The 55,573-nt window shown below is 70.9% G+C and carries 57 protein-coding genes, 1 pseudogene and 1 riboswitch (1 of these 59 only partly in view); of the genes and pseudogenes, 32 read left to right on the top strand and 26 right to left on the bottom strand.

Annotated elements, in window-relative coordinates; all coding sequences use genetic code 11:
- Positions 1-851, bottom strand: partial view of an acyl-CoA dehydrogenase family protein gene (locus tag HUN58_RS15280; RefSeq protein WP_180225125.1) — the 5' portion only. The gene continues 343 nt to the left of window position 1, outside the view; 851 of the gene's 1,194 nt are visible here — the first part of the coding sequence; the start codon lies at positions 849-851; the stop codon falls past the left edge of the window.
- Positions 852-896: 45 nt separating this feature from the next.
- Between HUN58_RS15280 and HUN58_RS15275 the strand changes: the two genes are divergently transcribed.
- Together HUN58_RS15275 and HUN58_RS15270 are read left to right on the top strand one after the other, a co-directional pair.
- On the top strand, positions 897-1,535 hold the full coding sequence (locus tag HUN58_RS15275) for a QsdR family transcriptional regulator (RefSeq protein ID WP_229666900.1): 639 nt from the start codon (positions 897-899) through the stop codon (positions 1,533-1,535).
- 71 nt (positions 1,536-1,606) lie between these two features.
- Positions 1,607-2,041: a thioesterase family protein gene (locus HUN58_RS15270; protein WP_180225124.1), complete on the top strand. Its 435-nt coding sequence runs from the start codon at positions 1,607-1,609 to the stop codon at positions 2,039-2,041.
- Between the two features lie 33 nt (positions 2,042-2,074).
- Here the strand turns inward: HUN58_RS15270 and HUN58_RS15265 are convergent, their stop codons facing one another.
- The 4 genes from HUN58_RS15265 to HUN58_RS15250 form a co-directional block, all read right to left on the bottom strand.
- Entirely contained in the window at positions 2,075-2,512 is a 438-nt protein-coding gene (locus HUN58_RS15265) for a VOC family protein (protein ID WP_208745578.1), read from the bottom strand.
- A gap of 64 nt (positions 2,513-2,576) precedes the next feature.
- Entirely contained in the window at positions 2,577-3,035 is a 459-nt protein-coding gene (locus HUN58_RS15260; RefSeq protein WP_254631512.1) for a VOC family protein, read from the bottom strand.
- Entirely contained in the window at positions 3,032-3,187 is a 156-nt protein-coding gene (locus HUN58_RS15255) for a hypothetical protein (protein WP_188868872.1), read from the bottom strand. The genes HUN58_RS15260 and HUN58_RS15255 overlap by 4 nt, the downstream gene beginning before the upstream one ends.
- An 88-nt stretch (positions 3,188-3,275) precedes the next feature.
- Positions 3,276-6,746, bottom strand: a complete 3,471-nt coding sequence (locus HUN58_RS15250) for a bifunctional proline dehydrogenase/L-glutamate gamma-semialdehyde dehydrogenase (protein WP_180225123.1) — start codon at positions 6,744-6,746, stop codon at positions 3,276-3,278.
- A gap of 81 nt (positions 6,747-6,827) precedes the next feature.
- On the opposite strand from HUN58_RS15250, the gene HUN58_RS15245 reads away from it, so the two are divergent.
- The 4 genes from HUN58_RS15245 to HUN58_RS15230 all read left to right on the top strand — a co-directional run bounded on the left by HUN58_RS15245 (position 6,828) and on the right by HUN58_RS15230 (position 11,922).
- Positions 6,828-7,742, top strand: coding sequence for a LysR family transcriptional regulator (locus HUN58_RS15245; RefSeq protein ID WP_141861065.1), 915 nt, complete (start codon positions 6,828-6,830; stop codon positions 7,740-7,742).
- A gap of 114 nt (positions 7,743-7,856) precedes the next feature.
- Positions 7,857-9,308 carry a hypothetical protein gene (locus HUN58_RS15240; protein WP_180225122.1) on the top strand — a complete coding sequence of 484 codons (1,452 nt, stop codon included), beginning with the start codon at positions 7,857-7,859 and terminating at the stop codon, positions 9,306-9,308.
- Positions 9,309-9,613: 305 nt separating this feature from the next.
- The gene (locus HUN58_RS15235; RefSeq protein WP_180225121.1) at positions 9,614-11,155 is read left to right on the top strand and encodes a hypothetical protein; all 1,542 of its coding nucleotides are present in this window, start codon (positions 9,614-9,616) and stop codon (positions 11,153-11,155) included.
- A gap of 134 nt (positions 11,156-11,289) precedes the next feature.
- Positions 11,290-11,922 carry an FMN-dependent NADH-azoreductase gene (locus HUN58_RS15230; protein ID WP_058741784.1) on the top strand — a complete coding sequence of 211 codons (633 nt, stop codon included), beginning with the start codon at positions 11,290-11,292 and terminating at the stop codon, positions 11,920-11,922.
- Positions 11,923-11,994: 72 nt separating this feature from the next.
- On the opposite strand, the gene HUN58_RS15225 is transcribed toward HUN58_RS15230, so the two are convergent.
- Entirely contained in the window at positions 11,995-13,038 is a 1,044-nt protein-coding gene (locus tag HUN58_RS15225; protein ID WP_180225120.1) for an MBL fold metallo-hydrolase, read from the bottom strand.
- A 176-nt stretch (positions 13,039-13,214) separates the two neighbouring features.
- Here HUN58_RS15225 and HUN58_RS15220 point away from each other — a divergent pair, with 176 nt between their 5' ends.
- On the top strand, positions 13,215-14,258 hold the full coding sequence (locus tag HUN58_RS15220) for an ATP-dependent DNA ligase (RefSeq protein WP_180225119.1): 1,044 nt from the start codon (positions 13,215-13,217) through the stop codon (positions 14,256-14,258).
- A gap of 98 nt (positions 14,259-14,356) precedes the next feature.
- Positions 14,357-14,500: a hypothetical protein gene (locus HUN58_RS15215; RefSeq protein WP_174778278.1), complete on the top strand. Its 144-nt coding sequence runs from the start codon at positions 14,357-14,359 to the stop codon at positions 14,498-14,500.
- Positions 14,501-14,510: 10 nt separating this feature from the next.
- Here the strand turns inward: HUN58_RS15215 and ligD are convergent, their stop codons facing one another.
- The gene (ligD, locus tag HUN58_RS15210) at positions 14,511-15,530 is read right to left on the bottom strand and encodes a non-homologous end-joining DNA ligase (RefSeq protein WP_180225118.1); all 1,020 of its coding nucleotides are present in this window, start codon (positions 15,528-15,530) and stop codon (positions 14,511-14,513) included.
- 203 nt (positions 15,531-15,733) lie between these two features.
- On the opposite strand from ligD, the gene HUN58_RS15205 reads away from it, so the two are divergent.
- From HUN58_RS15205 to HUN58_RS15195, 3 genes are read left to right on the top strand one after another with little or no spacing between them, the layout of a single operon-like run.
- A complete protein-coding gene (locus HUN58_RS15205; protein ID WP_180225117.1) occupies positions 15,734-16,570 on the top strand; it encodes a DUF429 domain-containing protein in 837 nt (278 codons plus the stop codon).
- Positions 16,571-16,579: 9 nt separating this feature from the next.
- Positions 16,580-17,782 (top strand): glycosyltransferase, encoded by a 1,203-nt coding sequence (locus HUN58_RS15200; RefSeq protein ID WP_058741828.1) that lies wholly within the window; start codon positions 16,580-16,582, stop codon positions 17,780-17,782.
- On the top strand, positions 17,782-18,486 hold the full coding sequence (locus tag HUN58_RS15195; RefSeq protein ID WP_180225116.1) for a uracil-DNA glycosylase: 705 nt from the start codon (positions 17,782-17,784) through the stop codon (positions 18,484-18,486). Before HUN58_RS15200 ends, HUN58_RS15195 begins: the two co-directional genes overlap by 1 nt.
- A 142-nt stretch (positions 18,487-18,628) precedes the next feature.
- Here the strand turns inward: HUN58_RS15195 and HUN58_RS15190 are convergent, their stop codons facing one another.
- Entirely contained in the window at positions 18,629-19,057 is a 429-nt protein-coding gene (locus HUN58_RS15190) for a hypothetical protein (protein ID WP_058741826.1), read from the bottom strand.
- A 147-nt stretch (positions 19,058-19,204) separates the two neighbouring features.
- Between HUN58_RS15190 and HUN58_RS15185 the strand changes: the two genes are divergently transcribed.
- Together HUN58_RS15185 and HUN58_RS15180 are read left to right on the top strand one after the other, a co-directional pair.
- Positions 19,205-20,665, top strand: a complete 1,461-nt coding sequence (locus tag HUN58_RS15185) for an APC family permease (RefSeq protein WP_180225115.1) — start codon at positions 19,205-19,207, stop codon at positions 20,663-20,665.
- A 180-nt stretch (positions 20,666-20,845) separates the two neighbouring features.
- Positions 20,846-21,460 carry a hypothetical protein gene (locus HUN58_RS15180; RefSeq protein ID WP_180225114.1) on the top strand — a complete coding sequence of 205 codons (615 nt, stop codon included), beginning with the start codon at positions 20,846-20,848 and terminating at the stop codon, positions 21,458-21,460.
- Positions 21,461-21,482: 22 nt separating this feature from the next.
- On the opposite strand, the gene HUN58_RS15175 is transcribed toward HUN58_RS15180, so the two are convergent.
- The 3 genes from HUN58_RS15175 to HUN58_RS15165 form a co-directional block, all read right to left on the bottom strand.
- The gene (locus HUN58_RS15175; RefSeq protein WP_180225113.1) at positions 21,483-21,917 is read right to left on the bottom strand and encodes a hypothetical protein; all 435 of its coding nucleotides are present in this window, start codon (positions 21,915-21,917) and stop codon (positions 21,483-21,485) included.
- 148 nt (positions 21,918-22,065) lie between these two features.
- A complete protein-coding gene (locus HUN58_RS20610; RefSeq protein WP_368075748.1) occupies positions 22,066-22,560 on the bottom strand; it encodes a DUF6264 family protein in 495 nt (164 codons plus the stop codon).
- Positions 22,515-22,904 (bottom strand): hypothetical protein, encoded by a 390-nt coding sequence (locus HUN58_RS15165; RefSeq protein WP_180225112.1) that lies wholly within the window; start codon positions 22,902-22,904, stop codon positions 22,515-22,517. Before HUN58_RS15165 ends, HUN58_RS20610 begins: the two co-directional genes overlap by 46 nt.
- 82 nt (positions 22,905-22,986) lie before the next feature.
- Between HUN58_RS15165 and HUN58_RS15160 the strand changes: the two genes are divergently transcribed.
- On the top strand, positions 22,987-23,319 hold the full coding sequence (locus HUN58_RS15160) for a hypothetical protein (protein WP_141861034.1): 333 nt from the start codon (positions 22,987-22,989) through the stop codon (positions 23,317-23,319).
- 72 nt (positions 23,320-23,391) lie between these two features.
- On the opposite strand, the gene HUN58_RS15155 is transcribed toward HUN58_RS15160, so the two are convergent.
- Positions 23,392-23,883: a DUF427 domain-containing protein gene (locus tag HUN58_RS15155; RefSeq protein WP_180225111.1), complete on the bottom strand. Its 492-nt coding sequence runs from the start codon at positions 23,881-23,883 to the stop codon at positions 23,392-23,394.
- Positions 23,884-23,990: 107 nt separating this feature from the next.
- On the opposite strand from HUN58_RS15155, the gene HUN58_RS15150 reads away from it, so the two are divergent.
- A complete protein-coding gene (locus HUN58_RS15150; protein WP_180225110.1) occupies positions 23,991-25,412 on the top strand; it encodes an amino acid permease in 1,422 nt (473 codons plus the stop codon).
- Positions 25,413-25,450: 38 nt separating this feature from the next.
- Here HUN58_RS15150 and HUN58_RS15145 read toward each other — a convergent pair whose 3' ends face one another.
- From HUN58_RS15145 to HUN58_RS15130, 4 genes are all read right to left on the bottom strand, one after another.
- Positions 25,451-25,756, bottom strand: a complete 306-nt coding sequence (locus tag HUN58_RS15145; RefSeq protein ID WP_114850812.1) for a hypothetical protein — start codon at positions 25,754-25,756, stop codon at positions 25,451-25,453.
- Between the two features lie 61 nt (positions 25,757-25,817).
- Positions 25,818-26,264 (bottom strand): BLUF domain-containing protein, encoded by a 447-nt coding sequence (locus tag HUN58_RS15140; RefSeq protein ID WP_229666984.1) that lies wholly within the window; start codon positions 26,262-26,264, stop codon positions 25,818-25,820.
- A gap of 71 nt (positions 26,265-26,335) precedes the next feature.
- The gene (locus HUN58_RS15135; RefSeq protein ID WP_180225109.1) at positions 26,336-28,024 is read right to left on the bottom strand and encodes an NRAMP family divalent metal transporter; all 1,689 of its coding nucleotides are present in this window, start codon (positions 28,022-28,024) and stop codon (positions 26,336-26,338) included.
- Positions 28,025-28,419: 395 nt separating this feature from the next.
- Positions 28,420-28,591: riboswitch (M-box (ykoK) riboswitch) on the bottom strand.
- 80 nt (positions 28,592-28,671) lie between these two features.
- A complete protein-coding gene (locus HUN58_RS15130; protein ID WP_180225108.1) occupies positions 28,672-30,027 on the bottom strand; it encodes an LCP family protein in 1,356 nt (451 codons plus the stop codon).
- Between the two features lie 186 nt (positions 30,028-30,213).
- Here HUN58_RS15130 and HUN58_RS15125 point away from each other — a divergent pair, with 186 nt between their 5' ends.
- On the top strand, positions 30,214-33,531 hold the full coding sequence (locus HUN58_RS15125; protein ID WP_180225107.1) for a DEAD/DEAH box helicase: 3,318 nt from the start codon (positions 30,214-30,216) through the stop codon (positions 33,529-33,531).
- Positions 33,532-33,667: 136 nt separating this feature from the next.
- Here HUN58_RS15125 and HUN58_RS15120 read toward each other — a convergent pair whose 3' ends face one another.
- The gene (locus tag HUN58_RS15120; RefSeq protein ID WP_180225106.1) at positions 33,668-34,447 is read right to left on the bottom strand and encodes an aldo/keto reductase; all 780 of its coding nucleotides are present in this window, start codon (positions 34,445-34,447) and stop codon (positions 33,668-33,670) included.
- Between the two features lie 102 nt (positions 34,448-34,549).
- Here HUN58_RS15120 and HUN58_RS15115 point away from each other — a divergent pair, with 102 nt between their 5' ends.
- From HUN58_RS15115 to HUN58_RS15100, 4 genes are all read left to right on the top strand, one after another.
- On the top strand, positions 34,550-35,338 hold the full coding sequence (locus tag HUN58_RS15115) for an HNH endonuclease family protein (protein WP_180225105.1): 789 nt from the start codon (positions 34,550-34,552) through the stop codon (positions 35,336-35,338).
- 91 nt (positions 35,339-35,429) lie between these two features.
- Positions 35,430-36,224, top strand: a complete 795-nt coding sequence (locus HUN58_RS15110) for a glucose 1-dehydrogenase (RefSeq protein ID WP_180225104.1) — start codon at positions 35,430-35,432, stop codon at positions 36,222-36,224.
- 93 nt (positions 36,225-36,317) lie between these two features.
- Positions 36,318-36,983, top strand: a complete 666-nt coding sequence (locus HUN58_RS15105) for a GPP34 family phosphoprotein (protein WP_180225103.1) — start codon at positions 36,318-36,320, stop codon at positions 36,981-36,983.
- Positions 36,984-37,044: 61 nt separating this feature from the next.
- On the top strand, positions 37,045-37,479 hold the full coding sequence (locus tag HUN58_RS15100; RefSeq protein ID WP_180225102.1) for an SseB family protein: 435 nt from the start codon (positions 37,045-37,047) through the stop codon (positions 37,477-37,479).
- 50 nt (positions 37,480-37,529) lie between these two features.
- Here the strand turns inward: HUN58_RS15100 and HUN58_RS15095 are convergent, their stop codons facing one another.
- On the bottom strand, positions 37,530-41,051 hold the full coding sequence (locus HUN58_RS15095; RefSeq protein ID WP_180225101.1) for a TM0106 family RecB-like putative nuclease: 3,522 nt from the start codon (positions 41,049-41,051) through the stop codon (positions 37,530-37,532).
- Positions 41,052-41,165: 114 nt separating this feature from the next.
- On the opposite strand from HUN58_RS15095, the gene HUN58_RS15090 reads away from it, so the two are divergent.
- From HUN58_RS15090 to HUN58_RS15070, 5 genes are all read left to right on the top strand, one after another.
- Positions 41,166-41,420 (top strand): hypothetical protein, encoded by a 255-nt coding sequence (locus HUN58_RS15090; RefSeq protein ID WP_180225100.1) that lies wholly within the window; start codon positions 41,166-41,168, stop codon positions 41,418-41,420.
- Positions 41,421-41,437: 17 nt separating this feature from the next.
- Complete coding sequence (locus HUN58_RS15085) at positions 41,438-42,196, top strand: ABC transporter ATP-binding protein (protein WP_180225099.1); 759 nt, start codon at positions 41,438-41,440, stop codon at positions 42,194-42,196.
- Positions 42,197-42,266: 70 nt separating this feature from the next.
- Positions 42,267-42,467, top strand: a complete 201-nt coding sequence (locus tag HUN58_RS15080) for a hypothetical protein (RefSeq protein WP_208745577.1) — start codon at positions 42,267-42,269, stop codon at positions 42,465-42,467.
- Positions 42,464-43,918 carry a hypothetical protein gene (locus tag HUN58_RS15075; protein WP_180225098.1) on the top strand — a complete coding sequence of 485 codons (1,455 nt, stop codon included), beginning with the start codon at positions 42,464-42,466 and terminating at the stop codon, positions 43,916-43,918. Before HUN58_RS15080 ends, HUN58_RS15075 begins: the two co-directional genes overlap by 4 nt.
- Positions 43,919-43,923: 5 nt before the next feature.
- Positions 43,924-44,583: a hypothetical protein gene (locus HUN58_RS15070; protein WP_152999492.1), complete on the top strand. Its 660-nt coding sequence runs from the start codon at positions 43,924-43,926 to the stop codon at positions 44,581-44,583.
- A gap of 9 nt (positions 44,584-44,592) precedes the next feature.
- Here HUN58_RS15070 and HUN58_RS15065 read toward each other — a convergent pair whose 3' ends face one another.
- Positions 44,593-44,814, bottom strand: coding sequence for a DUF1653 domain-containing protein (locus HUN58_RS15065; protein ID WP_254631510.1), 222 nt, complete (start codon positions 44,812-44,814; stop codon positions 44,593-44,595).
- Positions 44,815-45,098: 284 nt separating this feature from the next.
- Here HUN58_RS15065 and HUN58_RS15060 point away from each other — a divergent pair, with 284 nt between their 5' ends.
- From HUN58_RS15060 to HUN58_RS15040, 5 genes are all read left to right on the top strand, one after another.
- Entirely contained in the window at positions 45,099-45,386 is a 288-nt protein-coding gene (locus tag HUN58_RS15060; protein WP_217488541.1) for a very short patch repair endonuclease, read from the top strand.
- The gene (locus tag HUN58_RS15055; protein ID WP_180225097.1) at positions 45,383-45,904 is read left to right on the top strand and encodes a hypothetical protein; all 522 of its coding nucleotides are present in this window, start codon (positions 45,383-45,385) and stop codon (positions 45,902-45,904) included. Before HUN58_RS15060 ends, HUN58_RS15055 begins: the two co-directional genes overlap by 4 nt.
- Positions 45,905-45,969: 65 nt before the next feature.
- Positions 45,970-46,419, top strand: a complete 450-nt coding sequence (locus tag HUN58_RS15050) for a thioredoxin family protein (RefSeq protein ID WP_180225096.1) — start codon at positions 45,970-45,972, stop codon at positions 46,417-46,419.
- Positions 46,416-46,895: a DUF4395 domain-containing protein gene (locus tag HUN58_RS15045; RefSeq protein ID WP_180225095.1), complete on the top strand. Its 480-nt coding sequence runs from the start codon at positions 46,416-46,418 to the stop codon at positions 46,893-46,895. Before HUN58_RS15050 ends, HUN58_RS15045 begins: the two co-directional genes overlap by 4 nt.
- Positions 46,896-47,024: 129 nt before the next feature.
- Positions 47,025-47,639 carry a TMEM175 family protein gene (locus tag HUN58_RS15040; protein ID WP_180225094.1) on the top strand — a complete coding sequence of 205 codons (615 nt, stop codon included), beginning with the start codon at positions 47,025-47,027 and terminating at the stop codon, positions 47,637-47,639.
- Between the two features lie 82 nt (positions 47,640-47,721).
- Here the strand turns inward: HUN58_RS15040 and HUN58_RS15035 are convergent, their stop codons facing one another.
- A complete protein-coding gene (locus tag HUN58_RS15035; protein WP_180225093.1) occupies positions 47,722-48,663 on the bottom strand; it encodes an ADP-ribosylglycohydrolase family protein in 942 nt (313 codons plus the stop codon).
- An 88-nt stretch (positions 48,664-48,751) separates the two neighbouring features.
- On the opposite strand from HUN58_RS15035, the gene HUN58_RS15030 reads away from it, so the two are divergent.
- On the top strand, positions 48,752-49,417 hold the full coding sequence (locus HUN58_RS15030) for an NUDIX domain-containing protein (protein ID WP_208745576.1): 666 nt from the start codon (positions 48,752-48,754) through the stop codon (positions 49,415-49,417).
- Positions 49,418-49,514: 97 nt separating this feature from the next.
- Here HUN58_RS15030 and HUN58_RS15025 read toward each other — a convergent pair whose 3' ends face one another.
- From HUN58_RS15025 to HUN58_RS21080, 3 genes and pseudogenes are all read right to left on the bottom strand, one after another.
- Positions 49,515-51,338 (bottom strand): ATP-binding protein, encoded by a 1,824-nt coding sequence (locus HUN58_RS15025; protein ID WP_208745575.1) that lies wholly within the window; start codon positions 51,336-51,338, stop codon positions 49,515-49,517.
- A 216-nt stretch (positions 51,339-51,554) separates the two neighbouring features.
- A complete protein-coding gene (locus tag HUN58_RS15020) occupies positions 51,555-52,427 on the bottom strand; it encodes a hypothetical protein (protein WP_254631509.1) in 873 nt (290 codons plus the stop codon).
- Positions 52,428-52,466: 39 nt separating this feature from the next.
- Positions 52,467-52,760 (bottom strand): annotated as a pseudogene (locus HUN58_RS21080) (DUF4236 domain-containing protein); the annotation flags it as partial.
- Position 52,761: 1 nt separating this feature from the next.
- Here HUN58_RS21080 and HUN58_RS20290 point away from each other — a divergent pair.
- A complete protein-coding gene (locus HUN58_RS20290; protein ID WP_217488540.1) occupies positions 52,762-53,589 on the top strand; it encodes a G5 domain-containing protein in 828 nt (275 codons plus the stop codon).
- A gap of 374 nt (positions 53,590-53,963) precedes the next feature.
- Here HUN58_RS20290 and HUN58_RS15010 read toward each other — a convergent pair whose 3' ends face one another.
- The 3 genes from HUN58_RS15010 to HUN58_RS15000 form a co-directional block, all read right to left on the bottom strand.
- Complete coding sequence (locus tag HUN58_RS15010; RefSeq protein WP_180225840.1) at positions 53,964-54,230, bottom strand: hypothetical protein; 267 nt, start codon at positions 54,228-54,230, stop codon at positions 53,964-53,966.
- 78 nt (positions 54,231-54,308) lie between these two features.
- The gene (locus HUN58_RS15005) at positions 54,309-54,953 is read right to left on the bottom strand and encodes a hypothetical protein (RefSeq protein WP_180225841.1); all 645 of its coding nucleotides are present in this window, start codon (positions 54,951-54,953) and stop codon (positions 54,309-54,311) included.
- Positions 54,950-55,573: tyrosine-type recombinase/integrase (locus HUN58_RS15000; protein WP_208745738.1), on the bottom strand; the 624-nt coding region annotated here is incomplete at its 5' end. The genes HUN58_RS15000 and HUN58_RS15005, both read right to left, overlap by 4 nt.

The raw sequence follows: 55,573 nt of genomic DNA, 5'->3' as shown, positions 1-55,573 counted from the left end.
AACTGCACGCGCTCCCGCGCGTAGGCGAGCGCTGCGTCGTACGCACCGACCGCGATGCCGATCGCCTGCCAGGCGACCTCGGTCCGGGTCAGGCGCAGCACCTCGGCGGTCGCGCGGAAGGAGTTCGCACGCTGCAGCCGGCGCGACTCGGGCACCCGCACGCCCTGCATGACGATGTCGGCGTTCTGCACGCCACGGAGCGCGATCTTGTCCTCGATCTTCGTCGCGGTGAACCCGGGGGTGTCCGTCGTGACGAGGAAGCCCTTCACCTGCTCGTCGGCGACGTCCTTCGCCCAGATGACGACCACGTCCGCGAAGGTCGCGTTGCCGATCCAGCGCTTCTCACCGTCGAGCACCCAGGTGTCGCCCTCGCGTCGGGCCGTCGTCCGGAGGCCCCGGGCGGAGTCGCTGCCGGACAGCGGCTCGGTCAGCCCGAACGCCCCGATGACTTCACCGGTCGCCATCCGCGGCAGCCACTCCCGCTGCTGTTCGTCGCTGCCGCCCACTGCGATCGAGTTCATCGCAAGTCCGGACTGCACGCCGATGAACGTCGCGACGCTCGCGTCCACCCGACCGAGCTCCAGGGCCGCCCACCCGCGGTACACGGCCGAGTTCTCGAACTGCCGCACGAGCGGGATGCTCGGCCCGTACATGCCGAGCTCCGCGAGCGGCGCGATGATCTGGCGCGGGAACTCCGCCCGGGCCCAGTGGTCGTCGACGATCGGGCGGACCTCGGACTCGAGGTACGCGCGCAACTGCCCGAGCGACTCCCGCTCCCGATCCGTCAGTCCCTCCTGGAACCGGTAGAAGTCGGACTCGAGCAGGGTGGTGGGCACGGACGTCGTTGACATACCCCCGAGCGTGCATCATTCTCGAAAACGTTGCAAGGGAGGACCGTGCCTTCACAGGAACGCACAGCACACGACATGGGGACGCTCGGCGCGGCCCTCGTCCCGTCTGCGCTCACCGCCAGACTGGAGGCACATCCCGAGTCCCGACGCGCGTTCCGTTCCGCGCGGCACAGCTTCATCGCCGGCTCCCGGATCGACATGGGATCCCTGGCGACGTCGCTGGGGGTCGACCGCACCTCCCTGTTCCGCTGGGTCGGGAACCGCGACCAGCTGCTGTCCGAGATCCTCTGGTCGCTGGCCGTCCCGACGCTCGACGCCGCGTCCCGCGCCGCGGCGGACCTGGTCGGCGCCGCACGGATCGTGGCGGTGCTCGACCACTTCACGGCGGACCTCATCGAGGCGCCGTACTTCCGGACCTTCCTGACCCGCGAGCCGGCTCGGGCCCTGCGACTCCTCACGACCACGGACAGTGACGTCCAGCGCCGGTTCGTCGCCGTCGTGACCGCCCTCGTGCAGGAGGAGCACGACCACGGCGCGTTCGACCCCGCGCCGCTCGCCGCCGAGGAACTCGCACGACTGCTCGTCCGCATCTCGGAGTCGTTCACCTACGCCGACCTGATCAGCGGCGACCGCCCGGACCCGGCCCGGGCGCGGACGACGTTCGAGTACGTCCTGCGCCCCTGATCACCCCCCTGTCCGACCGCTCTGTCCGACCACCCGCTGTCGGACTTCCCCGCCCCACCGAACGGAGACCGATGCCCCTCGACGAGTACCCGTACCGCCGCGCCTACCCCACGCGGTGGAACGACAACGACATGTTCGGCCACGTGAACAACACGCTCTACTACAGCGCGATGGACAACGCGGCGACGTACTGGTTCCGCACGGAGGCCGGGCTCGACCCCTTCGCCTCGCCGTGGATCGCGGTGCTCGTGTCGTCGAGCTGCCACTTCATCGAGTCCGCGGTGTGGCCCGACGTGATCGAGGTCGGGATGCGGTCGAAGCGAATCGGAACCACGAGCCTGGCCTGGGACTTCGGCCTGTTCCGCCAGTCGGACGGCGCCCTGCTCGCGACCGGCGAGTTCGTGCACGTCGTCATCGACCGCGAGGGTGCCCGTCGGCCGACACCCGTGCCGGAGACCCTCCGCGCGCTCGTCACGGAGCGGATGACGGTCCCGGTCGACGCCTGACGGCCGACGGGCCCCGCGTCGGTCTCGGGCCGCTCACTCCTGGGCGGCCAGCTCCAGGTTGATGTCGTCGGGGTCCTGCACCGACAGGATCACCATGCCCGCGTCGCCGAGGTCGGTCACCTCGCCGTGCTCGATGCCCGCGTCGTCGAGGCGCGACGCGGCGGCGCGGAGCTCGTCGACGGAGCCGACCGTGAAGCTGACGTGGTCGAGCCCGACGGTGTCGGGGTCGAACCGCTGGCCGCTCGGCGCCACCGGGCGCAGGCCGAAGAGCTGCTCCCCCACGGGGAAGATGCAGCCGCCGTACAGCCGCTCGCGGTCCTCGGCGATGCCGGGCTCGTCGATGTGCTCGCTGAAGTCCATCGCGGGCGCGACGCCGAGCAGCTGCTCGTAGAAGGCCTTGCTGCGGTGGATGTCGGTGACGGTGACCCGCACGTGTGCGAGGCCGAGGGGACGGACGATCTGTTCGCTCATGTCCCCGAGCCAACGCCGGACTCCTGCGCACGACCGTGGCGAGCGCGGCTACCGGCCAGCGAGCTCAGGCGCCGACGGGCCGAGGGGCGGCGAGTTCGAGGTTGATGTCGTCCGGGTCCTGCACCGACAGGATCACGAGTCCGAACGGCTCGAGGTCCGTGACCTCCCCGTGCTCGATGCCCGCGGCGTCGAGCCGCTCCGCGGCGCGGTGGAGGTCCTCGACGCTCCGGACGCGCAGGCTCAGGTGGTCCAGACCGACCCGGTCCGGATCGAAGCGGTCACCCGGATCGGCCACGGGTCGGAGACCGAGCGTCTGCCCGTGGAAGGTGAACGAGCACCCGCCGTACGTTCGCCACGGGTCGTCGCGGACGGTCGGGTCGTCGACCTGGTCGCTGAAGTCGCTGCCGGGTGGCATGCCGAACAGCTGCTCGTAGAAGGCCTTGCTCCGGTGGATGTCCGTCACCGTGAGCCGGACGTGCGCGAAGCCCTGCGCATCGACGATGCCGGTCCGGGCGTCGTTCACCGGAAACCCATACCGTCGAGCATGTGGTTGGGGAAGCCGTGTCCCGTGCACCGGTCACGGCGGCGGGTCCCGCGCAGCACGTCGCGGACGTGGTCGCCGCAGCCGGTCCACGTGGTCTTGCCGCACACCGGGCACTGGACGGACTCGCACATGGCCCCGACGGTACGCACGGGGCCGGTGGACGGTGTCGCGACACCAGTCCACCGTCCGCCATGCGCACACGGGCGGTGCCCGCCGCTGCTAGATGAGCGCGTCGGTCAGGTGGTTCGGCGTGCCGAAGCGGTGCGCCGTGATCGACACCGCCTGCTCGCGGAGGAACGGCAGCAGCTCGACGCGACCAGCCTCGGTGACGGGCTCGCCGTACACCGCGACGTCCGGACGGCCGTCGACCGCCGCGTACAGCGCCGCGACGGCACCGCCGATGAGCCGCACGCGGGTCGAGGGTCCAGCGGCGATACGTCGCGCGAACGCCTGGTCCGACTGGCCCTCGACGACCGAACGCACGACCGGCAGCGCACGGACCGCGGCCGCCACGCTCGACGGCAGCGGCTCGGCGGTCGAGACGTCCACCGTGGTCCCGGCGCGGAGGGCTGCGGCGACGACCCGCACGAGGTCGGCCACCGCATCGTCACCCGAGGTCGCGAGCCGGACGTGGACGCCCGGGTACGGCAGGTACCGGGCGACGTTCCGCTCGGCCGAGAGCGCCGACACGTCCACCGCGGCACCGAACAGCGTCGACCAGACATGCTCGTCCGACGCCACGGACCGGTCGAGCGACGGGGATGCGACCCCGGCCGCCCGGACGAACTCCTGCACCGGGCGCGACGCCGGCACGCCGGTCTGTGCCGGTGCCGTGCTCCATGACCCCAGGCCGAGCAGGTAGTTCAGGCCACCGGCCTTCGTCCCCGCGCCGACGGCCGACTTCTTCCACCCGCCGAACGGCTGCCGGCGCACGATCGCACCGGTGATGCCGCGGTTGACGTAGAGGTTGCCCGCCTGGATCCGGTCGAGCCACGTGCCGATCTCGGCCGGGTCGAGCGAGTGCAGTCCCGAGGTCAGGCCGTAGTCGACCTCGTTGACGATGTCGATCGCCTCGTCCAGGGTCGAGGCGGTCATGATGCCGAGGATCGGACCGAAGTACTCCGTGCGGTGGAAGGCCGAGCCACGACGGACTCCCCCGCGCACGCCCGGGCTCCAGAGTCGACCGGTGTCGTCGAGGCGCTTCGGGGTGACGGCCCACTGCTCGCCGGCGCCGAGCGTGGTGAGGCCCTCGAGGAGCTTGCCCGCCGCGGGCTCGATGACCGGGCCCATCTGCGTGGTGGGGTCGGACGGGTACCCGACCGTGAGCGACGACACGGCGTCGAGCAGCTGCGAGCGGAACCGGCGCGAGCGGGCGACCGACCCGACGAGGACGACGAGCGACGCCGCGGAGCACTTCTGCCCGGCGTGCCCGAACGCCGACGCGACGACGTCCTTGACGGCGAGGTCGAGGTCCGCGGACGGCGTGACGATGATCGCGTTCTTGCCCGAGGTCTCGGCGAGCAGCGGCAGGTCCGGCCGGAACGACCGGAAGAGCTCGGCCGTCTCGTACGCGCCGGTCAGGATGACGCGGTCGACCTGCGGCGCCGTGATGAGCTCCTTGCCGAGCTCGTCCTCGGCGACCTGCACGAACGCGAGCAGGTCGGCGGGCGCGCCGTGCGCGTCGAGGGCGGTCTCGATCACGGACGCGAGCACCGCACCGCACCGTTCGGCCGGCGGCGCGGGCTTGAGCACGACCGCGGAGCCGGCGGCCAGAGCGGCGAGCGTCGAACCGGCGGGGATCGCGACCGGGAAGTTCCACGGCGGCGTGACGAGCGTCAGGGCCGCCGGCGTGTAGGTCGCACCGTCGACCTCGTCGAGCTGCGCGGCGAGTTCGCCGTAGAAGTGCGCGAAGTCGATCGCCTCGGACACCTCGGGGTCGGCCTGGTCGATGGTCTTGCCGGCCTCGGCTGCCATGACCTCGACGAGGGCGGCGCGGTTGGCCTCGAGCGCGTCACCGACGGCGTGCAGCACGGCACCGCGCGCCGCGCCGGACCAGCCCGCCCAGGTCCCGCCGGCGGTGCGGACGCGGTCGAGCACCGTCGTGAGCTGATCGGTCGAGGTGAGTCGCGCCTGCTGCACGCCGCGCTCGCCGAGCGTGGACGATGCGACCCGGGCATGGATGCCGGCACCCCACTCGCGGACGGCGGCCACCGACGGGTCGCTGTCCGGCGTGTTCTCGAAGTGCCCCGGGTGGGGCCGCTCGACCGCGGCGTAGCGGTCGGCCACGCGGTGCGGCGCGGGCGCGTCGAGCCCACCGGGGAGCGACAGCGGCGCGAGCGAGTCGCGGAAGCGCGCCTCCTCGCGGGCGAACAGTGCCGGCGAGGACGCGAGCGAGAACACCGCCGACATGAAGTTGTCCTGCGACGCGCCTTCTTCGAGTCGGCGGATCAGGTAGGCGATCGCGACGTCGAACTCGCCCGGGTGGACGACCGGCGTGTAGAGCAGCAGCGACCCGACGGTGCGCCGCACGGCCTCGGCCTGCCCCTGCGCCATGCCCAGGAGCATCTCGAACTCGATGCCGTCACGGACCCCGCGCTCCCCCGCGAGCAGCCATGCGTGCGCGACGTCGAACAGGTTGTGCCCGGCGACCCCGACGCGCACGTTCTCGATGCGCTCTGGGGTGAGTGCCCAGTCGAGGACGCGCTTGTAGTTCGTGTCGGAGTCCTGCTTGGTGTGCCACGTCGCGAGGGGCCACCCGTGCACGGACGCTTCGACCTGCTCCATCGGCAGGTTCGCGCCCTTGACGAGCCGGACCTTGATGTCCGCGCCACCGCGGGCCCGGCGGGCGGCGGACCACTCCTGCAGCTGCTGCATCGCGGCGAGCGCGTCGGGCAGGTACGCCTGCAGCACGATGCCCGCTTCGAGCGCGGTGAACTCCGGCTCGTCGAGGAGCTTCGTGAAGACCGCGATCGTCAGGTCGAGGTCCTTGTACTCCTCCATGTCCAGGTTGATGAACTTCGCCGGGCTCGCCGCGGCCGCACGGCGGAACAGCGGCCGGAGCTTCTCGACGATGTCGTCGACCGCGTGGTCGAACGCCCACGGCGAGTGCGGGTGCACGGTCGACGAGACCTTGATCGAGACGTAGTCGACGTCGTCCCGGGCGAGCAGCCGCTCGGTGCCCTCGAGCCGTCGTGACGCCTCCTTCTCGCCGAGCACCGCTTCGCCGAGCAGGTTCACGTTGAGGCGGACGCCGTCGCGCCTGATCTTCGCGATGGCCGGTCCCAGCTTGGCGTCGGTCGCGTCGACGATCAGGTGGCCGACCATGTCGCGCAGCACCCGTCGCGCGATCGGGACGACGACGTTCGGCAGGACCGGCGCCATCCCGCCGCCGAGCCGGACGAGTCCGCGGAGCGCGGCCGGCAGGAACCCGGGGGCGTCCGGCGCGATCGCCCGGAGCGTGCGCGCCGCGACACCGAGGTCCTCCGGACGCACGACCCCGTCGACGAACCCGACGGCGAACGCCAGGCCCTTCGGGTCCGCGAGCACGCCCACGAGCTGCTTGGCCGAGCCGTCCACCGGGTACGACTCGGCCTCGGCCAACCACTGCCGGACGAGCGCGACGGCGGCGTCGGCGAGGGCATCGGGAGCAGGCGTGGCGTGCGCGTCGGTGCGCGGCTGGACGTCGGTCATGGCCTCAGTGTGGTGCCGACCAAGCGGTAGCGGAAGCAAATAGTTCTGACGCGTACCGTGAAGAAGAACTACTGTTCGGTCATGCTCGACGTCCGGCGCCTGGTCCTCCTCCGTGAACTCTCGATCCGCGGCACCGTCGCTGCCGTGGCGGAAGCCATGAACCTCACCCCGTCGGCGGTCTCGCAGCAGCTCGGGGTGCTCGAGCGGGAGGCCGGCGTGCAGCTCCTCCGCAAGGCCGGACGTCGGCTGCAGCTCACCCCGCAGGCCGACGTGCTCGTGGGCGCGGCGGGCGACGTGCTCGACGTGCTCGAACGAGCGCAGTCGACCGTCGAGTCGACGCTCACCAGCGTGCAGGGACGGATCCGTGTCGCGGTGTTCCAGTCCGCGGCGCTCGCGCTCATGCCGACCGCACTCCGCACGATGGCGCTCGAGCACCCGGACGTCCGGGTCGAGATGGTGCAGCACGAGCCGGAGACCGCGCTCAACGAGACCTGGGCGCGGGACTTCGACATGGTGATCGCCGAGCAGTACCCGGCGCACGCGGCCCCGCGCTTCCCGGGGCTGGACCAGCGGGACCTGACCACGGACGCGGTGCGACTCGCCCTGCCCCCGGCGGACACGAGTCTCGTGCCCCTGACCGACGACGACCCCGCCGTCGCCCTGGTCGACGCCGCCGAGATGCCGTGGGTGATGGAACCACGAGGGGCGGCGTCCCGGCACTTCGCGGAGCAGACGTGTCGGCGCGCCGGGTTCGAGCCGGACGTCCGCTACGAGACCGCGGACCTGCAGGCGCAGATCCGGCTGATCGAGTCGGGCAACGCCGTCGGGCTCATGCCGGACCTGGTCTGGGCCGGCCGCTCGACCCGGTGTCGGCTGCTCGAGCTGCCCGAACCGGCGCGGCGGACCATCTTCACGGCGCAGCGCCTGTCGAGCGCGGACTCCCCGGTGACGAGTGCCTTCCGCGCCGCCCTCGTCCGGGCCGCCGAGCAGCACTGACGCCCGGCGCGCAACCGTGACCGACCCGTGACCTGATCGACGTCAGACCTCGACGGGACCCGACACCTCTCATGTGAGGGCGCATCGAGACGCCCACCACCACGAGGGGAACCCATGCACCGCCACAGCTGCCGCTCCACACTCCGCCGCACCGCCGCACTCGGCGCCGCCGCCGTCGTCGTCGCCGTCGGCTCGTCCGCGCTCGGCGTCGGTGCCGTCGCGGCCAGCGCCGCCGAGCCCATCGGCCTGGACGAGACCACGACCGCACCGAGCACGACGGTCGCCGGCACGGCGGACTCCGCCCCCGACGCGACCGCGGAGCCGCACGCAGCCGACACGACCCCGGTCGACGCTCCCGACACCGTCGCCCCGACCGCCACAGGACCGACCACGGCCGGGACCCCCGCTCCGGCGACCACCCCCACCCTGACGACCACCGCGGCGCAACCGACGGCCGCCGCCACGCCGGCGGGTTCCGTGACCGTCAGCGGGACCGCGAAACGCCTCGGCACCCTCACCGCGGAGACCGCCGGGTGGCCCGCCGGAACGACCTTCACCTACCAGTGGCTCCACTCCTTCGACGGCGGCCCGCTCGTGCCGCAGTCCGGCGAGACGACCGAGCGCACGTTCGTGATCGGCTCCATGGAGGGATCCCTCGACCGGTACGCAGTCCGGGTGACCGGCACCGCTCCCGGCCTGGAGCCGACGACCGTCGTCAGCGAGACCTCCGCGCCGGTCGACGAGGCGCCCGGGAACCGCTGGGGCTTCCTCGGCGTCCGGAGCCTCGACCTCCGCGTCGGGACGTCCACGAGCACACCGCTCTCCGCCTTCGACGGCGACGGGCTCGTCTACTCCGCGACCGACGCACCGGGCGCAGACGGGAACCCGTTCCCGCTGCCGGACGGCCTGCGCCTCGACCCCGACGGGACCTTGTCCGGGACCCCGAGCCGTGCCCAGGTCGTCGAGTTCTGGCTGCACACCTCCTCCAGCATCCGGCCGGACGGGGGTGAGGTCTCCCGGGTCGAACTCGTGATCGCTCCGGGCGACACCACCTCGCTCAACGCGGTCGTGCGCGGCTCCGGCATGTGGCTGGTCCGGTCGGACGGATCGACGGAGTACAGCCGCAGCTCAGAGGTGCAGGACGGTGACCCGGCCACTCCCCTGCGTGTGCGCGACGGAGAGACGGTCGAGGTCGACCTCCTCACCCTCGACCGGAACGGTGACCTGAACAGTGACCCGCGGCAGCCGACGTGGTCGTCGTCCGTCGACGCTGACGTCCTCGAGCCGAGGAGCACCGGCGGCACACCGGTCATCGATGCTCGCCTGGTCGGCGCTGGGGATCACCGGATCACCGCTCGGCTCGGCAACCTCACCCTGACCTTCACGGTGCAGGTGGGCGACGCTCGGACGACGGTCGCTACGGCCTCGACCACCCTCACCCAGCACCCCACCACAGGCTCGCTCGCCTACACCGGCGTCGAGACCGGTGCGCCGATGGGCTGGGCGCTCGGCCTCCTGGCCGCCGGTGGCGGCCTGCTCCTCCACCGCGCGCGTCGACGCGCCTGAGCGCGCTCCCGTTCAGCACGGCGGGACGTGACCGACCCGGACGGTCGCGACCCGTCGCGCAGTGGGTGACGACAGGACGGACAGGAGGCACGGTGCCGGCCCGTACCGTGCCTCCTGTCCGTCCTCCTGGTTGCGTGATCACGCAACCCGACGGGCGGTTCCGGCACCCGACCCCCAACCCAGGTCACAATTCGGGAACTCGGCCCGAATGCCCGTTCCTGTACCAGTACGATCCGATCACGCCGAGATTCTCGGCGGATTCTTACGATCCGGCACCCGACCGGACCTGACCCCTGGGGGGACCCGTGCACCGCAGCACCTCCTCGACCCGTCGCGCCTGCGCGCTCGGGACGACCGTCGCACTCATCGGCCTGACGACCGGACTCGGCGTCTTCACCTCGACGGCGGCCTTCGCCGTCGACGAGCCGACCTCGGCCGTCGCACCGGCCGACACCTCGTCGACCGGCACCACCGGCACCAGCACGGCCGGCACCGACACGACCGCGACGGGCACCACCGGCTCGGCCGCGACGCCGACGGACGCCACGACGGCACCGACCACCACCGGCACGTCGACGGACACCGCACCGGCACCGAGCACGGGCGACACCACCACGCCCGACACCGCCGCCCCCGCCCCGGCGACCACCTCCCCCGCGCCGAGCACGACGACAACGGCCGCCGCCGCGCCGACCGCGACCTCCTCGGCCACGATCGTCGGTGCCCCGAAGGTCGGCGTGACGCTCTTCTACAAGACCACCGGCATCGACGACCCGCGGGCAGTCTGGACCGTCGAGGGCGGCACGCCCGTCACGGCGTCCTCGTTCGACGTCACCGCCGACATGGTCGGCAAGACGATCACGCTGACCGTCACGGGATCGGCGCCCGGGCAGACCGCGACGGAGACCGCAGCGGCCGTCAGCGAGGACGTCGCGTTCGCGGCCGAGACCTCGTACGAGTCCCCGCGCACGATCGAGGTCACCGCCGGCGACACCCTCGACGAGGTCTTCCGCGTGGCCAAGGGCAGCGGCACGGTCGAGTACTCGATCGGCTACGCCGACCCGGACAGCGTCGACCCCGAGACGGACACCCCCGAGGCCTACCTGCCGTTCGACACCACCTTCGATGCCGCGACCGCGACACTCTCCGGTCGGGTGACCTACGCCTCGGTCTTCGACTTCACCGTCGTCGCGACGAACGGCACCTCGACCGCGACCGAGTACGTCGAGGTCGTCGTCGACCCGGCGAAGGCCGTCGGCGTCATGGCCCAGACGACGAACACCTCGCCCATCGACCTGTTCGACGGCGAGCACCCCTTCACCGGCTGGCTCATCGAGCCGGACGGGCACATCACCACGTTCGCGTTCTCGGGCGACCCCGACCAGGAGCCGACCGTCACCGACGGCGGGCAGCCGACGGTCACGCAGGGCCAGTCGCTCTGGATCAACGGTTCGCCGGTCGACGAGTTCGGGAACGACACGACCCAGTACGACGACGAGGGCAACGCGGACCAGGTCACCGTGACGAGCGACCACGCGACCGACCAGATCGCGCTCGACGAGGACACGTTCTCGACGAAGGTCACCTTCCCGCACGCATCGACCCACGTGCTCACGGTCGCCGCGCAGTCCGTCTCGGTCTCCTTCCCGGTGACGGTCGTCCCGACCGCGGCGCCCGCCGGCACCGTCGGATCGGTCACGCCCGCCGTCGCCACCGCCCCGAAGGGCCAGCTCGCCTTCACCGGCACCGACGCCACGAGCGCCCTCCCCTGGGCTCTCGGCTTCGTCGCCGCGGGCGCCGGGCTCCTCGGTGCCGGCGTCCTGCGCCGGCGCCGCGCGCAGCGCTGACCCCGCCGCCTCCGGTCCGTCGCGCGCCGGCGTGACGGACGGGAGGCACGCCACGGCCCCGTCGCACCCCTCACGGTGCGACGGGGCCGTCCGCGTTCCCCGCCGGTGCGGCCCGGCGTGGGTAGCGTGGGCCCATGCCCTCCCTGCTGCACATCGACTCGTCGGCCGACCTCGCGCACTCCCGCTCCCGCGACCTCACCGCGGCCTTCGCCGACGCCTGGCGCGCGCGGGGCCCGGAGTACACGGTCGTCCGCCGGGACCTGCACACCGACCCGCTCCCGCACCTCGAGACGTCGGCGCTGCACTGGGCCGCCGCGGACCGTCGACCGGACGAGGTCGTCGCGCCCGAGGCCGAGCAGCTCCGCCAGGACGTCATCGACGAGCTCCTCGCCGCGGACGTCGTCGTGGTCGGGGCGCCGCTGTACAACTACACGGTGCCCTCCACCCTGAAGGCCTGGATCGACCGCGTGCACGTGCCCGGGGTCCTCGCCGGTGACGTGCAGCCGCTGGCGGGACGTCCGGTCGTCACGGTGGTGAGCCGCGGCGCGACCTACGACGCCGGGACCCCGACGGAGACCTGGGACCACGGCTCCCCCGTGCTCCACCTGATCCTCGGCACGGCGCTCGGCATGAAGCTCTACCCGGTCACGGTCAGCGCGACCCTGGCCGACCGCATCCCGGACCTCGCACCGCTCGCGGAGCACGCCGCTGCCGAGGTCGCCGACGCCCGCACGACCCTGGAGCGCCTCGCCGCCACCCTCGCCTGACGCCGCACGGCGGGAGGGCCGGACGGCGGCACGACCGGCTGGCCGGCCCGCCCGACGGCCGGCGGTCGCCCGTCAGGTGGGGCGGACCTCGTCGGCGCGGCCGAGCAGGTCCGCGTGGAACGCCGTCTGCGTCAGCGCGCTCGCGAGCAGGAAGCCCGTCATCGACTCGATGCCACCGGAGAACGGCACGTGTGCGGCGACCTCGAACAGCGTCGGGCGGTCGAGCGCGTCGAGGGCCTCTGCGACGTGTCGGCTCCGCTCCTCCCGGTGCAGCGCGAGCGTGCGGGCCCGCCGCACGACGTCGGCGAAGCGGTACTCGTGCCCGGGGCAGACCTCGAGGTGCGCGTACGGCTCGAGCCGCGCGAGGGACCGCAGGTAGTCGGCGAGCGGGTTCGTCGCGGTGCGGCCGCCGAGCCCGATGCCCGGGTTGATCCGCGGCAGCACGTGGTCGCCGGTGAACAGCAGCCCGTCCGGCTCGTCCACGAAGCACAGGTGCCCGGCGGTGTGCCCGGGCGTCCCGAGCGCGGTGAGCGTCCGACCGGGCACGGGCAGCACGTCCCCGTCCTCGAGCAGCAGGTCGGCGTACGGCGGTTCCCCGGCTCCGCGGCCGATCCGACGGCCGGTCCCCCACGCCGCGACGACCCCGGCCCGCAGCTCGTCGGGCAGGCCCCACGTCGCGATGTCCGCGTCGTTCGCCGCCGCGTCCGCCCGCTCGTCCTGCAGGGCGCGCACCTCGGCGCCGTGCATCGCGATCGGAGCGCCGGACACCGCGCGGACCGCCGCGGCGGCACCGAGGTGGTCGGCGTGCAGGTGCGTGACCGCGACGAGCGCCACGTCCTCGAGCGACCGGCCGATCGTCCGGAGACCGGCCCGGAGCTCCGTCAGCGAACCGTCGCCGCTCCACCCCGGGTCGATCACGGTGAGGTCGCCGGCAGTGTCCTCGACCACGTACGCGAGCGTCGCCGCTGGCACCCCGCCGTGGAACGGGACCGCGAGCGTCCACACCCCCGGCCGGACCTCCTCGACGGGCGGGAGCGCACCGGCGCGGAGCGCGGCGGCCTGGACGGGACTGGTCGGTTCCGGTGCCGGCGCTGCCGACGGGGCCTCGGTCGTCACGCGACCACCCTAGTGACGGGACGGACGCGCCCTGGCGAGCCGCGCCTCCAGGCCGACCGTCGGGACCGCTCACCGCGACCCGGCCACCCGATCCGGCCACCCGCCAGCGCGTCCGCGTCCCCACCCGCATCCGCCGGCCCGCGCACCCGCCAGCGCCCGCCGAGTAGACAGGCCGCATGGACACCGCACCGATGCTCGCCAAGGCGGTCGCCGCTGTGCCCGACCCGGACAGCGTGCGGGGCGGACTGCGGTACGAACCGAAGTGGGACGGCTTCCGCGGGATCGTGACGGTCGACGGCGACGACGTGACGATCGGCAGCCGCGGGGCGAAGCCGCTGACCCGCTACTTCCCCGAGCTCGTCGAGGCGTTCCGCGCGCAGCTCGGCGGGCGGGACCACCCGGTGGTCCTGGACGGCGAGGTCGTCCTGCGCAGCGGGGAACCCGGCGCCGAGCACCTCGACTGGGAGGCGCTCTCGCAGCGCATCCACCCCGCCGAGTCGCGGATCCGGAAGCTCAGCGCCCTGACGCCCGCGCAGTTCGTCGCCTTCGACCTGCTCGCCTGCGACGGCGAGGAGCTGCTCGACCGGCCGTTCGACGAGCGCCGCGATCGGCTCGAGACCCTGGCCGCGGACCTCGACGACCCGCTGTTCGTCACCCGCACGACGCTCGACGTCGACCTCGCCCGCGAGTGGCTCACGACGTTCGAGGGGGCCGGCCTCGACGGTGTCGTCGCGAAGCCCCGTGCGGAGCCGTACGAGCCGAACAAGCGCACCATGCTCAAGGTGAAGCACCACCGCACCGCCGACGTGGTCGCGATCGGCTACCGCGTGCACAAGAGCGGCTCCGGCGTCGGCTCGCTGCTCGTCGGGCTGTACGACGACGACGGGGAGCTCCGGCAGGTCGGCGGCGTGTCCGCCTTCACCGACCGCCGTCGCCAGGAGTTGGTCGAGGAGCTCGCGCCGGTCGTCGTCCGGGACACGGACGGGAGGCCCGTCACCGGTGACGGGGAACGGTCGCGGTTCTCGTCGGGTCGCGACACGTCGTTCGTCCGGCTGGCGCCGGAGCGGGTGCTCGAGGTCCGGTACGACCAGATGGAGGGCGACCGGTTCCGGCACACGGTGGAGTTCGCACGCTGGCGTCCCGATCGCGAGGCTGGATCGTGCCGGTTCGACCAGCTCGAGGTCCCCTCGGCGTACGACCTGCGAGACGTCCTCACCTGAGGCTTGCGCTGTCCGGTCCACGCTCTTATGCTCGCAGTAGTTAGCCTAACTAGTAACTTGAGTGCGGCAGGGACGCCCACGGCAGACGGGAGCGGGACATGATCATCGACGGCATCAGCGACGCCCACCGCGGCACCTGGTCCCGCCTTACCAGGCTGCACACCGCCAGCGTCACGCTCCCGATGCAGACCACGCGCGTGGCCGAGCCGGAGCACCGCGCCGAGGACGTCGCCGCGGCCTGAGCCGCCCGGTTCAATTCTTCTTCGCGCGGGACGGCTGCACGCGCGGGGGCTCCCCCGGCATCTTCGGGAAGTCCGGCGGGAACGGCAGCTCGCCCAGGCCGTCCGCCGCGTCGCGGTCCCACCACGCCAGGAGCGGCGCGAGATCGCCCGGATCCGCGTGCAGGTCCGCCCACGGATCCCCGGTCGACCGGAGCCGCTCGGGCACCGACCGGACGGTGAAGGTCGTCGGGTCCGCGTCGTCGAGCTCGTCCCACGTGATCGGGGTCGAGACGCTCGCGTGCGGGAGCGCCCGCGGGCTGTACGCCCCGGCCATGGTCCGGTCGCGGTTCGCCTGGTTGCAGTCCACGAACACCCGCTGTCCCCGCTCCTCCTTCCACCACGCCGTCGTCACCCGATCGGGCATCCGCCGTTCGAGCTCGCGGGCGGCCGCGATCACCGCGTGCCGGACGTCGAGGAACTCGTGCTCGGGACGGATCGGGGCGAACACGTGCAGCCCGCGGTTGCCGCTCGTCTTGATCCACGCCGTCAGTCCGACCTCGTCGAGGACCCGGCGCAGCTCGTGGGCGACCGGGACGGTGTCCCGGAAGTCGGTGCCGGGCTGCGGGTCCAGGTCGATGCGGAGCTCGTCCGGGTGGTCACTGTCCTCGGCACGCGAGGCCCACGGGTGGAACACGACGGTGTTCATCTGCGCCGCCCACACCGCCACAGCCGGCTCGTCCACCACGAGCTGCGGGTGCGACCGGCCGCTCGGGTAGGTCACCGTCACGTCCCGGACGTACTCGGGCGCACCCTTCGGCGGGTTCTTCGAGAAGAACGAGTCGCCGTCGATGCCCGCGCCGTACCGCTGCAGGGAGATCGGGCGGTCGCCGTTCGCCCGGACGAAGGCATCCCCGACGGCGACCAGGTACTCCGCCAGTTCGAGCTTCGTGATCCCGGGCTCCGGGAAGAGCACGCGCGAGGGGCTGCTGATCCGGACCTCGCGGTCGCCGTGCGGCCCGGGGACCGTCAGCGTCGTCGCCTCGCTCGCCATGCAGCGGAAGGTACACGGACCGTCCCGGGACGGGTCACATCGTGTTCCTCGTCCCTTCCTCCCCGTCCCCCTCCTCGTCCCCCTCCTCGATGGAGCAGAAGACGTCGGGTCCGCCGGACAACACCGACGTCGTCTGCTCCACCGAACGGGGGCGGGGCGGGGCACGCCGGGGACGGAGGTCCGGCACGGTGCACGATGGGTGGGTGACGGCGTACCTCGGGGTGGACCTGGCGTGGGGGCTCGGTTCGGCGCGGAAGCCCGCGAACGAGACCGGGCTCGTGGCGACCGCGGCGGACGGGACGATCACCGACGCCGGATGGGCCCGCGGCGTCGACGCCGTGATCGACTGGATCGTGCAGCACCTCGGGCCGCGCACACTCATCGCCGTGGACGCGTCGCTCGTCGTGACGAACCCGAACGGCATCCGCGAGGCCGAACGGCAGGTCGGGCAGCGCTACGGCCGGTGGAAGGTCGCGGCGAACCCGACGAACCAGGCCTCGGCGGCGAGCGCCGGCACCGCCCTGCTCGAGCGGCTCACCGCCCTCGGGGTCGGGTACGTGTCGGACACCGCGTCGATGCGGGAGCGGACCGGCCCGGTGGCGTTCGAGTGCTACCCGTACACGACCTTGGTCGGCGTGGAGGAGCTCGGCTACGACGTCGAGCGGCCCCGGTACAAGCGCCTCGACCCCGCGCTGCCGGCACCCGTCGCTCGACAGCGCCGCGCGGTGGCCTTCGACGATCTGGTGCACCGGCTCCGGACGACACCGCTCGACCCGCCGCTGCGCCTCGACTCGCACGCGCTGACGGCCGGGCTCGCCGAGCCCTCCGTGCTGCACGGCCCGACGCACAAGCACCGGGAGGACCTGCTCGACGGCGCCCTGTGCGCCTGGACGGCCGCGTTCTGGGAGCGGCACGGCGACGGACGGGTGCAGGTGCTGGGAGGCGATCCGGGCCTCCCGTCCGACCCGCTGGACGAGGCGGGCCGCAGCCCGGCGATCGTCGCTCCCGCGCGCCCGTCCCAGCGGCGACCCGCTGGGTAGGCTGACGACGTGAGCACCACCACCGAACCCCTGCGCATCGGGCTGGTGTCGCTGCACACCTCCCCCGGCGACGAACCCGGCTCCGGCGAGGTCGGCGGCATGAACGTCGTCGTCCGGCACCAGGCCGAGGCCCTGGCGGACCGCGGCCACCAGGTCGACGTGATCACGCGGCGGTCGTCGCCGACGCAGCCGGACTCCGTGTCGCTGCTGCCGGGCGTCTGCCTGCGCTTCCTGTCCGCCGGGCCCGCCGAGCCCGTGCCGAAGGGGGAGCACGACGCGTTCATCGCGCCGTTCCGGGCGGAGCTCGAGCACCTCGGCCCGTACGACGTGCTGCACTCGCACCACTGGTTCTCCGGCGCGGCCGCGCTGCCGGTCGCGCGCGAGCGGGGCATCCCGCACGTGCAGTCCTTCCACTCCATCGCCGCCGCCTCGGACACGCCACTGTCGGAGGGCGAACGCCCCGAGTCAGCTGGTCGCGAGGCCGGCGAGCGCCTGCTCGCCCGCGAGTCGGACGCGGTCGTCGTCGTCTCCGGGGCCGAGGCGGACACGGTCCGGACGCGCCTGGGCGGCGACCCGACGCGCGTGTGGATCGTGCCGCCGGGCGTCGACGGTTCCGTCTTCCGTCCCGCGGGCGCGGCTGCCCGCCGCGCGGACGTCCCGTACGTGGTCGCCGCCGCGCGCGTCCAGCCGTTGAAGGGACTGGACCTGGCGATCGAGGCGATCGCGGGCATCGGCCAGGAGGCACGCCCCACCCTCGTCATCGCAGGCGATGCCTCGAGCGAGGCGGGCGACCACGTGTCCGAACTGCGTCGGCTCGCCGCCGCGCTCGGCGTGGCCGACCGGGTCACCTTCATCGGACCGCAGTCGCGGGCCGACCTGGCGTTCCTGTTCCGCGGCGCGGCAGCCGTGCTCGTGCCGTCGCACTCCGAGACGTACGGCCTGGTCGCGCTGGAGGGCTCGGCGTCCGGGGTGCCCGTCGTGGCCGCGGCTGCCGGGGGTCTGCGCGAAGCCGTGGTCGACGGTGAGACCGGGATCCTGCTCGAGTCCCGCGACCCGGCCGTGTGGGCCGCCGAGATCGAGCACATCCTGACCGACCCGGTGTACGCGGCATCGCTCGCGGCGGCCGGGCGGGAGCACGCCGAGCGGCTGAGCTGGGAGCGGTCGGCCGGCGGGCTCGAGGACGTGTACCGCCGGGTGCTCGGGCGGGACTGATGGAGCCGGGCGCGGGTTCGGGCCAGGGGCTCGGTCTGGATCAGGGGCAGCCGTCGTTCGCCCGGTTCTGGGCGGCGCTCGACGCGGTGCCCGTGGCCGACGACGCCGAGGCGCTGTACGACCCGTCGACCCCGGCGGGCCGGCTCCGCCGCCAGAACCTGTCCCGGTACCTGGACCACGTGGGCACCGGCGCGGACACCCTGCTCGTCGCCGAGGCCCCGGGCTGGCGCGGGATGACGAACACGGGCATCCCGTTCACGAGCATGCGCGAGCTCGGGTCGCTCGGCTTCGACGCCCTGGAGCCGCCGGAGCCGACGGCACCGTGGGAGGCGTCGTCCCGTGTGGTGCACGCAGCGCTGCAGGACTGGTCGGGGCCGCTGCCGGTGGCGTGGGCGATCTTCCCGCACCACCCGTTCGTGGCGCCGGACCGGTCGACGAACCGGACCCCGCGGCCGGCGGAGGTGCGCGCGGGGGCGCCCGTCGCGCTCGCGCTGCTCGAGGCGTTGCGGCGGTCCGGGCCCGCGGATGGCGGCTCGGTCGGACGCGACGGCGCCGCCGAGCGGCCGGTGCGGGTCGTGGCCGTCGGGCGGAAGGCGCAGGGGGCGCTCGCGCTCGCGGGCATCGACGCCGTCGCGGTGCGCCACCCGGCGCAGGGCGGCGCGGCACAGTTCACGGAGCAGGTCCGGGCGCTGCAGCGCGGGTAGGGCGCGACGCCGCCCGCTCGCTCCCCCGGCCGCCGCGAGTTCACGCGCTGAGCGACACTTCACGGCCGCGCGAGCTCGTGAGGTGTCGCTGAGCGCGTGAGGTCGACGCGCGCGCACTAGCGCGTCGCCGACGCCGGCCGGGTCAGGCGGAGCGGACCTCGACGCCCTTGGCGGCCAGGCGCTCGGAGACGTGGGCGGGCAGCGGTGCGGCGGCGTACACGACGGACAGGGACGGCAGGTCGAGCACGTCGTCCCAGTTCTGCGGGTCGTAGCGGTCGTCCGAGCCGTCCCAGCCGGGGTGCACGTCCTGCAGGACCTCGAGGTCGGCGTCGACGGTCAGCTCGGTCACCAGGTCGAGGTGTGACGGCAGCAGGTCGAGGTCGTCGTAGTACTCGCGGGCGCGGTCGTCCTGCCCTTCGACGTCGAGGTCCTCCTCGCTCTCGTCGTCCGCGTCCCCGTCGTAGGGCTCGAGCACGTCGAGGTCGTAGCAGAGGACGTCGAGCACGAGCAGCTTCGCGTTGAAGTCGGCGAACTCGACGGGTTCTTCGGTGGTGTTCGACTCGTCGTCCATGGCTCCGCAGCGTAGCGACGGACCTCGGGGAGTGCCCGCAGACCGCAGCCGCCGGGGTCGTGACAGGCAGGACACGGGCGTGTTGCGATCACCGGGGAGCTTGCTGTGAAAGCGGACAGCATCGTGTCCCCCGGAAGAGGCTGACGCATGGCCACCACGAACACGGACCGCCCAGCGCAGGAGCAGACCGAGCTCCGCCGGGTCATCGGTCCCAAGCTGCTGCTGCTCTTCATCGTCGGCGACATCCTGGGGACGGGTGTCTACGCGCTCACGGGTCAGGTCGCGGCAGAGGTCGGTGGAGCAGCGTGGCTCCCCTTCCTCATCGCCTTCGCCGTCGCCCTGTTGACCGCGTTCTCGTACCTCGAGCTCGTCACGAAGTACCCCCAGACGGCCGGCGCCGCGCTCTACGTGCACAAGGCGTTCGGCATCCACTTCGTCACCTTCATCGTGACGTTCATCGTGATGTGCTCCGGCATCACCTCGGCGTCCACCGCCTCCCGGGCATTCGCCGCGAACCTCGGCGCAGGCTTCGGGCTGGAGCTGCCGAACGCGGCCGTGATGCTCATCGCGATGGGCTTCATGCTCGCCGTGATGGCGATCAACTTCCGCGGCGTCAGCGAGAGTGTCAAGGCGAACGTCGTCCTGACGCTCGTCGAGCTGTCCGGCCTGGTGATGGTCATCCTCATCGGCTTCTGGGCGATCGCCGGGGGCAACGCCGACTTCTCCCGCGTCGTGATGTTCGAGACCCCGGAGGACAAGACGCTGCTGCTCTCCGTGTCGACCGCGACGTCGCTGGCGTTCTTCGCGATGGTCGGGTTCGAGGACTCGGTGAACATGGCCGAGGAGACCAAGGACCCCTCGCGGATCTTCCCGAAGGTGATGCTCACGGGCCTCGGCATCACTGCCGTGATCTACGTGCTCGTGTCCATCTGCGCCGTCGCGGTCGTCCCGATCGGCGAGCTCGCCGGCAACGAGACGCCGCTGGTCACCGTCGTGCAGACCGCCGCGCCGGACTTCCCGATCGCGGACCTGCTGCCCTTCATCTCGATGTTCGCCGTCGCCAACACCGCGCTCATCAACATGATGATGGCGTCCCGGCTGCTGTACGGCATGAGCAAGCAGGGCGTCCTGCCCGGCTTCCTGTCGCGCGTCTCGCCGGCCCGTCGCACCCCGTCGACCTCGATCCTCTTCAGCACACTGATCTCCCTGGCGCTGATCGGCTGGGTGTCGCTCGACCCCGACTCCCCCATCGTCGTGGTGCTCGGCGGGACGACGTCGCTCCTGCTGCTGTCGGTGTTCGCGGTCGTCAACGTCACCGTGCTCGTGCTGCGCCGCGACCGCGTGGACCACGAGCACTTCCGGGCCGGCGTCGTCGTCCCGGTGATCGGCGTCATCACGTGCCTGTGGCTCGTGCTCCCGTTCTCGTCCGGCCGTGACCCGCAGCAGTACCAGATCGCGGGTGCCCTGCTCGGGCTCGGGATCCTGCTCTGGGTCGTCACGTGGTTCACGCACGGGCGGAAGCAGCCGGAGAAGGCGCCGACCGGACTCGTCACCGAGCCGACCGCGGTCGTCCACCCGAACCGCCCGGACCACAACGAGGATCGTTGATGGACGCCACGGACCTGATCTTCGCCGTCTCGATCGGGATGATCGTGGTCATCGCCCTCTCGGCGACGGGCCTGTTCGACCGCCGGAGACGCTGAACCGGGGCGCGCCCGGCGCGGGCGCTGGCGCGCTCCCAGGCAGCACCAATACCCTCACCGTGCCCACCGCACGAGAGGACCCGCCATGCGCCGCGCCGGCATCACGATCGCGTCCGTCTTCGGCGCGGGCGTCGTCGCGGCCGTCATCGGGGTCGTGGTGGTCGTCGTGATCGCGGTGCACTCCCTGACCGGCGCCGCGAACTCCGTCACCGCGGCACCCGCCTGCCCCGAGGTCGCCACACAGAGCATCGGCGGCATCGTCGTCCCCGCCGGACCGGTCGCCGGGTTCTGCCAGGACCGGCTCGTGAACGCCGCGTACGTCATCGAGGCCGCCCAGGCCCTGGGCATCGGGCCGCACACCCAGGCCGTCGGGGTGATGACGGCGATCGGCGAGTCCAGCCTGGTGAACCTCGACCACGGCGACGCCGCCGGCCCGGACAGCCGCGGGCTGTTCCAGCAGCGGGACAACGGCGCGTGGGGCACGTACGAGCAGCGGATGGACCCGTACAGCGCGGCGACGATGTTCTACACGAAGCTCGTGAAGACCCCGGGCTGGAAGACGATGACCCCGACGCAGATGGCGCACGCGGTGCAGATCAACTCGGACCCGGACCACTACGCCAAGTTCTGGCCCGAGGCGAAGGCCGTCGTCGAGGGCCTGACCGGTCAGACCGTCCCGGACGCAGCACCGCAGAGCTGACCCCGAGCCTCGATCAGCGAGCTCACGCGGGCTCCGGCAGTTCGTGCTCCTCGAGCTCGATCATCGCGACCCCCGCGGTGTGGACGACGACCTGACCACGCAACCGGATCCCGCGCTCGCGGAACGCACACGCGCACGCGTCCACCCACTCCCAGTCGACCGGGAACAGCCGCGAGTCGCCCGGCCGCTCCCACACGAGCACGACCTCGGCCGCCGAGGCGTCGTCGCGCACGTCGGCGACGAGCGCCGCGAAGTCCTCGACGTGCTCGTCCGGCTGCCACGGCAGGTCGGACACGGGCAGCAGGAACGGCACCGGCCGCGCCCGGTCGTCGAGGAACAGCACCCAGCACTGCCGTCGGACCGGCCGACCGACGATGCCGGTGACGAGCGCCACGACGTCGTCGTCGGTCCGCGCCGGGGTGGAGAAGAGCTGTTCGAGTGCTTCGGTGTCTGCCATGCACGGCAGCGTTGCGGATCCGGTGGCCCTGCCGAGCCCGGATGACCCGCCCTGTGGACGACACCGCCGGACACCCCGCCTGTGGAGGAGCCAGCTCCGCCCGCAGATCCCGCGCGTGACCGCGCTCATGTCGAGCGCATGACCACGCTCAGATCCCGCGCGTGACCGCCACGTCGGCCAGTGCCCTGGCCACGAAGAACACCACGACCACGAGCCCGGCCCCGAGCAGGGGCACCGGCCAGGTCAACCGGCGCTTCACGAGCCGGACGATGCTCACCACGAGGGCCGCCACGAACACGAGGGCGACGAGGACCGGGCCGACGTACACCACCGCTCCGCCGAGGCCCTGGTCGCAGGTGTTCCCGGGCGCCGCGCACGAGCTGAACCCGAGCGACAGGAGCAGGATGCCCATCGCGGCGACCACGGCCTCGACGGCGAGCAGGACGAGCAGCACGACCGAGGCGACCACGTCCGCGACGCGACGGGGTCCCGACGACGGGGGCCGTGCCTCCAGGCCGACGCCATCCGGGGGCGCACCGCGCGCGCCGGAACCAGCCACACCGTCACCCGGCCCGCCGGACCCCGCCGGCGCGACCATCAGCGCGCCCGCGAACCCGGGCCGCGCGTCGACCAGAGTGCCCACGCGATGAGCAGCGGCTGCCCGAACAGGCGCGCGAACCGCTTCTCGTCGGTGTCGAGCCCGAACGCGTCGCGCTGGTTCACCCACTGCGCGAGGTTCCCCGGGAAGATCGCCGTGAAGAACAGCGCCGCGACGTTCCCGACGGTCCGGCGACGGCCACGCGGTGCGAGCAGCAGTGCACTGCCGAGACCGATCTCCGCGACGCCGGACGCCAGCACGATCGTGTCCGTGTCGAGCGGCACGAAGTCGGGCACCTGGGCGCGGAAGTCCCGGCGGGCGAACGTGAGGTGGCTCGTGCCCGCGAACACGAGCGCCAGACCGAGCAGGACACGGAAGAAGGAACGCATGCCTCCATCGTGCTCGGAACTCGGCGGCCCCGCCCGCGTGCCGCCGACGGACAGGGTCGTTCCGCGTCGGTAGGTTCAGGGCATGGGAGGAGCCCGACGGGACACCGAACCGCCCGCCGTGCCCGCGACCGTCGCCGTGCTGCTCGGCCCCGTCGCGGTGTGGATGGGGATCATCGTGCCCGCCGCCGGTCGAGGCCAGCACGTGTTCCTCGCTGCGGCGTTCGGGATCGTCTGCGTCCTCAGCGGCGTGCGTGCGCTCCGCATCGCCGGTCGTCGACGTGCCGTCCGGGTCTGGTCGTGGGTCGGTCTGGTACTCGGGACGGCCGGCCTGGTGATGCTGGTCTGGCAGGTCCTGTCGTTCGCCACGGGCGGCGCGTTCCCACCGCCGTTCTGGTCGCCCTACGCGCGCGGCTGACGGTCCGCGGGACCGCGGACGGGCGGGAGGATCGGGGCAGCGTCCGCCCCGCCGCGCACGTCGGTCGTGCGGTCACCAGCCGAGGGTGCCCGGGCCGCCCTTGAACGGTCCCACGACCTTCGAGGTGATCCACCCGCCGTAGAAGTCGCCCTCCTGCGCCTGCACCACCTCGCCGCCGACCTCGCACGAGTCCATCGCCGACGGGTACAGCGCGACGCGGTCCCGGAGCGACTCGTACCCGGGCTCCGGCGTCGGGTAGTTCCACGCGGCCCGAGGAGCGACGACCCCGTCCCCACCGACCACGTCGAAGTAGCGCGCGCGGCCCTTGAACTCGCACATGCTCGCGCCGGGGGCCGGCCGCAGCTCGAGGTCCGCCATCGGCACATAGTACACCGGCGGGTGCGACGTCTCGAGCACCCGCACCGCGTCCGTCGTGTCGACCACGACCGTGCCGCCGAGCCGGACGACCACGCGCTCGGGCACGGGTTCGACGGCGGGCGGTCGGGGGTAGTCCCAGACGGACTCCTGGCCGGGTCCGGGTTCGGTCCTCGCGGGATGGCGCATGCGTCCGGTGTACACCGCGCGGCTGCCGGCGTCTGCGCGGACGACTCCACGCGCGCCGATCCGCCGCCCGCCTGACACGGAGCCCGCCGCAGGAGCAGAGTGGGCGCGTGACGACGACGACACAGGGCATCTTCCGACGGAAGCCGATCGACGCGATCGACGACGAGACCGGCGAGGGCAGCGGCGGCCTGAAACGGCACCTCGGCCTCTGGCAGCTCACCGCGATCGGCGTCGGCGGGATCATCGGCGCGGGCATCTTCACCCTCGCCGGCACGGTCGCGAACGGCGTCGCCGGGCCCGCCGTCCTCATCAGCTTCCTCGTCGCCGGGATCGCGAGCGCCGCCGCCGCCGCCCTGTCGTACGCCGAGTTCGCCGGGCTCATCCCGAAGGCGGGCAGCGCCTACACGTACGGGTACGCCGTGCTCGGCGAGGTGGTCGGGTGGTTCATCGGCTGGGACCTGCTGCTCGAGTACACCGCGATCGTCGCCGTCGTGGCGATCGGCATCTCCGGGTACGTCGGGTTCCTGGTCGGCCAGTTCGGCATCGACCTGCCCGCCTGGATGCTCGGCGCGCCCGGCACCGGCGACGGCCACGTGGTCGACGTCTTCGCGATCGTCCTCTGCCTGCTCACCGCGTTCGTCCTGACCCGCGGCATCCGCAGCGCCGCACGCTTCGAGTTCGTCGCCGTCGGCATCAAGGTCGCGCTGGTGGTGCTCATCATCGTGCTCGGGGTGTTCCACATCAACAGCGCCAACTACGACCCGTACTTCCCGTTCGGGTTCGGCGGCGTGATGACCGGCGCCGCGACGGTGTTCTTCGCCGTGTTCGGCTACGACGCGATGTCGACCGCCGCCGAGGAGTCCACCGACGCCCGCAAGCACATGCCGAAGGCGATCCTGCTGTCCCTCGGCATCGCGATGGTCCTGTACGTGCTGGCCACCCTGGTGCTCACCGGCATGCAGAAGTACACCGACATCGACCCGGCTTCCGGGTTCTCGTCCGCGTTCGCCTCGGTCGGGCTCGGCGGCGTCGCGAACGTCATCGCGATCGGCGCCATCGTCGGCATCGTGACCGTCCTGATCACGTTCATGCTCGGGGCCTCGCGCGTCTGGTTCTCGATGAGCCGCGACGGCCTCATGCCGAAGTGGTTCGCGAAGACCGACCCGAAGCGCCACGTCCCGACCCGGGTCACGTGGATCCTCGGTGTGGCGTCGGCGGTGCTCGCCGGTGTCCTGCCGATCGGGATCGTCGCCGAGCTGACGAACATCGGCATCCTGCTCGCGTTCGTGGTCGTCTGCTCCGCCGTGATCGTGCTGCGCTACCGGCAGCCCGACCTCGACCGCCAGTTCCGGCTGCCCCTCATGCCGGTCGTGCCGATCATCGGCATCATCGCGTCGCTGTGGCTCGTGACGTTCCTGCAGTGGGAGACCTGGGTGCGCTTCGCGATCTGGTTCGCGATCGGCCTCGGCGTGTACTTCGGGTACTCGCGGAAGCACAGCAAGCTCGCGCAGCCCAGCCGCGAGCGCTGAGCCCTGCGCGGTACGGCGGCGGCGCGACCGTGTCGGGACTACTCCTCGACGACCCAGACGTGCTGGACCTGCCACCCCTCGGGGACGGACTCGCGGTAGGCCCGGAGTGCCGCGTCGTAGTCCGGCCCGGACGCCTCGTGCGGCTTCGTCGCCGTGGAACGGGCCGTCGCGCGGATGGTCGTCTCGCCCGTGGCCTTGCTCTCGACCGCGTTCGTCTGCTGCAGCGCGAAGCCGTCCAGGTCGAGGTTCGCGATCGCGACCTCCTTGGCCGTGACCACGGAGTCGGCGAATCCGTCGGCCTCGCGGGTCTCGGTGGAGCGGATCGTGCCTCGCAGTGTCGTCACCCGACCAGTATGGACCGGAGGACGAACACGACGGACCGGACGACGGACGGTGCCGTGCGCCTCACATCTCGCGGCGGTGCTTGCCCTTCGCCGCGGTCGGATCGGCCATCGGGTGGTTCCGGAACCAGCGCAGGAGCTCCCGCGGCCGGCTCTGGTCGGCGCTGCGGTCCCCCTCGTCGAGGAACGTGCTGAAGCCCTCGGGCACCGGCACGCCGTCGGACTCCCGGTCGTACGCCATCGACCAGTCCGGGAACCGTCGGGTGTGGACGCTCTCCTCGACGAGCAGGCGGACCTCGTCGTGCCGACCGTCGGCGACGATCCGGGCGTAGGTGGCGAGCACGGCGTCGTAGGGCCCCTCGAGGAGCTGCATGAAGCGCCCCCCGCGGTGCACGAGCATCCCCGTCAGTCCGTCCTCGGTGTTGCGTCGGCGGGCGTGCTCGAGGACCTCGGCGAGCGCGTCCTCGTCGAACGGCTCGGTCGCCGAGCTCATGTACACCAGGGAATGCATCACGCCTCGATCCTGCACCCGACACCCGTCGTCCGTCTCCCCCAGAACGGGACAGCAGGATCCCAGACCCCTCAGTGTCCGAGCGCCAGCTGCACGACCCGGACGACCACGAGCACCACCGCGACCACCAGGTACACCCGCAGCGCGGTCAGCCCGAGCCGACGACCCGGCGACAGCTGGGGCGCCGGCAGCTGCTCGACCGGCGGCATGCGCCACGACGCGCGGTCCGTGGCGGAGGTGACCCGTGCCTCCAGGCCGGCGACCGCACCACCCACCGGACCGCCACCGGTGCGCGTCCCCGAGACCGCACCCGAGCGACCCCGCTGCGTCCGCACCGTGAAGACCACCCCGACGGCCACCGACAGTGCCGCTCCCCCGAGCAGCACGTCGGTCACCTGCCGGCTCGTGATCGCGGGGAACACGACGCTCACCGTCAGCACGAGCGAGAGCACCACGAGCACCGCCACCACCGCGGCGGTGAAGCGCGTCAGCCACCGTCCGTTCACCCACGGCCCGAGCACCGCCCGGTCCGTGCACAGGAGCAGCAGGAACACCGTCGCCGACGGCAGCAGCACCCCGGCGAGCACCTGCACCCCGACGGTGATCAGGCCGAGCGGGCTCCCGGGTACCAGCACCACCGCGGCGGCGAGCGCGAGCACCCCGGCGAACACGGCGTAGAAGCCCTTCGCGTCCCGGACCGAGCGGTGCAGCGAGTGCCGCATGCCGAGCACGTCCCCGAGGGCGTACGACGTCGACAGCCCCACAGCCGCGGCGCCGATGACGGACGCGTCGATGAGCGCGATCGCGAACAGCACCCCGGCGAGGTGCCCGACCGCGTGCCCGATCCCGACGGCGACCCCACCGGCGTCCGTGAAGTGCCCGGCGCCGGCGTGCCCGCCGAACACCGCGGCGGGCACGGTCATCAGGATCGCCCCGCCGAGCACGACGATCACGATGCCGATCACCAGGTCGACCTTCTCGTAGCCCATGAAGCGCGGCGTGATCCGCTTGTCGATGACGTAGGACTGCTGGAAGAACAGCTGCCACGGCGCGACGGTGGTGCCGACGATGCCGATCACCAGGAGCATCACGGTGGACAGGTCGGCACCACGCGGGAAGCCCGGGACGAGGAACCCGTGCACGACCGCCCCCGCTGCGGGGTGGGCGAGGAACGACAGCGGCACGAGCACGAGCGAGCCGGCGATGAGCACCATGCAGAGCCGCTCGAACCGGCGGAAGGACCCGGTGCTCACCGCCGCGATGACGAGCACGGCCGCGGCGACCACGCCGGGGAACTCGGGCAACCCGAGGTACCGGAGCCCGAGGCTGATGCCGATGAACTCGGTGACGATCGTCATCGCGTTGAGGACGAACAGGTCGACCACGCTGAAGGCTCCCCAGAACCGCCCGAACCGCGCGGTGATGAGCTTCGCGTGCCCCACCCCGGTGACCGCCCCGAGCCGGAGCACCATCTCCTGGTTGACGTAGAGGACGGGGACGAGCAGCAGCAGGGTCCAGAGCAGCGAGGTCCCGTCGTCCTGACCGGCCTGCGTGTAGGTGCCGAACGCGCCGGCGTCGTTGTCGCCGACCATCACGATGAGGCCGGGGCCGACGATCGCGACGAGCGTGCGGAGCTTGCGGCGGAGGCCGGTGCGGCGGGCGGTGTCGTCGACGCGGATCGTGCCGAAGGCGCCCTGGATGTCGCCGAGGTGGGCGCTGTCGAGGACGGCGGTGGGACGGGTGTCGGGTGCGGTGGTCATGGCGGGTTCCGTTCCGGGAGGGGATGGGCGCGGCGACGGGGCGCGGCGCAGGGGGCGCCGTCGGTTGCGGCGCGCAGGGCTGCCGTCGGTCGCGGCGCGCAGGGCGGCCGTCGGTCGCGGCGCACGGGAGGCGCGGCCGTCCGTCCGGCGGGTTGGGCGGGCCGGACGGGAGGCGCGGGGCACGTCCGCCACGCTTCGTGCGGGCGGACGGCGGTCACCGGCGCACGCGACGGCCCCTCCGGCCCGGGGGTGGGGACGGACGGGTCACACGGCGACGGTCGACGTCAGGATCGTGAGGGAGGCGCGTCGGAGGACGACCTGTGATGGTCACTGCTCATGGCACACCTCCCGTTCCGTCGGTCGCGCGCAGCGCCCGGCGGACCGGGGACCCGGTCACGCCACTCCCACGTCAGACCTTCAGCACTCCGTGACGTCGACCCGCCGTGTGCGGGAGCCAGTCGGGGCAACCCCTTGCGCCGGGGAGGCCTGTCCTGACCCGTGGCGTCTCTCGACGTTCGGGGTCGCTGGCATGTATCCACGAAGGAGCCTCAGCGAACGGAGGGCGCCTTGCAGGGACGACTGTAGACCCGGCGCACGGGTCGGCACGACCCCGCGGGCCGTTCCTGATCGGACCATCAGCGGACGCCTCAGTTCACGCAGGGGATGCCGCCGGACGCCAGCGGCTGCGCGGCGCTCGTGGTCGTCGTCGAGGGGACCCCTGACGTGGTCGGCGCGCCCTGGGCCGCCCCGGCGCCCTGCCCGGCGGCGCCCCCCGTGCCGTCGGTGCCCTGTGCAGCTCCGGTGCTCGGTGTGGTCGCGGTGCTCGGCGTGGTCGACTGCGTCGCCGCCGGGTGGTCGGACGCCGCGATGAGCGCCGCCGTCGTGGACCGGACCTGCGCGAGGTCGACGATGTTCACGTCCTGCCCGTCCTCGACCCCGTACCGGACGATCGGCAGCGTCTGGAACGTGATCCCGCCTCCGGCGAAGCGCTGCGCGTCCCCCGCGAACGACAGCAGGTCGAACCCGGAGTCGAGGGCGATGTCCTGCTTCGCGGTGTCGATCAGGTGCTGCACGAGCGGGAAGTTCGTCAGCACGTCCTCGTGACGGAGCTTGTAGGCAAGGGCGACGATGAACGCCTGCTCGCGGCGCTCCCGGTCCAGGTCGGTCAGCTCGACGCCCGACCCGCTCGTGTCCCGCCGCTGCCGCACGAACGACAGCGCCTGCGAGGCGTCGAGCGACTGCAGCCCCTTGTGGAAGTCCGCCCCGGAGTAGGTGTCGGACGTCGTCTCGTTCAGGCAGACCTGGATCGGCTGCACGGCCTGGGCGATGTCGTAGAACGCCGCCATCGTGACCTCGATGAAGTGGTTGATCGGCACGCCGCCCAGGAACTGCGACACCGTCGTGATCTCCTCCTGCCGCGCGGCCGACCGGGCCTGCTGGTACGCGTCGTCGTGCGACACCCCGGGCTCGGTGTTCACGATGTGCCGCAGTGTCTGGTCGAGCTCGTACCCGTACGCCTGCTTGATCTTCCCCTCGGCGTTCCCGTCCGGCGCCCCGGGGAGCGTCGTCCAGTCGTCACGTGGGATCGAGATGCCGACCGCGGGACCGCCGCCGGCGGGGATGTGGATGAGCATGAGGACGTTCGTGTTGTACCCGCCGTCCGAGCCGTCCCCGGCGTGCAGCGCCTGGTAGGTCGCAGCCGGCAGCACGTTGCCGTCCTCGTCCCGACGGCTGTCGAGCCCCATCACCAGGATGTTCGACTCCCCCTCGGCCTGCGGCACCGCACTGCTGCTCGCCGACGACCCGGCGACCGGCAGGTGGATGTCCGACCGGTGGATCCCGGTGTCCAGGTCGACGACCGTCCGCGCGACGGCGACCCCGCCGCCGACCAGCGCCAGGGCGGCCACGGCCGAGACCCCGAGCAGCACCCGACGTCGCAGGCGGCGTCCTGGACTCGGGGCACGGCGGTGTGCGGCGGGTCGCGGTGCGTGCTGCTGGTCCATCGGGTTCCTCCGGCTCGGTGGGTGCCCGCACTGTACGGTCGCGCCCGACAGGGAGCCGGGGACCTGCCTCGGACCGCGCCTGCGCTCCTCCACAGTCTCGGCCGTGGCCCGCGGAACCGCGCGGTTCCGCCACACCGGGCGGGCCTTCGCGGATTCGCAGTCGGTGGCGGCTGGCACGATGGTCCCGTGCCAGCCGTCCCGATGATCGACGCCGTCGACGTCATCCGCTTCGTCGGTCCGCAGACCTTCGGGCGCGGGCGCGACGTCGTGCGGGCGGGACTGGTCGAGGACGCCACCTGGCACGAGGACGACGGCACCGTCACCGCGACCGTCACCGGGTCCGCCGACGACCCGTACGAGCTCCGCGTCGAGACGACGCTCGCCCGCGGGGAATTCGTCCGCCCGGTCCGCAGCACCTGCACCTGCCCCCTCGGCGGCGACTGCAAGCACGTCGCCGCCGCGCTCCTCACCATCAACGCACGCGCGTTGGCAGCCGCCTCGGGTCCGCGACGCGTCGCACCTGTCGAGACCCCACCGGAGCCGGACTGGAGGCACGACCTCGCCCGCCTCGCCGGTGACGACCCGCAGGTGGCCGGCCCGCAGGGCACCCCGATGGGCCTGCAGTTCGAGCTGCGGGACGCGGTGCCGTCGAAACTCGCTGCCCGGGCACGCGCGGTCGGTCGGGCGCTGCCGTCCCGGGCCCGGAGCGTCCGGCTCGGTGTCCGCCCCGTCACGCGGAGCGACGCCGGCAACTGGGTGCGCGGGCAGCTCACCTGGGGCACGCTCCCCTACTCGGTCAACCGGCTCGGGCTCGCGCCGGAGCAGCACGCGTGGTTCCTGCAGTTCGCGGCGCTCCACCGCGCCGGGCAGCTCGCCGGGCTGCCGGGCGAGAGCGACTGGGTGCACCTCGACGACTTCCAGAGCCCGCTCCTGTGGCCGCTGCTCCGCCAGGCGCCGGCGCTCGGGATCGCGTTCGTGACCGGGAAGCGCGAGGGCGGTGCGGTCCTCGGCGAGCAGGCACAGGTGCTCCTCGACGCCGTCCGGTCCGAGTACGGCCTGGTGCTCGGCGCGAGCGCGGTGCTCGATGGTCGCCCTGCCCCGGACGGCGCCGCGCGCACGATCGGCGACCACGGTGTGTACGTCTTCCGCGAGAGCCCGGAGTTCCACGTCGCGCTCGCCCCGACGCCGGCCCCGGTGCCCGAGGACCAGCGGCGCATGCTCGTCGACGACGTCCGCATCACCGTGCCGCGGGCCGAGGTCGACGAGTTCCTGGCCGACTGGTCCCCCCGGCTCCGCGGCGCGCTCGGGCTCGTCAGCTCCGACGGCTCGGTCGAGCTCCCCGAGCGTCGGGCGCCCGAGCTCGTGCTCACCGCGACCTTCCAGCCCGCCCGCGCGCCGCGCACCGACGACCGCGTGCACCTGCAGTGGCGCTGGCAGGTCGACGGGCGGAAGGACCCGGTCGCGCTGCACGGCCCGCTCCCCGACCTGGCCGGGGTCCGGGCGGCCGACGACCCTTCGTCCGATGCGAACTCCGAGTCCTCCGCCGCCGGTCCGGGCGGCGGTCTCGCCTGGTTCGAGGACGGCACCATCGACGGCGCCGACGTCGCCGTCTTCGCGAACGAACTGCTCCCGGCGCTGCCCGACCACGGCGTCCGCACGGTCGTCCAGGGCGAACGGCAGGACTACGAGCGCCTGACCGGACGTCCGCACATCACGGTCACGACCATGCCGTCGGACAAGCACGACTGGTTCGACCTCGGCATCTTCGTCACCGTGAACGGCAAGCAGGTGCCCTTCACACCGCTCCTCCGCGCCCTCGCGAACCGCGACCGGCGGATGAAGCTCATCGACAACTCGTACCTGTCGTTGTCCGACCCGGCGTTCGACCGACTCAAGGAGCTCATCGAGGAAGCCCGCGACCTCGAGGAGTGGGAGCCCGACGCTCCCCTGACCGTCACGCCGCTGCAGGCCGGGCTCTGGTCGGAGTTCGACCAGCTCGCCGACGAGACCGAGCACGACGAACGCTGGCAGCGCATCGCCGCGGGGCTCCTCGACGCCACGCCGCCCGGGGACGTCCCCGTGCCGGACACCGTGCACGCCGAGCTCCGGCCCTACCAGCACGCCGGCTACGCGTGGCTGCGCTTCCTGCGCGAGCACGGCATCGGCGGGGTGCTCGCCGACGACATGGGTCTCGGCAAGACCCTGCAGGTGCTCGCGATGATCGCCGCCGCCCGCCGGGACGAGCCGGACGCGCCGCCGTTCCTCGTCGTCGCCCCGACCTCCGTCGTCGGCAACTGGGCGGACGAGGCCGCACGGTTCGTGCCGTCCCTCACGGTGACCACCGTCACGGCGACCTCGCTGAAGGACCCGGCGCGCGTGGTCAAGGCGGCCGCGGCGTCCGACGTGGTCGTGACGTCGTATGCCCTGCTCCGGCTCGACGCGGCCGAGTACCGCGAGACGCGCTGGTCGGCGCTCGTGCTCGACGAGGCGCAGTTCGTGAAGAACCCGCAGTCGCAGACCCACCGGGCGGCGGCGGAGCTCGGCGCCCCCGTGACGTTCGCGATCACCGGCACGCCGCTCGAGAACGGGCTCACGGACCTCTGGGCGCTGTTCCACGTCGCCGCTCCCGGGCTGCTGTCGTCGTGGTCGCGGTTCGGCGACGACTACGTGAAGCCCCTCGGGTCGCCGGACCTCCGCGGCGAGGCCCGGGCGGAGCTCACCGCGCGGCTCCGGCGGCGGATCCGGCCGCTCATGCTGCGCCGGACGAAGGAGAGCGTCGCCGCCGACCTGCCGCCGAAGCAGGAGCAGGTCGTCCGGGTCACCCTCGACCCCGCACACCGGGCGCTGTACGAGACGACGCTCAACCGGGAGCGGCTGAAGGTGCTCGACCTGATCGACGACCTGGCCCGCAACCGGATGATCGTCTTCCGGTCCCTCACCCTGCTCCGGATGCTCGCCCTCTCCCCCGCCCTCGTGCAGGAGACCGAGGAGCCCGTGCCCTCCGCGAAGCTCGAGCTGCTGCTCGACGAGCTCGAACAGCTCGCCGCCGAGGGCCGCCGGGCGCTGGTGTTCAGTCAGTTCACGACCTTCCTGCGGATGGTCGCCGAGGCCTTGGACGCGCGGGGCGTCGGCTACGAGTACCTCGACGGGTCCACCCGGAAGCGCCCGCAGGTCATCGAGCGCTTCCGCTCGGGCACCGCGCCGGCGTTCCTCATCTCGCTCAAGGCCGGCGGCTTCGGCCTGACCCTGACCGAGGCGGACACCGTGTTCGTGCTCGATCCGTGGTGGAACCCGGCTGCCGAGTCCCAGGCGGTCGACCGGACGCACCGCATCGGGCAGACCCGGTCCGTGAACGTGCAGCGGTTCATCGCCGAGGACACCATCGAGGAGAAGGTCCTCGCACTCGCGGCGAAGAAGGCCGAGCTGTTCGCCACGATGATCGACGACGACGCCCTGTTCGCCGACGACCTGACAGCCGACGACATCCGCTCTCTCCTCACCTGAGACATCCCGCGTCGGCCGCCGGCGCGGCGTGCTCCCGCACAACCGGAAGCACGCCGCACCGCTGCGAACCGCGGCACGGCGTGCTTCCCGTCGTGCGACGGTGCCGCCGCGACGTCAGCCGCGCACGGGCGCGAGGTCAGCGCGCGAGTGCGTCGATCCGAGCGACCTCGTCGGTGGAGAGCTCCAGGTGCACACCCTCGGCGTTCGAGCGGATGCGGTCCGGGTTCGACGACTTCGGGATCACGACGAACCCGTGCGCGACGTGCCACGCGACGATCACCTGCGCACTGTCGACGTCGTGCGCGCCGGCGATCTCGACCAGGGTCGGGTCCTGCAGGTTGCTCGCCTTGAAGGGGCTGTAGCCCTCGAGCACGACGCCGCGCTCCCGCAGCCCGTCGGCGATCGCACGGTCGAACTCGACCGGGCTCCACCGGATCTGGTTGACGGCCGGGGCGGTCCCGGTCGCGGAGACGAGCTCGTCGATCTGCGCGAGCGAGTAGTTGCTCACACCGACCGCCCGGGTCAGCCCGTCGGCCTGCGCCTGGACGACCTGCTCCCAGACGTCCGGTCGGGCCTCGCCGTTCGGCGGCCAGTGCACGAGCCACATGTCCAGGTGGTCGAGGCCGAGCTGCTCGAGGCTCTCCTCGATCGTCTGGCGCACACGGTCGGCGTTGTCCGGCGGCAGCTTCGTGGTGATGAACACGTCGTCCCGGGCGAGCCCGGACGCGGCGAGGGCCTTGCCGACGCCGCGCTGGTTCGAGTAGCCCGTCGCGGTGTCGACGTGGCGGTACCCGGCCTCGAGCGCAGCGCCCACGGCGGCGGGTGCGTCCGCGTCCGGGATCTGCCAGGTGCCGAAGCCGAGGAGCGGCATCGACCCGCCGGTGACGGGCACGGAAGGAGTGGCGTGATCGGTCATGCACCCGTGTCTACGCCGCCGTTCGTCGGTGCCGTACGGGAAGGTGGACGACGGCCCACCCGTGCCCGCGCCACGGCACCACCGCACCACCCGGAGTCCTCCATGCCGTCGAACCGACGCCGCACCCCCGTCACCCTCACGTCCCTCGTCGTCGTCCTCGTCCTGGCGGCCGGCGGCTACCTCGTGCACCGGACCGGCGGCGCGGAGCCGACCCCAGGCGCGACCGCAGCCGGCGGGACGGGCCCGAGCCGTGCCTCCAGTCCGACGACCGGGGCGACCACCCTGACCACCGCCACCGGCCCCGATCCCGGCGGTGCGCACGACCCCACCGGCACCGTGGACGCGGCGACCGCCCGCCAGCAACTCGCCGCGCTCCCCGTCAAGGGCAAGGCCCCGGCGACGGGGTACGACCGCGTCGGGGACTTCGGCACCGCCTGGCTCGACGTCGACCACAACGGCTGCGACACCCGGAACGACGTGCTCGCCCGGGACCTGACCGACGTGCAGCGCGAGGGGCCGTGCAAGGTCCTCCGCGGCGCCCTGACCTCCCCGTACACCGGGGAGCACGTCGACTTCGTGCGGGGGAACACCACCTCGACCCTCGTGCAGATCGACCACGTCGTCGCGCTCGAGAACGCCTGGCGCACCGGTGCCCAGCAGCTCAGCCAGCAGGAGCGCGAGGCCCTGGCCAACGACCCGGAGAACCTGTTCGCGGTCGACGGGCACTCGAACGCGCAGAAGCGGTCGGGCGACGCGGCGACCTGGCTGCCCGCGGCGACGGGCTTCCGCTGCACCTACGTCGCACACCAGGTCGCGTTGAAGACGAAGTACCACCTGTGGGTGGCCCCTGCCGAACACGACGCGATCGCGCGCATCCTCGATCGCTGCTGACGAACGCCCTGGACAACAGGTGTAGCCTAACTGGCGAGCTGATGCAGACGCATCGACCCTTCATCGTCGAAGACCGCAGGAGGCCTCCAGCATGACCAGCACCACCACCCGCTTCACCGACCGCGTCGTCCTCATCACCGGCGGCGGCTCCGGACTCGGCCGCGCGACCGCCGTCCGACTGGCGACCGAGGGCGCCGCGCTGTCCCTCGTCGACGTCTCCGCCGAGGGCCTCGAAGCGACGAAGACCGCCGTCCTCGACGCCGCTCCCGAGGCGCAGGTCATCACGACCGTCGCCGACGTCTCCGACGAGGCGCAGGTCGAGGCCTACGTCGCCGTGACCACCGAGCGCTTCGGCCGCATCGACGGCTTCTTCAACAACGCCGGCATCGAGGGCAAGCAGAACCCCACCGAGTCCTTCACCGCCGCCGAGTTCGACAAGGTCGTGTCGATCAACCTCCGCGGCGTGTTCCTCGGCCTCGAGAAGGTCCTCAAGGTCATGCGCGAGCAGGGCTCCGGGATGGTCGTGAACACCGCGAGCGTCGGCGGCATCCGCGGCATCGGCAACCAGTCCGGCTACGCCGCCGCCAAGCACGGCGTCGTCGGCCTGACCCGCAACTCCGCCGTCGAGTACGGCCAGTACGGCATCCGCATCAACGCGATCGCCCCCGGCGCCATCTGGACGCCGATGGTCGAGAACTCGATGAAGCAGATCGACGCCGAGAACCCCCGCAAGGCCGCCGAGGAGTTCATCCAGGTCAACCCGACCAAGCGCTACGGCGAGGCCCCCGAGATCGCCTCGGTCGTCGCCTTCCTGCTCTCCGACGACGCCAGCTACGTCAACGCGACGGTCGTCCCGATCGACGGCGGGCAGTCGGCCAAGTACTGAAGCTGCCCCTCCGGCAGCCGGCGCGCGCCCGTCTGCGCCGACTGCCGGCCGGGAGGCACGACACACCACCGCCCCGTGTGGCACGCTGCGAGCATGGCCGAGTTGCTGACGATCCCCCAGGTGTTCGCGCTGCTGCAGATCGCGCCGGACGGTCGGGCCCGTGCGACCGTGACGCGCACGCAGCTCGGGACCGCCGGGGGCGTCCTCGCCGACCTCGCCCTGCGCGGCGCGATCGCCCTGTCGAAGGACCGGGTCGTGATCGCGTCGGGGACACCGACCGGCAACCAGGTCCTCGACACCGCGCTGGCATGGATCGCCTCCGAGTCGCCGAAGCCCGCGAAGTGGTGGGTCCGCCAGCTCGGCAAGCGGACCCTGCACGACGGGGTGGTCGCCCAGCTGGTGCAGCGCGGCGTGCTCACCGAGGAGCAGCACCGCACCTTGCTGGTCTTCACCACGACCCGGCACCCCGAGCGCGACGGCCTGCCGAGACTCCAGGTGCGCCAGGCGATCGACGAGGTCCTGGCCGGTCGAGCAGCCCCGTCCTCCTACGTCGCGGCGGTCATCGGCCTGCTCGACGCCACGGACACGCTCCGCTCGGAGTTCGGTCGGGTCGACAAGCGCTTCCTCCGCTCGGTCGTGCAAGGCGACTGGGTCGCACCCGCGGTCCGTCAGGTGCTCGCCGACGTCAACGCATCGGCGGCCATGACGGCTGGGGTCCTCGCTTCGAGCACCGCGGCGACGACAGCGGGGAGCAACTGAGCTCGCGCCGTTCCCCGGTCCGCTGGCCGGGTTGGTCACCGCGGCGTGACAGCATGGCCGGATGAGCACGAACGAGACGGACGGGTCGGCCTTCGGTCGGGGCGTCGACAAGACCCCGCCCACCGCAGCCGCCGAGCTCCGCCGTCGGATGGCGACATCGCCCGCGGGGTTCCTGCGCAGCGCGGCCTGGGTGCCGTGGAAGCCCGAGGGCGCCCCGGAGGGCGGCAGCATCGCGCACGTGATCATCCGGGACCTGCCGTTCGTGCCGGTGTTCACCGACCCCGAGGAGCTCGCCGCCGGGCTGCCCGACACCGAGGGCCGCCCGGTCCCGATGTCCGAGCTCGTGGCCGCGCTCCCGGAGGAGTTCGGCATCGTGGTCGACCCGACGAGCGCCGAAGCGGCGAACTTCCTGCACGCCGAGGTCCTGGCGAACATGCGCGAGCAGATGCGTGGGGGTGTGCCGACCGAGGACGGAGCCGGCACCGACGAGGCCTGACCCGCCCGCGGCTCGGGAGCAACGCGCCCCGGGTCCGCTGACCAGGTCGGTCAGGTGCGGGCCGGAACCGGGTCCTCCCGCTGCGACCGCGGCTCGACGAGCTCGATGAACCGGGAGAGCAGGGACAGCCCGGCGATCGACGGCGGCAGCCCGGTGGTCAGCGCGGGTGAGTGCACGAGGTACGCCGCCCACTTCGCCCGGGACAGCGCCACGTTCAGCCGGTTCGGCATGAGCAGGAAGTCCAGCCCCCGCGGGATGTCCGCCGCGCTCGAGGCCGCGAGCGATGTGATCGACACCACGGCCTCGCGTCCCTGGAACATGTCCACGGTGCCGACCTGCGTCGCGCGGAGCCCGGCGGCGTCGAGTGCCTCGCGGATCACGGCACCCTGCGCGTTGTAGGGCGCGACGACGATGACATCCTCGTCGGTGAGCACGCGCGAGGTGTCCCCGTCGGTCCAGGTCCGACCGACGACGTCCCGGGCGAGGGCCACGACCCGCTCGGCCTCCTCGACCGAGGACGTCGTGTTCCCGGCGTGCACGACCGACACGGGGTGGACACCAGGGTCGATGCCGTCGAGGTGCCGGCCGGACACCATCGACGCCAGCTGCCCGTCGTACGACAGACCGGACACCGCGACGGTCAGCGCGGGCTCCATCCGGCGAGTGCGGGCGAGGAAGTAGCCGAACTCCGCGGGCAGCACGTGCTCCCCGTCGGCGAGCCAGCCGAGCGCCGACTGGTCGACCGGCTCCGGGTGCGACCCCTGGGAGACCTGCGGCAGCTGCTGCGGGTCGCCGAGCAGGAGCAGGCGGGTCGCGGCGATCGAGGACGCGATGGTCGGGGCGAGCGAGAACTGCCCGGCCTCGTCGACGACGAGCAGGTCGAGGGAGCGCCGCGGGATCGTGCCCTCGTTCGCGAACGTCCACGCGGTCCCGCCGACGACGCCCCCGGTGCCGGTCTGTGCGCACGAGGACAGGAACGCTGCGACGGCGGCGTTGTTCTTCACGGGGGTCCACGCGGCGGATTCGAGCTCGTCCTCGGTCGCGCCGGACTTCGGGACCTTCACGACCCGGTCGGCGGTCACTCCGGCACCCACGACGGACGCGAGGAAGTTCTCCGACGTCGCGTGCGACTGCCCGACGACCCCGACGCGCCAGCCGTGCTCGCGGACGAGTCGGGCGACGACGTTCGAGCCGACGTATGTCTTGCCGGTGCCCGGGGGGCCCTGGATCGCGAGGTACGACCGGTCGAGGCCGAGCAACGTCGCGACCACGGCGGACACGGTGTCGTCGCCCTGCACGGCGGCGAGCGCTCCCCGCGGCGGGACCCGACGGAGCAGGTCCAGAGCGGGGTCGGGCAGCATCGCCGGGAGCGCGTCGAGCACCTCCTGCCCCCACTCGGCGATCGCCTCGGGCTGGGGCTTCGCACGGGGCGGGGCCGCGGGGGCGAGCGCGACCGGGAACTCGGCGTGCGGCTCCCCGCCACCGACCGGCAGGCTCTCCTTGACCAGCACCTCGAACGCCTCGCCGTTCTCGGACGCGTCGAGCACGACCGCGCGAGCCGACGCACCCTTCGACCCGGGGGCCGGAGCGGTGACCGACAGCGGGAGCGGGTCGTCGTAGACGAGGTGGGGCGTGCCTCCAGGCCGGATCCGCGAGCCGGGCGCGAGCGTCCCCGACAACCGGATCTCCCGCGACTGCGAGCGGGCACGCGGCAGCGTGCCCCAGTCGCGCTCGACCGACGCCCGCTCGACCACCAGGACGTCCCGCGTGTCCGCCCAGTCGTCGACGGGGTTCCGGAGGCGGTCGAAGTGGTCCTGCCAGAAGGTCTTCGCCTCGCGGCGGTGGTAGTCGATCGCGGCGGCGGCGAGCGCCAGCGCGGTCTGGTCGGCGTCGCGGTCGAGGGGGTCGACGTCCGCCAGCTCCGCGGCGAGCGCCGTGTAGACGGGGTTCGGTTCGCGCTCGACCGGGATCGGCGGCAGGAGTTCCTCGGGCTGCACCGGCGCAGCGGGCGCTGCCTGCCGCAGCGACAGGAGCCAGTCCCGCAGCCGCAGCGTCGAACGGCAGTCGTAGGCGTTGTAGTCCGCGACCTCGTCGAGCATGTGCTGCCCCGCGGCCGGGTCGCCGTTCCGGAGCTCCTCGATCGCGTCGACGTAGGCGGTGATGCTGTCCGCGGCGTTCGTGACGTCGCTCAGCCGCAGGTCGTCGCCCATGTAGAGCGGCTCGAGCTTCTTGATCGAGTAGCTGTGGCTCCCGACCACCAGGGCCTTGCGGACGATCGGGTACAGGTCGACGAGGACCCCCGCGCGGAGCAGGTCGTCGACGACGTCCTCGCCGACGCCGTGCCGGGCGGCGAGGGAGAGCAGGTGCGTCCGCTCGTAGGCCGCGTAGTGGTAGACGTGCATGCCCGGGTGCTGCTCGCGGCGCTCCTGCACGAACGCGAGGAAGTCAACCAGCGCCTGCCGCTCGTCGCGGATCGTGTGCGCCCAGAACGCCGTGAACGCGGCTCGGTCGTCGACCAGGCCGAACAGGTAGTCGAGTCCCCAGTGCACGCCGTCCTCGGTGTGCAGGGGGTCGCCCTCGAAGTCGAAGAACACGTCGCCCGCGTCGGGTGCAGGGATCGCGTCGAGCGCGCGCGGGTCGAGGACCTCGAAGCGCGGCTTGGTCGCGTGGCCGGTTCCGCGGTGCGCGTGCTGTTCGGCTTCACTCTCGGTCTGGAGGCGCGCCTGACGAACCAGCCGATCCTGCGTCGACCGCGACAGGCCTGGCACCGCCGCGGTGCGGTCCGCCAGGTCGTCGATCGTCCGCACCCCCTGCCGGATCAGCTTCGAGCGCTGGTCGAGGCGCATCCCGGCGACGAGGACCAGGTCGCGGTGCTGCTGCACCTGGCTTTGGCAGATGGTGCAGCGCCCGCAGCTGGAGTAGCGCGGGTCGCCCCAGCGCAGCTCATCGTGTTCCGCCATCCGCTCGGCGATGACCCGCTCGAGTTCGGTGCGCTGCGTCCGGTAGACCGGGGCGATGTCGCCGAGGTCGTGCGTCGTCGTCGTCCGATCGCCGAGGACGAGGTGCACCTGGCGGCCCGTCGGGATGCCGTGCGCCTGCATCCGTTCCGCGTAGGCGGCGAGCTGGAGCAGGGCGCTGATCTTCGCGTGCCGGGCGAGCTTGGTGTCGTAGACCTCGTACTCACCCGCTTCGTTCCGGACGATGAAGTCCGCGAAGCCGATGAAGCCAGGGCGGTCAGGGGTCGGCGGCTCGAAGAAGGTCGGCTGGTAGAGCACGTCGGCGCCTTTGTCGAAGGCGTCCAACGCTTGTCGCGCTGCTGTCTCGTAGTCACGCGGAGCGGGTCGGTCGAACTCCAAGACGTCCCGGGTCTGCTTGAGGATGTCGAGGTAGTCGAGCTCGTGCTGGTCACCCAGGCGTGCGGTGCGCTCGAGCATGTCGTCGTGCTCGTCGGGCAGGGGTCCACCGCGACCGAGCTTGGCGTCGAGCCGGCGGAGGAACGCCCACTCGCAGGACGCCCACGTGCTGAGGTCGCTCGGGCTGAGCAGGACCTGCTCGTCGACGCCGATCTGCATGCGCTCCCCCGTCTCGTCTGGTGCGCTGACGAGCCTAGGGGCGGCCGCCGACAAACTTTCTGGACCGGAATACCACGTGTGCTACGTTAACGAACAAACAGAAAGGGAGGATTCATGTCGAATCTCGTGCTCGGTGGGACGGTCCACGCGCAAGGCATGGTCGTCGGTGGCATTGAGGCTGCGCGACAGCGCATGGCACTGAAGCAGGACCGTGTGGTCGTGCTCGTCATCATCGCGATCGCTTTGCTCATAGCGGCCGGCTTGGTGACCGCATGGTGGATCACTTGCCAGAACAAAGGGATGTACCCAGCGATGGACATGCCGAGCTTCAGCACCGGGGGCACCTGGAAGGTCTACTGCCGAAAGTGAGTGTCAACGAGGGCTCCGTGGACCCAGTCCTCGAGGTGACCGAGATCACGAAGGCGTTCGGCCGTCGGCTGGCCTTGAGCGACTTCTCGCTCTCTCTGTCCCCAGGCAGTGTTCACGGGCTCCTCGGCTCCAACGGTTCGGGCAAGAGCACCGCACTGCATGTGATCACCGGGATCATCGACGCAGACAAAGGGGTCGTACTGCACGATGGAGAGCCTGTCAGCCGAGCGGCCTCTCGCCGACGATTCGGCCTCGCCCCCGACGATCTTCCTCTGCCACAATCACTGACCGGCCGAGAATACCTTCGCCTCCACGACTCCCTGCGACGACGTGACGATTCGGCCCGTGCACAAGAATTTGCTCACGTTCTCGACCTTCGCTGGGCGCTCAATCAACCAATGTCGTCGTACTCGCACGGGATGAAACGCAAGGTGCAGCTCATCTGCGCCCTCATGCACAGCCCTTCCCTCCTCATCCTCGACGAGCCTTTCCGTGGTCTCGATCCAGACACGAGCGAGGTACTTCGCACCTGTATCACGCTCTTCACCGCCCGCGGGGGCGCAGTCCTGATGGCCACGCATGATCTGCTTCGGGCCGAGGCGCACTGCGGAGCCGTCACCATGCTCCACTCGGGCAAGACAGTGGTACAAGGCAGCACTCATGAGATCGTTACTGAGTACGGCTCCCTCGGGCTGTGTTTCTCAGAGAGGACGAAGACCGCGTCGACACTCGCGGCTCGCGACCTGCGCCTCGGCGCGTTGTTCGACCCACGATGAACGGAAAACAATGAAAACGACATCGAGAGTATCCCTGGGCCTTGTCCTCGGGTTGACCGTTGCATTTCTTTTGATCATCGCGACCATTGCGCTCTCAGCGCTGACGAGCGCCACCACCGCGATTCCAATGGTCTTCTCTGCCACTGTTGGGGAGGAGAACGGCCTACCTTCAATCGAGTTCGTTCCGAACGGCTTCGGTCTGGCTGTCATCGTCATCGTCGTCGCTGTCGCCTACACCCTCGCCGGGCGATCTCGACGGCGAAGTCGATGAGACAGATCGGAACGGTAGCGCGCGCTACCGGCTTGATGTGGCTGTCCGAGCTCGCCGGTGCATTCGACGTCTCACGTCGCCGGGTGATCGTCAGCGCCGTGACGGTCGGTGCGGGGGCCCTCGCACTTGGAACGACTCTCGGCATCACGACGATCTCCTCGTTGCACGGGGACATCCCGAAGAGCGTCGCACGACTCATGATCGAAACTGCTACCTCCGGTTCACTCCTGAGTACCGCGCTGGTAGCAGTGATCCTCGCGCTCACATGTCCTGCGCGTTCGTCCCTAGATCATCTCCTTTGCCTATTGCCGGTGACCAGCAGCGCCCGGTCAATCGGCACATCGATCCCGATAACCGGCATCGCAGCGATCGGCGCTGTGGCACTCAGCATGCCCACGGTGCTGCTGGTGTTCCGCATCTTGACCGCAGTCGAGTCCGCACGATTCTTACTCGCCTTCTTCATCGCCATGGCCGTCGTGCTGGCTCTCGCACACAGCGTTCTGCACGTCACCGCGCGCGTGTGCCGCGGACTACTTCGAATGCCCGGCGCGGTCGCTTCATCGGTGAGTGGCGCGATCACCATCGGCGCGGCACTGGCAACCTTCGGCCCTGGGGTCATCTCTCCCCTGTCGTTGTCGGGCCCGGGGCAGAGCCTGACGCTCGCACGACTCACCACTGACGTCGCGGTCGCCCCCGAATCTCCCCTCACCTGGCTCTCGCTGGTCGCGGTACCTGCTGTCGCTGTGGCCATCCTGTGGGCATCCGCCCGTCTGCCCACGGTCAAGACATCCCCTCCAGGTCGCGCCCTATTTCCGTCGAACAGACTTGTCGGCGGAGCGTCCGGAACGATGATCGTTCATCTGCTGATCACAATCCGAGCACCCCAGAGCTTCCTTGCGATCGCGGGGGCGCTGTGCCTCTTGTTCTCCGCGGCGTGGACGTTCCCTTCATCGCTGCCGACCGAACTCCGAGACAGTCTCGCGGCTGCAGCGCCCACAGCGGGCTGCGCGCTCATCTTGTTCGCCCCTGGACGCGTGCTCCCGTTGAACTGGCTCGGACCGCCCCTCGGAAGGACCCGGGGTTGGTGGGTACTGCCCACCTCTCTCGCCCATGCCGGCACTGCAGCCGTCGTCTTCACCTCACTGACAGGCCTGGCTCAGGCGCTTGGGATAGTCCGCTCTGAAGACGTCGTCAGCATGGCCTTCCGTGGCGCTCTTCTGTTCAGCGCGGCGGCAGTCGCGGGCGTCCTCGTCCCGTGGAGTGACGCACAGCCGCTGTCCGGAAGCGTCGGTCTCGTCGTGACGACCGTGATCACCCTGACGGCGAGCACGCTGATCTTGTGGCTCAGCGAAACCTCCGAGCAACTTGCACGCCTCGTCAGCGTCGTCCTCACGTCGCTCTTCCTCGCCTCCTCCGCGCTGACAAGTCAGCGTCTGACACGATCACGGTGAGCCCGATGAGGCTGCCATCCTGCTGCAACGCAGTGTCCGGCGGTATCGAATGTCGCGAGTTCTCGGTAACGGTACCCATGCAAACGACGGCACAGCGTGCAGCGGCTCTCGAGAACGCGTTCCTCGTCGAGCGGGAACGAAAGCTGTTCCGCGGGCTACGAGGTCGGCCGATCGCAGCAGTGGGCTCAGCGGCAGAGCTCAGATGCTACTTCCTTCTCGCCGCCCTCCTTGTTCTTTCCGCCTCGGGCCCTCTGACACTCGCCGCCTCCTTTGCGTTGGCAACAGCCGCAACCTCGATCACGCTTGCTCCGCTCGTCATCGTTGTTGCTCTCGTCGCGACCAATCTCTGTCACGAGCTCGGTCATCTCGCCGCGCTCGCGGTTGTCTCCCCGACCCGACCTCATGTTCACCTTGTCGCTCGACTCGGCTTCGCCCACATCGTGCGTTCACGGCTTGCTCCGGTCCCGGACATCATCGTCATCGTCTCCGGTCCGTGCTGTGTTGCCATCGGATGTCTGGCGCTGATGCCCTTCGCGCCACACCCACTAGTGATCATCGTGTTGACGGCGATCGGGGCGGCTCATCTCGTGACGCTCCTGCTTCCCACCGGGGACGGAGCGAATCTCCGGGATGCGCTCATCGAAATCGCGCGCAAACGCCCCTGAGCGAGGCCGTCAGCACCCATCCACCTTCATGAATCGCGGCCCGTCGTAACCGTCGCGGGACACGTGCGCGGTGAAGTCCGCGAGGGACCGGACCCAGTGTCCGCATTCGCCGTAGAGCGCCTGGTAGACGACCACCGGCTCCTCGGTCTCGACGTCCCGCGCGACGAGGACCACCTCGTACTCGCCGCCCTTGAAGTGGCGGTACCGACCGGGGGTCACGTCGCTGCTCACCGGGCCGATGCTATCGGCGCGCGGTGCAGGAGCCGGGTCGTCCACAGATCAACGGTGGCCCGTCAGCCCGTCCGATCCCAGATGGAACGCTGAGGCAATGGACCGCTGGGAGGCCGACGACGCCCGCCGCCGCCACATGGCCCGGTTCGGCCGGCGGGACACCGCGCCCGAGCTCGCCGTCCGCCGTGAGCTCCACCTCCGAGGCCGCCGGTTCTTCGTCGACCGCCCGGTGAGCTCCCGGTGCCGGGTCCGCCCCGACCTCGTCTTCACGCGCGCGCGTCGCCGTGTTCGTCGACGGTTGCTTCTGGCACTTCTGCCCGGACCACACCCACCTGCCGAAGACCAACGCCGAACTGTGGCGCCGCAAGCTCCTCGCGAACCGGCAGCGCGACGCCCGCAACGAGGCGATCCTGGTGCGCGAGGGCTGGCGGGTCGTCCGCGCGTGGGAGCACGACGACCCGGCCGAGACCGCCGATCGCGTCGAGGAAGTCCTCGACCAGTGGCACGCCATCGCTCGCCGGGCCGAGCACCCGCCGATCCCGGTACGGTGTCCGACGGAGGGGAATCGATGAGCGAGCAGACGAACACCTGGGGCGGTACCGAGACGACCAAGGGCAAGGGGCCCCTGTTCGTGGTCCGGCGCCCGCGTTTCCCGGGCGTCATCTTCATCGGACTCGGCGCTGTCACGGCGATCATCGGTATCCCCGGTTTCATCGTCCAGCAGCTCGCCGGCCCGGGAGCCGACGGTACGTCCTTCGGCATCATGGCCGTGCTCGGCACGCTGCTCCTGCTCTTCGGTCTCGCGCTCGGCGCCACCCGGGTAGACGTGTACGACCGTCACTACGACGTGAAGTCCGGCTTCGGCAAGCTCCTCCGCCGCGAGGTCGACGACATCCGCACGCTCCGCTACGCCACGCAGTCGAACGGCGGCGGACAGCGGTTCGTCAGCCTGACCGCGTGGAACGACCGCAAGAAGAAGCAGTTCATGATCTTCACGAACTACCGCGGCTTCCAGGAGTTCACGGCCTGGCTCGCGGAGCGCCGCCCCAAGGAGTGGGCCGAGTGCGAGCGGCTCGGCATCCCAGACTGATCCCCGCCCGTGTCACGGAGCGACACGTTCCCTCGAGCGTCACCGGTCGGGCGTAGCGTCGCCGCATGACCGTCGGAACCGCGATCGCCGTGCTCGTCGGGGTCCTCGCCCTCGCGACCGTGATCGGCCTCGTGCTGCGCCAGCGCACCGGCCGGGCCCGCACTGCCGCAACCACGACGGGCACCCCGCGCACCGACGACCTCGCCGCAGTGGAGGACTACGGCTACGCGGCGACCCTCGTCCAGTTCTCCACGCCGACCTGCGCCCGCTGCCCGGCCACTCGCCGCCAGCTCGACGCCGTCGCCGACCGCCACGAGGGCGTCCGCCGCATCGAGGTCGACCTCGCCGAACGGCCCGAGCTCGCGCGCCGCTTCGACGTCATGCAGACCCCGACGGTCCTGCTCCTGGACGCCGACCGCACCGTCCGCACCCGCTTCGGCGGGCCGCCCCGCCCCGCGGAGCTCGCCGCCGCACTCGACACCGTCCTGACCACCGGATCCCGGGAGTCCCGATGACCACCACGAACGACACCGCCCGCGGGATCGACCCGCGCTCGCCCCGCTTCGGCGCCGCGATCACGACCGTGCTCCTCGCGGCGACGATCATCCTGACCCTCGTGCCCGCCACGTGGGGCGCCGGCATCGTGCTGCTGGCCGTCATCGTCGTGTTCTTCGCGATCGGCGGCCTCGCGGGCATCCGCCGCCACCCGTACGGTGCACTGTTCCGCCGCGTCGTCCGGCCAAGGCTCGCACCGCCCGCCGAGCTCGAGGCCCCCGAGCCCCCGACCTTCGCCCAGCAGGTCGGCCTGGTCATCACGGCCCTCGCCCTCGTGCTCGCCCTGGTCGGCGTCCCCTACGCCGCACCGGTCGGCGCCGCGATCGCACTGGTCGCCGCGTTCCTCAACGCCGTCTTCGACGTCTGCATCGGCTGCCTGATGTACGTGTGGCTGGTCCGGGCGGGCGTGTTCCGCCCGCGACGCAGCGCCGCTTGACGGCCGCCGGTCCGCAGGACTACCGGCAACCGGCCTGGAGGATCGGACCACCTGCGCGACGCACGTCGCGCTGGCAGGGTGATCCGTGCCTCCAGTCCGAGCGTCCGTCAGTTCCCTAGACTCGCGATCATGAGCGCACCGGCACGGACCGAACGCGGCCTCGACCGTCTCGTGAACTTCTCCGACGCGACCGTCGCCATCGCCATCACCCTGCTGGTGCTGCCGCTGGTGGACCTGGCGGGCGAGCTGCGCGACGGCGAGAGCGTCGGCTCGCTCCTCGCCGAGCACTGGCCCGCGATCATCGCGTTCGTCGTGACGTTCTGGGTGATCTCGCGGTTCTGGACCCTGCACCACCAGGTGTTCGAGCACGTGCAGTCGTACAGCCCGAGGGTGCTGCGGCTGAACTTCGTGTGGTTGATCAGCATCGTGTTCCTGCCGTTCGCGGCGAACCTGCTCAACGCCGGGAAGGAGGACGACCGGCTGACGTACGCGCTGTACCTCGGCACGATGCTCGTGACCAGCCTGAGCCTGACCGCGATCGAATACACGCTCCGTCGCTCCCCCGAGCTGCTGTCGAGTCCGCTGCCCGACGTCCGCAAAGGCCTGATCGCCGCTGGGCTGCTCGCCCTCGCACTGGTGCTGGCCGTCCTGTTCCCCACGGTCGGCATGCTCTGGGTGCTGCTGCTCCTGCTGCAGGGAACGGTCGCGCGGCCGCTGCGGTCGGCCGAGGACCGTCGCCGCTGAGTTCGACTCCCGCCGGGCTCGCGAGGTGGGGCCGGGCCGGAGGATCCCCCCACAGCATCCTCCGACCCGGGCCCTGCCACCGCTACCGTGCCGCGAGGGCCTGCTCGCTGAGGGCGACGAGGTCGTCCGCCCGCAGGGCCGGCCACCCGTGGAGCAGCTCGCGCCACTCGGCCGGGAGCGCCGAAGCTCCGTACAGCGCTCCCGCCAGGCCCCCGGCGATCGCAGCCACGGTGTCCGTGTCGTTGCCGGTGCGGACCGCGCGGACGAGGGCGTCCTCGAGGGTCGTGCTCTTCATGACAGCGGCGTACGCGGCCTGGAGCGCGGACACGACCCAGCCGTTCGAGCCGGTGTAGTCGACCGGCTCGGCATGCTCGGCGCGGACGAGTCGCTCCGCCCAGAGCTGGCGGCGGTCGAGGTCGAGCAGCTCCAGCCCGCGGAGGATGTCGAGCTCTCCGTTCAGCACCGCGTGCCGGATCGCGACGCACCAGAGGACGCAGCCGTCGCCGGCGTCCGCCTCGAAGTGGGTCAGGTCGCTGATCGCGCGCGCAGCCTCGGCGAGCTTCGCCTCTTCACCGTCCTCGTCGCGGAGGTAGCCGAGCACCAGCGGAGCCGTGCGCATGAGCGAGCCGTTCCCGGCGGACTGGCCCTTGAAGTCGTGTTCCTGTCGGGCCGCAGCGCGACTGTGGGCGGCGGTGCGTGCCTCCAGGCCGGTGAGCACGTTGCGTGTCTGGATGCCGACGTCGGGGGCGGTCTGTGCCCACGCTGCCCAGGCGGCGACGAGGCCGTCGAGCGAGGACTCGTCGGCGGGGTCGCCGCCGCGGGCGAGGGTGCGGAGGATCGGGACGGCCATGCTCGTGTCGTCGGTCCACTCCCCCGGCGCCCAGCCGAAGGAGCCGCCGCCAGCCATGCGGATGGGTGTGGGTTCCGGCACGGCCGGCTTGAACTCGTAGCCGGCGCCGAGGGCGTCGCCCGCGGCGGAGCCGAGCACGGCGCCGATCGCGCGGTCGTGTGCGGTGGTGTTCATGAGCGCCTCCCCTGGTTTGCGCGCTTCTGCGTAAACACGATCGTGGCATGCGGTCGCGGTTTGCGCAAGCGTGCGTAAACTCGTCGTCGTGAGTGAGTACCGCGATGCTGCCGGAAAGCGCCTGGTCGACTACCCGCGACCCTCGGTAGCTGTGGACACCGCCGTGCTGACGGTGGCTGTGGAGGACGAGCTGTCCGTGCTACAGGTTCGAGACGCGGTCGACGGGGACTGGCGACTGCCGGGGACGTTCGTGCACGAGGGCGAGCGGTTGGCCGACGCCGTGCTGCGGTCGCTGCAGGCGAAGGCCGGCGTTACGGGGTTGGCGCCGGAGCAGTTGCAGGTGTTCGACGATCCGGAGCGGGACAGCCGGGGGTGGGTGATGTCGGTCGGGCACCTCGACGTGGTGCCGTTCTCGTCGCTGGCCTCAGGGCTGGGCGGGTCGCGGGTGCGGCTCGTGCCGGTCGCCGCGGCGACGGGGATGGTGCACGGGCACGACGACATCGTGGCCGTGGCGGTGACGCGGTTGCGGGCCTCGTACGAGGCGGCTCCCGATCCGTGCGGGCTCGTGGCGGAGCCGTTCACGATGACGGAGCTGCGGCGGATGCACGAAGCCGTGGCGGGACGGGCGTTGTTGCCGGACTCGTTCCGGCGGGCGATGGTGCCGATGCTCGTGGCGGCGGAGGGGAAGCGGGCGGAGGGGCCGGGGAAGCCGGCGGGGGTGTGGAGGCAGATTTCGGGTCCACACCCCCGCTGAGTCTCTTCGGACGGGCCTAGGACTCGCGCACGCCGAGTGACCTATAACCGGCTCTTATGTCAGCGATCGCGGTCCCTGCATGCCGCGGCGCACATCCTCAGCTGGACGCCATGTTCGACAGTTCGTGCAGCCAAGATCGGATCTCCTCAGTCGCCCCGATGTCGTCGATGCGATCCGCCGTCATCCTCGCGTAAGCCCGGTCCGCGAGCTTACTCTTAACGGTCTTGGGATTGAGCGGCGAACGCGTCTGATCCGCTGCGACAGCACTGGAGACGATAGCCGGCACATCGTCGCTCTCTCCAAATGCAATTTCAACACCAAGGACATCCTTGATGACGTCCGGATGCAGATAATTCTCCAACTCGCGCCGAATGGTGAGCCGAGCAGAGGACCCGTCATTTCGAGCGTTTACTTGGTCTGCAACTTGTTGATATTTTGCGACGTCGTTGTCATACAGGTGAAACTCGGGACGTCCAAACCCCTGCAAATACCGCTTGGAAACCCATTGCTGAAGAGTACCCCCGCCCAGTGGGACAAAAGCAAACCGTTTATCAACACTGAGGTCAATCAGGGTATCGTCTTCCCTGTGAAGCGCATGACTCAAGCCGCTTAGGCCCGCCACATCGTGAGGTCCCTCAACGCAGACCAGGACTCGAACACGGTCGTCGGGCAAAATACCTAGCTCTTCAGCCATGGCGTCCCACGAGGTTGCGTTCGCAGCGTTAACACGAGGACCTGCGTTCGTTGTCTTTGAAACAAACCGAAGGCTTTCCGCCGGAAGGTGGCCAGCCAAGCCAGGGCTGTGAGTCGTAAGTAGGACTTGGCACCCGTCAGCACGAGCCATCTCGCGGAACGCTTCCAGCAACACCTTCTGATTCTTGGGATGCTGGGACGTTTCGGGCTCCTCGACCGCGTAGATGACGCTTCGCTTCGAACCTTCTTCCATTTGACGCTGGGCTTCTGCCCGGAAGAAGCTGACCAGGACGAGCCGTCTAACTCCACTGCCCCGCTTGTTGATAGGAATCCCGTCGGCACCTCCGAGGGTGATACTGAAAAGACTCGCCCAACGGGGATCACTCTTGAAGTCCGGAACTAGCCCATCGGCGAGATTAGGGTCCAGCTCTCCGAGTGCAGCGTGAGTCCGGGCCGCTAGCTCAGTGGCGCGATCACGAATGGTGCCAACAACTCGCGCAAGTGCGTCCTGCACATCGGCCTCCGCAAGCGCCGAGGCGATGGCTAGCTTCATTGGGTCCTGTACTTCATTATCGGAATCGCGACTGGCTCTGTCCGATTGGAACAACGCAAAGTGGGGCAACATCGGTGCCAGCCGCTCCCAGATACGCTTAGAGTCCTCCTTGGAGACAGGCACCTCCTGTTCTATTGGTGCAAGCGATGCCCTCGATCCCCAGAGCGCTTGACGCATAGCCGGATTATTTGACTTGTTCACGGCTGCCACCTGTTCAGCGGTCAGGAATTTCGACAACCGAGATTTCAATGCAGTATTGGTCAAAAGAAGCAAATCCGACAGGCCGTCCACAGAAGGGTGTTCACATATTACAAACACCTCCTCCTTGGGCTTCCCTCCCGCGCAGGTCCACCGCTTCCTGATTTTCAGCCGTGCATCACTCGTGAGGAGATACTCGTTTGCTAGGGAGGTTTCCGCCTGTGCATCTAAGATGAGATTTATGGGCAGGTCGCTGAACGTACACGTCACTTCGAAAGCATCGGACTCCGTCGTCACATTGAGGTCCCCTACCTCAGGCTTGACTATATCACTGCCAAAGAATATAGCGAGAGCTTCCAATATTGTCGACTTACCCACATCGTTCCGCCCCACGATGGCGGTAAGGTTGGAAATAGCTACCTCTTGCTCATCGGTATAACCCCGAAAATTCTTAATCGCCACTGAATCTAAAATCATTTTTTCCCCTTTGTCTCTAGACTGAGCCTATGTCAGCTACTTCGCTACCGATGACACCCATCCGGGGTGCACTTCTCGTCGCGTTGGTGCTGCCTTGGGGTATGCCCAGCGCCACGCCTTCCGGGCGGCCGTATCCCGTAGTTCTGAGCTGGCAAGGCGTTCTACTGCGACGGATGCGTGCACGGGGCTAGAGATGGTGCAACGCTCGCAGCGACGTCACGCTTGCACGTTCAGCAGCAGGGAGCCGGCTCCATCGAGCGCTGTGGATCGCGACGACTGCACGCTCCAGGCGAGTCCGTGCGTTGTGGTGAGCTCGAGCTGTCCGTACTGGACGACGGGGAGCACCGGGTTGTTCTTGAAGCGACGATCCGGTCCGCCCTTGATGTTGACGTACTGCCAGGTCTGGTCGATGAGCTGGGTGTCCTTCGGGACCTGGCCGGGCTGTTCGACGTAGCGGGTGACGGATCGGCGCACGGCGAGGTGCCGGTAGGAGACGTCTGAGTAGTGCTTGCCGGAGCAGACCAGGAGGCGATCAGGCAGGAAGTACAGGGCGTCCTTTCCGGCCCGCAAAGTCGGGATGTCGACGTTGGTTGCGAGACCCTTGGGTTGCTCAATATTTGCCATGGCCGGCACCCTACGCACGATCGCGCCGACACCAGCGTTCGCTTTGTGTTGGTAGGTGGTCTGGACACGGCCTGACTCCACGGTGCGCCACAGCCGGTCGCTTGCAGCAGTGGCGCTCCACGCTGTAGTGAACCGGTCGAACCAGACAGCGGGAGCGTCGTCGAGGTCGTAGAGCAGGACCACGTTCTTTCGTAGTGCGTCGCGGAGGAAGAGCCACCAGCATCCCGGTACGGCGACCGCCCAAATGATGAAGCCCCAGGGCAGCAGTGCTGCTCCGAGGACGAAGGCGGTGATCGCGGCGATCCAGCCCCATCGGGGACGCCGTGCTGCTGTGTTGAGCTGCTGGACGATGTCGTCCCCACCGGTGGGACGCAGATCGAGTGCTGTGAGGCCGCTGACGTCGTTCATGTCCACAGCGGCGGTGGCCTGCAGCACCGGCGGGTGTGGCGGTGCGATGCGAGGCACTCGCGATCCTGAGGAGGACAGATACGACGTGCCCCCGGAGCCAACACGTACGTAGTTTCCCCGCGGCCCGGCGCCGACCCGAAGTCCCGGGATCCCAGCGCTGACTCCGAGTCCGGACTTCGACAGATTGAACCGAAGCGGCCCCGCCTTCACGCTTCGCCTGATCGTGATCCCCACGTTCTTATCCCGTCTCGTCGGTGTCCCATCCTGCTGACGGCCTCGTCCGCAGCGCCCGCAGCTTCGGCGCGGGGTGATTGCCACCCCTCGAATTGGGATGAGGCGATGCGGTGAGAGCTCACGCAGACTTGGGCAGTCCTCAGCAATTAGGAGCATCATGCCACCCCTCCCCGACGTCAACGAACCTGCACAAGGCGCCCCTCGGAAGAAGATCGTTCCGTCGACGTGGGTCGGATTGGTCGGCACGCTGCTGGTTGCGCTCCTTGGGCTGGCGTCGGGTGGTGTCTGGTCGATGCTGGTGATGGCTGCCTTGATGGTCCTCCTCACGGCTATCTACGGGCTGCTGTTCCGTCGCACCACCTGGCTCCGCCTCCCGCGGAAGCGCTCCGCTTCAGCCCTCGGGGCAGGACTCGCCCTGGTGGTGCTCCTCGGATCCGGATCGGCCTTCGGCGCCACACACCCGACAGCGCCGGCCTCCGCGGTCGACCCAGCACCAACCGTTTCGTCGCCTCCTGCAGCAACCAGAGCGCCACACAAAACACCGACACCGACACCGACACCGACACCGATCGTCACGACGAAGGACGTCACCGAGACGACGCCGATCCCGTTCGAGTCGACCACGGTTGAAAGCGCCACCCTCGCGCAGGGCACCTCCACCGTCACCACCACCGGCGTGAACGGCGTCCGGACAACGACGTTCCGCGTGACCTTTACGGACGGTGTTGAGACCAGCCGTCAGCAGGTCAGCGAGACGGTCACGACTCAACCCGTCGCTCAGGTCACCACGATCGGAACGTATGTCGCCCCGGCCGCACCGGCACCGGCACCGGCACCGGCACCGGCACCGGCACCGGCACCGGCACCGGCACCGGACGATGGTGGCGGAGCGACCGCACTCTGCAATGACGGGACGCTCTCCTACGCCGCCCACCACCAAGGGGCCTGCTCGCATCACGGAGGTGTCGCCAAGTTCTACAGGTGACGTTGGCCCGCTCTCCAACGGCAGCGTCCCTCCCGTCGCGCTGTCACACAACGGGTCTGATTGTCGGCGCCCGCTCCTAAGGTGTGTGTAATGCTCACATTCGTGAGTGCCAATGGCAAAGGAGCCGATCATGCGAGTCGCCACGTACCACTCAACGAACCAGTCAGACCCCGACGTCTACCACGACGACAGCAACTGCCCAGTAGGTAAGCAGATCCCGGACCGCAACAAGCGTCCTGGCACGAATAACTGGGACCGCTGCAAGCGCTGCCTCTGACGATCGGTGCGAGGCGCGAACGAGTTCGTTCGCGCCTCGCACGCGTCTCAGCCCGATCCCTGCAGAAGCTTGGCGGTCGCTTCGGTGATCAGCGAAGCTAGTGGTCGCTGTCCGCTGCTATCTGCTGCTTGCGTGGAGCAGCAGCGTGTAGCAGGTCGGCGTCGAGCGCTTGAGCGTCGTTCAAGACGGCCGCGATTCGAGTGAGCGCGACATCAACGGCGGCGTCGGTGCAGCCGAGCTCGGTGTAGGTCTCCTGCAGCGACAGCCCGTCAAATCGCGACGTCTGTCGCGCAACCACACCGAGGGTCTCCACAATCGGGCCATCTGCGGCTGCTGCACGTCGGCTCGGGATGATGCTCGTCATGGACCGTCCCGACAGGCTCACCCCGGTACGCGCCCAGCCGTAGACGTCTAACGGCAACAGCAACTGCTCCGCGCCACGCTACTCCCCCGGCAGCGGCTGCTCGCAGTCATGTCGGTCCAGATTCCCCTTGGTCGGGTCGAGCAGTCGGACGACATCGCCGCGGAACCCAGTCCAGGCCGGTCCGACGACGCGCAGCCACCGGGTCACCGCGCAGGCAGCACAGGACACCGGGTCATCGGTTGAGGGCGGGACGTGGCCGCGGATCCGGATGATGCTCGTCACCGCGACGTCTGCAGGGGTGATGGTACGGGCTTGTTCACGGGTGAGGTGGAGGACCCCGAGGAGGACGATGAGGAAGGCGTCGCGGCGGCCGCGGAGCCCGATCGGGTACCGGTACTTCGGAATCACCGCGAGCACCTCTCCGACGGCCGCCTGGTCGGGGGCTTCTGGCCGCGGCCACACCCGCGCCTCCACCACGGGGATCGGGTCCGGGAGGCCGGCTTCGAGGTGGTGTCCGCGGATCGCGCGCCGGCGGAGCCGCTGCGTCGACGCGCTGCCGGGAAACAGCGTCAGGAACTGCTCGATCGTGGCGGCCGTCGCCGGGAGCGACTCGTGACCTGCCGCCTCACACCACGCGACGAACCGACCCCAGTGCGCCTCGAGCAGCGCCTCACTGTCGGGCCCGAGTTTAAGGCCGAGTTTGGGGGAAGTTTGGGGTGTCATAGCCGCATCCGGGTGACGGCGTTGCGGACCAGGGGTGCGTATTCGCGGTCGTAGATCTGCAGGGTGGCGGCGTTGGTGTGGTGGGTCTGGTTCATGATCTCCACATCCGTGGCGCCGGCGTTGCGTGCTTCGGTGACGAACCCTGCACGGAGGGAGTGCCCAGACCAACCGTCCTCCCCAAGCCCCGCGGCGTGCGCGCGGCGAGCGACAGCCTTCCCGACCGTCGTCGGGCTGATGCCCGTGTTCCGGAACAAGCCCCACTTCGACACAGCGCGGAAGAACGGCATCGACGCCGGCAACCGATCCGACCCGAGCCCGTCCGCGCACACGTGCACGGCAAGACTCGCACCCGTGAGCGCAGCGAAGAGGCCCGTTTCCCCGCGGGCATCCTGCGCAGCCATCAGCCGGGACAGTCGCACGTAGGCGCACGGTGCGCAGGTGACCGGGTTCGCGCCCTGCTGCAGCACCTTGATCCGGCCGACGCCCTCCTGGTCGGTCTTGGACTTCCGGACACGGGCGTAGACGCCTTCGCCGTCGACGAGGCGGAGATCGGCGACGGTGAGGGCGGTGAGTTCGGACTCGCGGAACGCACCGACGAACCCGAACAGCAGCAACGCCTG

It is taken from the genome of Curtobacterium sp. Csp1, assembly GCF_013347185.1.
This window is presented reverse-complemented; position numbering and strand designations above follow the sequence as displayed.

What these genes read in the sequence shown, in the direction of transcription:
- HUN58_RS15270 (WP_180225124.1), top strand. Translation starts at nt 1,607, where the DNA reads ATGCCCCTCGACGAGTACCCGTACCGCCGCGCCTACCCCACGCGGTGG.
- HUN58_RS15265 (WP_208745578.1), bottom strand. Translation starts at nt 2,512, where the DNA reads ATGAGCGAACAGATCGTCCGTCCCCTCGGCCTCGCACACGTGCGGGTC.
- HUN58_RS15255 (WP_188868872.1), bottom strand. Translation starts at nt 3,187, where the DNA reads ATGTGCGAGTCCGTCCAGTGCCCGGTGTGCGGCAAGACCACGTGGACC.
- HUN58_RS15250 (WP_180225123.1), bottom strand. Translation starts at nt 6,746, where the DNA reads ATGACCGACGTCCAGCCGCGCACCGACGCGCACGCCACGCCTGCTCCC.
- HUN58_RS15245 (WP_141861065.1), top strand. Translation starts at nt 6,828, where the DNA reads ATGCTCGACGTCCGGCGCCTGGTCCTCCTCCGTGAACTCTCGATCCGC.
- HUN58_RS15240 (WP_180225122.1), top strand. Translation starts at nt 7,857, where the DNA reads ATGCACCGCCACAGCTGCCGCTCCACACTCCGCCGCACCGCCGCACTC.
- HUN58_RS15230 (WP_058741784.1), top strand. Translation starts at nt 11,290, where the DNA reads ATGCCCTCCCTGCTGCACATCGACTCGTCGGCCGACCTCGCGCACTCC.
- HUN58_RS15220 (WP_180225119.1), top strand. Translation starts at nt 13,215, where the DNA reads ATGGACACCGCACCGATGCTCGCCAAGGCGGTCGCCGCTGTGCCCGAC.
- HUN58_RS15215 (WP_174778278.1), top strand. Translation starts at nt 14,357, where the DNA reads ATGATCATCGACGGCATCAGCGACGCCCACCGCGGCACCTGGTCCCGC.
- ligD (WP_180225118.1), bottom strand. Translation starts at nt 15,530, where the DNA reads ATGGCGAGCGAGGCGACGACGCTGACGGTCCCCGGGCCGCACGGCGAC.
- HUN58_RS15195 (WP_180225116.1), top strand. Translation starts at nt 17,782, where the DNA reads ATGGAGCCGGGCGCGGGTTCGGGCCAGGGGCTCGGTCTGGATCAGGGG.
- HUN58_RS15190 (WP_058741826.1), bottom strand. Translation starts at nt 19,057, where the DNA reads ATGGACGACGAGTCGAACACCACCGAAGAACCCGTCGAGTTCGCCGAC.
- HUN58_RS15185 (WP_180225115.1), top strand. Translation starts at nt 19,205, where the DNA reads ATGGCCACCACGAACACGGACCGCCCAGCGCAGGAGCAGACCGAGCTC.
- HUN58_RS15180 (WP_180225114.1), top strand. Translation starts at nt 20,846, where the DNA reads ATGCGCCGCGCCGGCATCACGATCGCGTCCGTCTTCGGCGCGGGCGTC.
- HUN58_RS15175 (WP_180225113.1), bottom strand. Translation starts at nt 21,917, where the DNA reads ATGGCAGACACCGAAGCACTCGAACAGCTCTTCTCCACCCCGGCGCGG.
- HUN58_RS15165 (WP_180225112.1), bottom strand. Translation starts at nt 22,904, where the DNA reads ATGCGTTCCTTCTTCCGTGTCCTGCTCGGTCTGGCGCTCGTGTTCGCG.
- HUN58_RS15160 (WP_141861034.1), top strand. Translation starts at nt 22,987, where the DNA reads ATGGGAGGAGCCCGACGGGACACCGAACCGCCCGCCGTGCCCGCGACC.
- HUN58_RS15155 (WP_180225111.1), bottom strand. Translation starts at nt 23,883, where the DNA reads ATGCGCCATCCCGCGAGGACCGAACCCGGACCCGGCCAGGAGTCCGTC.
- HUN58_RS15140 (WP_229666984.1), bottom strand. Translation starts at nt 26,264, where the DNA reads ATGCATTCCCTGGTGTACATGAGCTCGGCGACCGAGCCGTTCGACGAG.
- HUN58_RS15135 (WP_180225109.1), bottom strand. Translation starts at nt 28,024, where the DNA reads ATGACCACCGCACCCGACACCCGTCCCACCGCCGTCCTCGACAGCGCC.
- HUN58_RS15130 (WP_180225108.1), bottom strand. Translation starts at nt 30,027, where the DNA reads ATGGACCAGCAGCACGCACCGCGACCCGCCGCACACCGCCGTGCCCCG.
- HUN58_RS15120 (WP_180225106.1), bottom strand. Translation starts at nt 34,447, where the DNA reads ATGACCGATCACGCCACTCCTTCCGTGCCCGTCACCGGCGGGTCGATG.
- HUN58_RS15115 (WP_180225105.1), top strand. Translation starts at nt 34,550, where the DNA reads ATGCCGTCGAACCGACGCCGCACCCCCGTCACCCTCACGTCCCTCGTC.
- HUN58_RS15110 (WP_180225104.1), top strand. Translation starts at nt 35,430, where the DNA reads ATGACCAGCACCACCACCCGCTTCACCGACCGCGTCGTCCTCATCACC.
- HUN58_RS15105 (WP_180225103.1), top strand. Translation starts at nt 36,318, where the DNA reads ATGGCCGAGTTGCTGACGATCCCCCAGGTGTTCGCGCTGCTGCAGATC.
- HUN58_RS15100 (WP_180225102.1), top strand. Translation starts at nt 37,045, where the DNA reads ATGAGCACGAACGAGACGGACGGGTCGGCCTTCGGTCGGGGCGTCGAC.
- HUN58_RS15095 (WP_180225101.1), bottom strand. Translation starts at nt 41,051, where the DNA reads ATGCAGATCGGCGTCGACGAGCAGGTCCTGCTCAGCCCGAGCGACCTC.
- HUN58_RS15090 (WP_180225100.1), top strand. Translation starts at nt 41,166, where the DNA reads ATGTCGAATCTCGTGCTCGGTGGGACGGTCCACGCGCAAGGCATGGTC.
- HUN58_RS15075 (WP_180225098.1), top strand. Translation starts at nt 42,464, where the DNA reads ATGAGACAGATCGGAACGGTAGCGCGCGCTACCGGCTTGATGTGGCTG.
- HUN58_RS15070 (WP_152999492.1), top strand. Translation starts at nt 43,924, where the DNA reads ATGAGGCTGCCATCCTGCTGCAACGCAGTGTCCGGCGGTATCGAATGT.
- HUN58_RS15055 (WP_180225097.1), top strand. Translation starts at nt 45,383, where the DNA reads ATGAGCGAGCAGACGAACACCTGGGGCGGTACCGAGACGACCAAGGGC.
- HUN58_RS15050 (WP_180225096.1), top strand. Translation starts at nt 45,970, where the DNA reads ATGACCGTCGGAACCGCGATCGCCGTGCTCGTCGGGGTCCTCGCCCTC.
- HUN58_RS15045 (WP_180225095.1), top strand. Translation starts at nt 46,416, where the DNA reads ATGACCACCACGAACGACACCGCCCGCGGGATCGACCCGCGCTCGCCC.
- HUN58_RS15040 (WP_180225094.1), top strand. Translation starts at nt 47,025, where the DNA reads ATGAGCGCACCGGCACGGACCGAACGCGGCCTCGACCGTCTCGTGAAC.
- HUN58_RS15035 (WP_180225093.1), bottom strand. Translation starts at nt 48,663, where the DNA reads ATGAACACCACCGCACACGACCGCGCGATCGGCGCCGTGCTCGGCTCC.
- HUN58_RS15025 (WP_208745575.1), bottom strand. Translation starts at nt 51,338, where the DNA reads ATGATTTTAGATTCAGTGGCGATTAAGAATTTTCGGGGTTATACCGAT.
- HUN58_RS20290 (WP_217488540.1), top strand. Translation starts at nt 52,762, where the DNA reads ATGCCACCCCTCCCCGACGTCAACGAACCTGCACAAGGCGCCCCTCGG.
- HUN58_RS15010 (WP_180225840.1), bottom strand. Translation starts at nt 54,230, where the DNA reads ATGACGAGCATCATCCCGAGCCGACGTGCAGCAGCCGCAGATGGCCCG.
- HUN58_RS15005 (WP_180225841.1), bottom strand. Translation starts at nt 54,953, where the DNA reads ATGACACCCCAAACTTCCCCCAAACTCGGCCTTAAACTCGGGCCCGAC.